Source organism: Paenibacillus sp. DS2015 (assembly GCF_050433705.1).
Classification (GTDB): Bacteria; Bacillota; Bacilli; order Paenibacillales; family Paenibacillaceae; genus Paenibacillus_AQ.
The window spans coordinates 1-43,760 of record NZ_JBNPWS010000041.1; the positions used below are offsets into that span (position 1 = coordinate 1).

Sequence of the window (43,760 nt, forward strand, 5' to 3'; positions counted from 1 at the left end):
CGTCTGTTTTTTGTCAACTACAGGATTGGATCGCTAGTTTACCCAGCTATATCAAGGGTTTGTTTAAAGATTTGAGCTGCGAAAGTTGAGTTATTTATTCAAAGCGATAGGTCCAGAACCGTTCAGTACCGAATCTTTTCTTCATAGCTTCACTCTCCACCATTGTTGGATCCACAGGTAGTTGCCACTGCGAACGATGTGATTGAATCGAGCCAATCTTATTCGGAAGGAATTTGCTGACATCATGAATAATATCAGGTGTCCCGAGTATATCCTCGTGTCCTTGTGAAAATGCAATAACATGGACAACAGGTCTCTGTTCCTTAGGCAACTTAGCAATCGTACGGATAACAGCCGCTCCTGTTGCATCATGGTCTGGATGGACACTATACAAAGGATGAAAGGTGATTACTAATGAGGGATTAACATCCTCAATAAGAGACCCTATGACGGCATCAATGTCCTCATGTCGTTCGAATTCAATGGTTTTGTCGTGGAAACCCATGAAGCGTATATCTTGAATACCAATATGCCGGCAAGATTCCTCCAACTCCTTCTTTCGAATGGCAGGCAGACTTACTCGATTTGCAAAAAGTGGATTACCCATACTTCGAGCCATTTCTCCCAAGGTTAAGCAGGCATAAGTTACAGGTACACCTTCGCTAATAGACTTAGCTAACGTTCCTGAAATACCAAATGACTCATCATCTGGATGTGGTAAGATTACAAGAATTTGTCGTTCCATATATGTTATTTCCTTCTCTCCCTAGATCAGAATGGTTCTCTGCTTAATTGTAAAGCTACTACCAATTTACCTTCATTATCATGACCTGCTAGAATGAGTCTCTCCGTTTCAGTCTCTTCCCAATGCGTTAATCCTTGAGAATATACCCAACCCTGATCTATCTTAAGGCCAACACGATAAGGCCCATTTCCCTCAATGGAGCCATGTGAATAGTTCACATGACCATTACTAATAAATGTAGAAGCTGTGAATTTAGTTGTATCATTATGCGAGGCATAAGCGCCCGTAGTCATCTCGAGATGAATATATAACTCTTGTTCCTTAAGTTTATCAATGACAAGCTGAACCCTAGTCTGATCTATAAGCTGCATTTTCTCTTCTACTCCTCACGCTTCAGTCTTTAACGATAATATTGTATAGTTCATTATAATCTACATTGGTTACATTCTCAAAATAATAAAAAACCAACACCTTAATTCTTTATCAGAAATAAGATGCTGGTTCTATTCAATTCCAAGTCGATCTATACATAGGCAATATTATTTATATACTTTAACGCGATCTTCCAATGGTGAGAATTCTTTCTCACCAGCAGGAGCAAGCGGAGCGCCAAAAGGCAATTCAGCAAGAAGCTTCCATGAAGCTGGAATGTTCCATTCTTTCTTCACTTCATCATCAATGAGTGGATTATAATGTTGCAGAGTTGCACCTAAACCCTCAACTTCAAGTCCAGTCCAAATAACCAATTGTAGCATACCTGCAGACTGAAGCGACCATAGTGGGAAGTTATCAGCGTAACCTGCAAATGCTGTTTGCAGACCTTCAATTACAGCCTGATCCTCGAAAAACAATACAGTACCATATCCATTGCGGAACATAGCCATTTTCTCAGCTGTAGGCGCGAATTGATCTTCTGCTACGATCGCTTTAAGTGTCTTTTCCGTGATATTCCACAGTTTATCATGCTGTTCTCCAAGAAGAACGACCACTCTTGCGCTTTGTGAATTAAAAGAAGATGGCGTATGTTTTACAGCTTCATTAACAATTTCTTGAATTTTTTCATCGGATACATTGACATCTTTACCAATTGGATAGATCGAACGTCTATCTTGAAGTGCGGCAAAAAATTCTTTAGACATAAATTAAGTAACCTCCAATATGTAATCTACTTACTTTTATAAGTATACATTATTTTATTCCAAATTACAACATCGCTACTCGCACTAAACTATAAATAACAATAAAGGGACCCGGATTACAGACCTTGGTATAGATTTTGGGCTATGGTTCGAACTGGAGTTGGTATCATCCGACAAAAACCTTGGACAATCCGTCGTATTTAAATACGAAAGAAAGAGCCCTTCGAGACGCTAGACGCGTCAATTTCCGAAGTGACTCTTTCTTATATACTGAATATTCAATTGAATTGTTATCCTTATAGATGAATCCTCATAATAGGAGTTGCTTCCGAAGCGGATGCCCCATCCAGAATTTCAACTCGTGTGATGATCTCCTGTCCATCTGGGATAATAATCGGAGTAATAATCGGTAGTCCTGCCTGCTCAATGACCGCAATATCAAATTCAAGCAGCAGCTGACCAGCCTTCACTTCATCACCCGTGCTGACACGTAGAGTAAACCCATTACCCTTGAGCGAGACGGTGTTGATACCGATATGAATTAGCGCCTGTACACCGGATTCATGCTCCAACATGAGGGCATGTTTACTCTTCTCCATTACAAGTACGATCTTACCCGCAAACGGTGCCGTTACTTTACCTTCTGAAGGAATAATAGCAACACCTTCTCCCATCGCCTTAGTAGAGAAGGCGGGATCGGGAACATTCTCAAGTGATACGACTTCACCTTTAATCGGTGCTACGATGTCTAGCGCATCGATTGCTGTGGTTGTTTTCTTTTTACTCCATCCAAACATATAATATTTCCACCTTTCATATAGCTTCATCTCGAATGACGATTGACTCGAAAGGTCTAAGCTCCAGCCGTGACACATCGGAAATTCCATCCTGCGAATCGTGCTGATAATAACATCAGCACGACATCGGCCGATGTTATCAAGACAGTTGAAGATTACACCTTGTTCGTAAAAACTGTTAATGACCAGTAGCATTTCGCCTTATCGGCAAGGGATTCTCTTTGGGAGATCACGTTAATAACGTCCATTAGTAAACCATCGACGTCGTTGAATCCAGAGATTTATCATATCATAAATCTCGTAACGCAGCAATTTGACTCACAATTCAGATCAAAAAGCCGCGATGCTATATTCTCTACGCATCACGACCTTATTTAGCTTCTCAACATCATTACGATGCATACTTATTTATTTCGTATATTTATTTATCCATGACAGTCCGATCGTACCTTCGCCTGCAAGAATTCCCACTACAGGAATAAATGTCATGATTTCTATTTTTAAATGAGGGCTAGTCACAGCAATTTCTTTCTCGATTTCTTTCGCTTCAACGATATTATTAGCATGCATGATACAGATACCCTTCATTTTTTCTACATCAACTTTCATGTAGTCCATGAGCTTCTGTTTTGCCTTTTTGAAGGTACGTATTTTATCTTGAACGATAATTTTACCTTTATCAAATCGAATAATCAAATGAATTTTCAACAAATTGCTAATCACTAACTGCGTTCCTGATACTCGGCCACTCCGATGTAACTGTTGCAGATTTGCCGGAATGAGGAAGAATTCCATATGATCAATCATGTTTTGAATTTCTTCTTTAATTTCAAGCGCGGAATGCCCCTGCTGTTGCAATTCCACACCCTTTAGAATCATTTCTCTAAGCGGAAATGCCCCTACGTTAGAATCAATGCCGACAACGGTTGCTTCAGCCATTTCAGCGGCTTGCATAGAGTTCTCATAAGTACCGCTTAGCTTAGATGAACAATGAATTGCAATAATTTCATCATATTTGTCTTTTAATGACTCATATAACTCTACAAATTCTCCAATAGGAGGTTGGGAGCTACCTGCCTTCGCGTGTAAGGCAAGTTTCTGGTATACTTCATCATTCGTTATATCTATAGTTTCCTTATAGCATTCATCTCCGAAAACTAAGCGTAATGGAACAATATAAATATGATGATCTCTTGCGAACTCAGGGTCAATGGTGCAGGTACTATCAGTTACCCAAGCAATTGATTTCATTGGATCACTTCTCGCTTTCATAGTTGATATTATGTAATAAAGATAACAAACAAGTTATAGATATTCAACTTTATGTAACCATTCTAACAACCCTATCTTCTAATAATGAAGATGTATATAGTATAATATGGCGTATAGGAGATGATTATAATGTTTCAGCATGTAGATAAGAATTATTCCAACTATGATTTCAGCGATGCTGATTTGCGCTATGGTGAACTTCGAAACTGTACCTTCAATGAGTGTATATTCCGCGGCACACCGCTTGAAGAAGTATTTACATACAACTGCTTATTCATTAACTGTGACTTTGCAAATGCCAATCTTAATTCCTCTCAACATACGGGTTCAGCATTTACCAATTGTCGATTTTACGGAAGCAACTTATTTGTGTCTAAATTCGTAAATTGCAAGATGATCGGATCTGACTTCTCCGAGGCTAGAATGGATGGAATCACAATTGAAGCAGGGGATTGGTCGTATACGTGTCTTCGACATGTCAATTTAAGTAAACAAGACTTACGTAAAGTTCGTTTTAACGAAGCTGACATGTATCAGATTAACTTAGAAAAAGCGGATCTGAGAGACGCAGATTTAACTCAAGTTCAATTTGCTAAAGCTAATATTCAGGGAGCTGATCTGAGAGGGGCAATCCTTGATGGAATTGACTTTAAATCACTAGATATCAAAGGTGTACGCATGGATATTAACCAGGCTGCAGCTGTAGCGCGTTCTTATGGCGCTAAAATTGACTAATTCAGATTTAAAAAAGGATAGGTACAAATTTTCCTAAGTAAACAATAATAAATGACAGTCCAAGGATAAATGTGCCCTTGGCCTGCCATTTTAAATTATTTGTATGGGTATTAGAAAAAGGAACATCGCTTAGAATATATCCGTTAACTTAACGATCCAGTTGTTGACTAGTTAAAACAAGAGGACCATCTGCGGTAATTGCTAACGTATGTTCATACTGAGCAGACCATCCACCGTCGATCGTTCTTGCTGTCCAACCGTCTTGATCAATCTTACTGCGGTAAGTCCCTGTATTAATCATCGGTTCAATCGTAAGCACCATACCCTCTTTCAACCGGGTACCTACATTAGGGGGACCATAGTGAGGCACTTGTGGTGCTTCATGCATGTCTTTCCCGATTCCATGACCAATGAACTCACGAACTACTGAGAATCCTTCAGCTTCAGCATAGATCTGAATAGCATTAGAGATATCACCAATTCGATTTCCAATAACAGCCTTTTCGATGCCTAGGTAAAGAGATTTTTCCGTAACATCCAATAACTTCAGATGTTGCTCAGAGACATTTCCTACAGGATACGACCAGGCAGAGTCAGCCAACCAACCATTCAAATTAACAACCATATCCACGGTTATAATGTCGCCATCTTTTAGCTTCGTATGGCTCGGAAAACCGTGGCATATCACGTCGTTTACCGATGCACAAGTTGCAAATGGGTAACCATTGTAGCCTTTTTGTTCCGGTGTAGCACCGTTTTTAATGATAAAGTTCTCAGCAAATCGATCAATCTCTAGTGTAGTGATACCAGGAGCGATCATCTTACTAATCTCACGATGACATGCTGCTAATATTTCACCTGCTGCTTTCATCTTTTGAATCTGTTCCTTGGTTTTAATTGTTATCATACTTTTATCCCTCATTTTTTCATGGTCTATATATTATACTCAAAGTTCCGCTACTCGTGAAATAAATTTAACACAAAGCAGTACAAAAAGTCCCAACCCTCTCAGGTTAAGACCTACCAAAAAAACAATAGAACTCTATAATACCACTTTATTCAACTCTCAGCGAATAGTTCGCTCGGTCTGTTTCCAAATAAACCCTGTCGTTCTTTACATAGGCTTGCACAAGTCCAGATAATTGAATTTCAAAAATATTCTGAGGCAGAGGGACCTCCTGCTCCTCTTTAATGACATGACCTGATCCATGCAAAAGGATTGCGCTGCCATTTGTATATCCATCCAGAGATTCTGTAGCTTCTCTAAATCCAATCTCATCTAATTGCACTCTCACTTGATCTAAATCTTTTTCCTCCCGCTTATCGATCCAGATGGATTCATTGATATGTGAATTTAACCAATCTGAGACTTCTAGTAATTGCTTATGCATGTTGATCCTTCTCCTTATATCGTCTGATAGTCTGCTTCTTTAACAGAAATAACACTTATTAAGAGTCTAACCAATAAGGTCAAAAGGCAGACCAAGGATTATCCCTGATCTGCCTTTTCTGTTCAGTCCGAAGACTCCACAGTCTGCTCCACATCCAACCATGTACGCATCATAGATAACAGATGAGCACTATTGACTGGCTTCGTAATATAATCAGAAGCTCCCGCTTCTATACATTCTTCACGATCTCCTTTCATCGCCTTAGCCGTCAACGCAATGATTGGTAAGGATTGGAATTCAGGCCGCTCCCGAATGGCTCGTGTGGTCTCATATCCATCCATAACAGGCATCATGATATCCATGAGTATGATATCTGTATCCGGATTCTTCTCCAGAAGTGTTATGGCTTCATGCCCATTTTCGGCAGCTATAACCATCATATTATGTCGTTCTAGAATGGTCGTTAAGGCAAATATATTACGAATATCATCATCAACGACAAGGACTTTTTTAAATTTGATCATTTCGTCGGATTGGTGCAACTTCAGAATGGTCTCACGTGGTCCCTCAGGGAGATTCTCCGATTTACGATGTAAGAAAATACTGGTTTCATCCATCATCTGAATAGGCGATTTCACAATTTTGATGACAGCAGATTTCATTAGTTCTTCCAACTCTACTTCTTCATCCTGTGTCCACTTCTTCGTTCGATTCATTACGATGCGGATGTATTTATTCTCCGCATTCTTTTGAACCTCGCGAACAAATTGGAGGACGTCCATGTCCTTCAGTTCATTATCTAGAAGTAGACAATCTACATCTTTGGTTTTCAAATGATTCAAAGCTTTACGCGCCGTATCTACTGCTGTGATTTTTACATCTTTATTTGCAATCCACTCTAGGCATTGTTGACGTCGCTCATCGTCACTAATTAACATGAGCAGATTATGAACCTTTTTATCAGCGTAAGTATTCATCTTATCAAGCGAATTCTCTAATTCTTCGTTAGATACGGGTTTACAGATGTAGTCGTATACACCCTTTTGCATTAATTGAATCTCATCTTCCTCTACACTAATGACACAAACAGGAATATGGCGAACATTCATATCGTTCTTCAAATGCTCAATCACTAGCCAACCATCTGTATCTTTTAATCTGAGATCTAATGTAATAGCTGCCGGTTTGTACTTGCTTGCTAGTTCAAGTGCATTCGAGCCCTTAGCTGTAATTACGGCTTTGATATTTCTCTTATGCAGTAAGTTCAATAGAATTTCATTGAACTTAAGATCATCTTCAATGATGAGAAACACACGATCTCCTGGTTCAATATGGTCTCGGTCATCCACAATGTCATGCTCTGAGTTCTGCTTATTCATATATCGCCGCTCAGGAGGCGTAACATCAATAACTTCAGGAATGTATTTATGCTCAACTTCAATTTCTTGATAATCCGCATCAATAGGTAAGAATAATTTAAAGAAACTTCCTTTGTTCGCAACACTATACAAAGTGATCTCTCCACCAAGCATTGAAGCAATTTCACGAGAAATAGCTAGACCCAGACCCGTACCCCCGTATACTCGATTTGTACTACCATCTGCCTGCTGGAAGGCTTCAAATATAATACGTTGTTTATCCTCTGGGATACCGATTCCCGTATCACTTACGGAGAAGCATAGGACCATCTTCGCATTATCTAACGTTGTATTCCCATTCCCCCAGCCTTCAAGAGATTTATGAATATCGAGCATTACTTGTCCTTTCTCCGTGAACTTGAACGCATTAGACAACAAATTCTTCAGAACCTGCTGCAATCTCTTGGAGTCAGTCACAATGGTCTTAGGAACATTCATATCTACCTTAATGTTAAATTCTAATTTACTACCATCCACCATGTGTCTAAATGTTCGATCGATATTGTCTACCAATTCCGATATCAATATCTCGTTGTAATCAGGAGTAATTGTCCCAGATTCAATCTTAGATAGATCGAGAATATCGTTAATTAGGTTTAATAGATCAAATCCAGAATCCTGAATCGTCTTGGCAAATTTCACTTGGTGAGATGACAGATTCTCATCCGGATTCTCCGCGAGTTGTTCTGCAAGCAACAGTAAGGAATTCAACGGTGTACGAAGTTCATGCGACATATTTGCTAAAAACTCGGATTTATACCTGGATGTTAGAACTAGTTGCTCTGCTTTTTCTTCTAAAAAACGTTTAGCGATTTCAACCTCATTATTTTTGCTTTCAACTTCTGCCTTTTGCACAACCAATAGCTTAGCTTTATCTTCTAATTCTTCATTCGTATTTTGTAGTTCTAATTGTTGCTTCTGAAGCTTCTCAGTCAGCGATTGTGATTGCATCAATAATTCTTCCGTTCTCTGGTTCGCCTGCATAGTGTTTAGAACAACTCCGATAGATTCCATTAATTGGTCTAAGAAGGCAATATCAATGTCACCGAACGCTCGGAACGAAGCCAGTTCCAATACTGCAAGGACCTGATCCTCAAATAGAATCGGCAGCATAATAATATTCAGCGGCTTCGCCTCTCCTAGTCCCGAGGAAATAACAACATAATCACTAGGGACATTCGTCAGGAGTATGCGTTGCTTCTCAATTAAACATTGACCTACTAAACCTTCTCCAGCACGGAATTCATTCGAGAGTTGTTTACGTTGTTGATAAGCATAGCTTGCGAAAAGAGACAATACAGGCTCGCCATTCACCGCTTCATTAATATAAATTACACCATGCTGCATAGACACTAAGGGTGCTAATTCAGACAGAATCATCCGACAAACCGCATACAAATCTCTTTGGCCTTGTAGTAATCGTGAGAACTTGGCCAGATTAGTCTTCAGCCAATCCTGATTCGTATTAATTCGCGTCGTTTCCTTTAAATTCCGAATCATTTCATTTACGTTATCTTTCAGGGCTGCTACTTCACCTGCTGCAGCGACATCGATCGTACGGGATAAATCACCATTTGTAACCGCGGTCGCTACATTCGTTATGGCTCGAACTTGTGTAGTTAATGTACTCGCCATATAGTTGACGTTGTACGTAAGATCTCGCCATGTTCCTGCTGCACCCGGTACATTCGCTTGTCCACCTAGTTTACCTTCAGCTCCTACTTCACGTGCAACTGTCGTGACTTGATCTGCAAACGTAGCTAACGTATCGATCATATTGTTAATCGTATCTGTCAACTCAGCAATTTCACCCTTCGCATCTACGTTCAACTTCTGTTTCAAGTTACCATTAGCCACGGCAGTTACAACCTTAGCAATGCCACGCACCTGATCGGTCAGATTATTCGCCATGATATTCACATTATCCGTAAGATCCTTCCAAATACCTCCAACCCCACGCACTTGGGATTGACCGCCAAGTTTCCCATCCGTCCCCACTTCACGGGCTACCCTTGTTACTTCTGAAGCAAAAGAATTCAACTGATCTACCATCGTATTAATGGTATTCTTCAACTCTAGCAATTCGCCCTTCACATCGACTGTAATCTTCTTCGATAAGTCGCCGTTCGCAACAGCTGTCGTCACGCCTGCAATATTACGCATCTGCACCGTTAGATTACTCGCCATGAAGTTAACTGTATCGGTTAAGTCCTTCCATGTACCCGACACATCCTTCACATCCGCTTGTGCTCCCAGTTTACCTTCTGTTCCCACTTCACGGGCTACCCTCGTCACTTCGGAAGCGAAGTTGCTTAGTTGATCTAACATCGTGTTCATCGTGTTCTTCAGCTCTAGCATTTCACCTTTAACATCAACAGTAATTTTCTTTGTTAAATCTCCTTTGGCAACAGATGTCGTTACTGCCGCTATATTCCGAACTTGATCCGTCAGATTACGAGCCATACTATTAACGCCTTCGGTCAAGTCTTTCCATGTCCCGCCTACACCTTTTACTTGAGCTTGCCCTCCAAGTTTACCCTCCGTACCTACTTCCTGTGAGACCCTCGTCACTTCAGAAGCAAATGTAGACAGCTGGTCCACCATCGTATTAATCGTATTCTTCAGTTCTAGTATTTCACCTTGAACATCGGCCGTAATTTTCTTAGATAGGTCCCCATTAGCAACAGCCGTTGTAACGACCGCTATATTACGCACTTGATCTGTTAAATTCAAAGCCATGTAGTTAACACTCTCTGTTAGATCACGCCACGTTCCCGCCACACCTTTAACCTGAGCTTGTCCTCCGAGCATTCCAAGTGTGCCCACCTCACGAGCCACACGAGTAACCTCTGATGCAAACGTAGAGAGTTGATCAACCATCGTATTAATCGTATTCTTTAACTCTAGTATTTCACCTTTGGCATTTACCGTAATATGCTTAGATAGATCTCCCTTTGCTACGGCTGTAGTCACTTCAGCAATATTACGCACTTGATCTGTCAATGTACCCGCCATAAAGTTGACCTTATCGGTTAAGTCTTTCCACGTTCCAGAGACATCTTTCACATCTGCTTGCCCACCCAGTTTACCTTCTGTAGAAACTTCCCTTGCTACTCTTGTCACTTCTGATGCAAAATTACTTAACTGATTAACCATCGTATTAATGGTACTCTTTAACTGGAGGATTTCTCCCTTTGCATCAACAGTAATCGTCTTCGATAGATCTCCCTTAGCAACGGCTGTCGTTACCTCGGCTATATTCCGTACTTGATTCGTTAAATTACTAGCCATATAGTTAACACTTTCAGTTAAATCACGCCAAGTTCCCGCCACACCACTTACCTCGGCTTGTCCCCCGAGAATCCCTTCAGTACCTACATCACGTGCCATCCGAGTTACTTCAGAAGCGAACATCGATAATTGATCAACCATCGTATTAATCGTATTCTTTAACTCCAGTATTTCACCTTGAACATCTGCTGTAATCTTCTTAGAAAGATCACCATTCGCTACTGCTGTGGTTACAACAGCAATATTACGCACTTGATTCGTCAAATTAGACGCCATGTCATTGACACTTTCAGTTAAATCACGCCATGTTCCTGATACACCCTTAACGTTGGCCTGTCCACCAAGTTTACCTTCTGTACCCACTTCACGCGCCATACGAGTAACTTCAGAAGCAAATGTGGAGAGCTGCTCCACCATGGTATTAATGGTATTCTTTAACTCTAGTATCTCACCACTAGCATTAACAGTAATTTGCTTCGATAAGTCCCCTTTAGCCACAGCCGTTGTTACCGCTGCAATATTTCGAACCTGATCTGTTAAATTAGTAGCCATATTATTCACGCTATCTGTTAGGTCTTTCCATGTCCCCGATACACCCTTCACGTTGGCTTGACCACCCAGATTACCTTCTGTGCCCACTTCACGGGCTACACGTGTAACTTCTGATGCAAAAATGCTCAATTGATTCACCATCATATTAATATTATTCGCTGATTTCTTAAATTCACCCGTCAATGGTCGTCCCTCAAATTCAAGATCTATCGTTTGAGAAAGATCACCTTGGGCAACGGCGTTAATGACCCGAACCATTTCACTTGTAGGTTGTATGAGATCTATAACCATGCCGTTTAGAGACTCAATCGCGATGCCCCATGAGCCACCTGTATTTTTATGTGTAAATCTTCTAGAGACGTTCCCTTCTTTTCCAACTACTTTCGCTACCGTCTGAATTTCAACAACCATGTTCTCCTGCATATCCATAATTTCATTAAAAGTGTCAGACACTTTGCCTGCAACACCAGTATCATCGTATGGTAGTCTATAAGAAAAATCACCCTTCTTCAGCGCCATTAATGCATTTAACAATTCCCCAACGTCTATTTGATCATTGGATTGATCTTCTTTACGTTTCTGATCTGTCATGATTATTTTCCTCTCTGGGCAATTTATTGGCTTGGTTGTTTTTATTCTTTTACCTAGTTATGTATTAAAAGACTTAGTCTCAATCCACCTTCTCGTTGCATGTCGAAATTGAACAACAAACACTTTTTATTTCAATTACCCCGATCAAATTAAATTGAAACAGAGAGATAAATATAAAAAAATAGATCAGATAACTAACGAATAATACATTAGTTTCTTGATCTATTCCAAATGAAAATACTATGGCTTCAGTACTAATGTGATTTAGTCCTCTTCCTTATAGGACCATTTCCACCTTTTCGATCACTGAACTTCGGTGTCCATGCCGACACAATCAATAACGACAACAGGTCCACAACCAAGGACAATAACTGTGTCCCCTTACTATACCCCGCACTATCCACCGCCCAGTATGGTGTAGGCGTGTTCTGGTGAAGCAAAGTCTACACATAACCAGATAAGCCGAAAAAGTCAGGGATTCGTGTAAATTATATTTTACAATTTCATGATCTTGAGGTATAGTCGCCACTATGCTAAGATAACAATATAAATAAGGGATCGGCAGCAACCGATCCCTCCGTGTAACAACTTGAGTGGGATTTCCCTTCAAGACAATGCTTGACTCAGTAAATAACCCACAGGTGCTAGCCTATAAGTGGGTTATTTTCGTTTATCGACGTAAGTTAGAAGCGACAGTACAAAAATACCGAACGCAATTACCTCACCCAACGAAATGTTCATGGCATCACCTCCTTTCGGAGAGAGCCACCCCACTCAAGGCGTGTCACACTTGCATATTATACCATACAAGCCATATTTACTCATTCAAATTTTATTATTCTTTCAGTTTAAGTGCATGTTTCTTATTAAATCTCATAAACAAGACCAATCCGCAAATCGCTAACAATCCACCCGAAATCTGAATATAGCTCATCGTCTCATCTAACAGAAGGTATGCAAGCAAGCTAGCCCCGATAGGCTCTCCCAATATACTCATAGACACGGTTGTAGCCGATATATATTTCATTAACCAGTTAAACAACATATGTCCAAGTACCGTTGGAATGATTGCTAACAAAAGGAATATTGCCCATTCACGATCCGCATAATTTGTAAACGATACACCCATCCCTATATTATAAATAGCAAACACGATGACAGCAGAAGAAAATACAACAAGGCTGTACACATACGACGATAAATCCCCTAATAACTTTTGGCCTAATAACATATGTACTGCAACGGCTAACGTTCCAAGTACAGATAACAGATCCCCATATAAATTCGTACTAGATACCCCAATATCGCCCAATCCTATGAGGACAGCCCCTATGATCGCCACCATCATCCCGATTAGTGCCACGCTAGATAATCTTTCCTTAAACAGAATATATGCTCCAATCCATATAAAAACCGGTTCAAGAGCCAAAATAATGGTTGAACTTGATACCGTTGTATACTTCAGTGAGCCCATCCACAACAAAAAGTGTAGGGCAAGGAAGACACCGGAAGTGATTAACCAGAACCACGTTTTCATCGAAATTCTACGCAATTCATGTAATTTCCGTAAGCCGAAAGGTAGCATACATATAACAGCAAATAGTAGTCGGTACATCCCTTGAATAGAGGCAGGAGCAGAAGACCACTTTACAAAAATAGAAGAAAAGGAGACCGCTATAATACCAATGAAAAGTGGTATCATAATCGGAACGGGTGCTACTGACTTTTTCACAACATTTTCTTTCCTTTCGTATGTTAATTCAGTCTAGTTAGTATGATATTCAGTCATCTTAGCAATATAGAATTACATTACCTCCCTACCCTTTAACGGATCCGATCATAACCCCCTTCTTGATCTGGTGAAATCGTTCAAGAAAATCGTAGGGTTAACTGCCACTGAGTTCAGAAATGCGTACTCCAAACGATTGCTTTTCTATGAGTAAAATTAGAATCTAGCTTATTCGATGAGTCCAGAAGAAAAGATAACAAACATGCAGAACAAGGTTTACGTGTCACTTCCTTGTTCTGCATGTTTGTTAATTTAGATAATATAGAGTTCAGTACTCTTTCCCCTGTGTACGCCGCGCAAAATCAACAAATTGAAACTTATCCAATCGATGTCGTGACTCTGTATATTGAAAGAGCGTGGTATCTTCCAAATACACATAATTACGTACTACAACTACATGTGAGTAATTATGCAGGTCAATGAGCTGAGCATCCTCTTCCGTTAATTCTTCCACCGAAATGACTTTCTTAGCATAGCTTATTTTTAGATGTAACACTTGTTCTAGATATTCATAAATCGACCCTGCAGCAATGGTTGCATCCAAGAAAGGGACAACGCTCGGGAGAAAGTAATCCTTATCTAGGATAACTCGATCTCCTTCAATTTCACGAACACGAATGACCTCCCAGATGGAGTTTTCTTCTATCTGTTGGAGCTGCTTTGAAATTTCGGCAGGTGTATCGATCAACTCTGTCTTATACACTAACGTTTGAGACGGTCTTCCAATGCGCTCTGACATCTCCTTGAAACTGACTAATCCGGTAATCGGAAAATTCATCCGCCCAATATCAAGCACAAACGAGCCTTTACCCTTAATCTTATGAATATAACCATTCTCAGATAGGAGTTGGAGCGCTTTACGGACTGTTTCACGGGATGTATTGTACGCTTCCGTAAGCTCATTCTCTGAGGGTAACTTCGTACCTGGACTTAACTCATTATTTTGTATTTTATCTGTAAATTCTTTATAGATATACAGAAAGATATTCTTCTTCAATGTGATCACCACACTTATTGTATCATGAATGTATCCATTAGAATAATGGGTACATTAATCTTTCACACTAACTCTCAGAACTTCTTCTCGACGGTCAGAAGCACCGTTTAACAATTCCTCAACTCGTTCCACTCGCTCTTGGCCATCTGGAATAATGATCGGTGTAATCAAGGAATATCCTGCTTCAGAAATAGCTTCCCTATCGAATTCAAGTAACAGCTGACCTGCCTGAACTTCTTGGCCAGTCTCCACATGACTTGTAAAGCCATTGCCCTTGAGTGATACCGTGTTAATACCCACATGGATCAGAATTTGTACGCCTGTATCATGTTCTAACATGATGGCATGCTTTGTCTTGAACACAAGGGCTATCTTACCATCGAACGGAGCAAATACCTTACCTTCACTTGGTTCAATAGCCACCCCTTGACCCATATGCCGCTCCGAAAATGCAGGATCAGGTACCTGCTCTAGGGATAATGTTGTTCCCAATATAGGAGCTACTATGGATAATACATCTATTGAACTTTCATTGTTATTTCTACCGATCGTTGTCTGCTCTTTAATAGCCACAGTCTCAACAGTGACTTCAGGGTTGGAAGAACCCTTGATACTTTTGTCCACAACTACATTCTGTTCTCTCTTGTTCAATACTTTTCCGTATAGAAGTGTAGCTGCAAATGGAACAACTAACACAATAGCCATACCTACAAAGAATATGCCCCATTGATTAGAAAAGATTGATAGAAATCCCGGAATGCCTCCTACACCAATGGAGTAAGCAAGAACATGGTTCATAGTAAGGACTACCCCAGCGATCCCTGAACCTATCATCCCAAAGAAGAATGGATATTTATAACGAATATTCACACCAAAAATGGCAGGTTCCGTTACACCGAGGAAGGCAGAAACAGAAGAGGTAAATGCTAGTCCCTTACTCTTTTGTTCCTTAAATACTAACATCATAGCTAGTGCAGCTGAACCTTGAGCGATGTTAGATAATGCCAGCATAGGCCATAGGAAGGTCCCTCCCTCAGTACCAATTAACTGTACATCGACGGCTAAGAATGTATGGTGCATGCCCGTAATAACCAACATAGAATAAAAACCACCATAAATGAGTCCACCTAAAGCTGGAAATCCGTCAAAAACATAAACCAAGCCTGAGGTAATTCCATTACCCACAGCAAATGTAATTGGACCAATCACTGTAAAAGCTAGAAATCCCGTAATCAGTAATGTGATCGGAGCCACAAGCAGCAACTTAAAGGAGTCAGGTATTCGTTTATTAAGAAATCCCTCTATTTTAGCAAGAATATAAGCAGATACAAGCACCGGAAGGACTTGACCTTGATAGCCTATCTTTTCAACATCAAAACCGAATAGATGCCATACCGGAACGTTACCCGCAGTTACCGCATCAGCATAACCATAAGCACTCAATAGATCCGGATGAACAAGAATTAGTCCTAATACAATCCCAAGCAGAGGACTACCCCCAAATCTAGTGACTGCCGACCAACCAATTAATGCAGGTAGGAAGGTAAAGGCAGTACTCGCAATCGTATTAATAATGGAAGCAAAATCTTGCCACTGAGGATAGACCTGTACAAGTGACTTCCCATCAAAGAAGATCCCTACACCTGTCAGAATATTATTAATCCCCAGTAACAGACCTGCTGTTACAATCGCTGGAAGAATCGGAATAAAAATATCTGCCAGTGCTTTTATAGCCTGTTGTAAAGGATTCTGTTTCTTACCTGCCGCTTTCTTCACATCATCTTTAGAAGAGCGCTCTCCACCTGTCATTGTAATCATCTCTTCATATACTCTATCAACCAGACCTGGTCCGATTACGACTTGAAACTGACCTTGAGAAGAAAATTGTCCTTTAACTAAATCGTTACTCTCAAGTGCCTCTACATCCACTTTACTCTCATCGTAAAGGGCAAATCTTAATCTAGTAACACAGTGTGTTGCCGCCTCTATATTCTCTTTACCACCAACTGCTTTAACGATCTGTTCCACATTTTTTTTATCGATTGTCGCCATATTTTTTCACCTCACGATATTATTTTTTCTTTACTTTATAATCCACATATAAGAAGCGTACGGTGATAATGAAGTCGATTGTGCTAATTCTGGTACATGTAACGTATTACTAATCAACAATTCAGAGACTTGTTCGTTCATACGTTCATTCCAGAATTCATCAGGGATAGAGAAGGAAACCTCTTGGTCGCTGAAATTGGACATCACGATGAGCGTCTCCTGCTCATTGATTCTCGCATACGTATAGACTTGTGGATGACTTTCATCCAACCTTACGTACATACCATCCTTAAGAATCACCAACTCTTTACGTAGTGCAATCAGTTTCTTGTAGTGGTTATATATTGAATCTGCGTCCTCTAGTTGGGAGTGCACATTAATTGTTCGATACCGCTCATCCACTTTAATCCAAGGTGTACCCGTAGTGAAACCAGCGTTAATCGTAGTGTCCCACTGCATTGGTGTACGTGAATTATCACGAGATCGCTCACGGATGATGTTTAACGCCTCATCCGGTTCTTTCCCTTGCTCCTGCAAGATCCTATACATATTCTTAGATTCAATGTCACGAAACTCATCGATATTGTTCCATACAGGGTTGGGCATGCCGATCTCCTCGCCCTGATATACGTAGGGTGTTCCTTGCAATCCATGTAATGTTGTAGCTAATAATTTCGCACTTTCAGTACGGTATTTACGATCATCCGTGAATCTAGATAGTGCTCTAGGTTGATCATGGTTATTGAGAAAGAGGGCGTTCCAACCTCCACCTTCATTCATGCCTACCTGCCACTCTGACAGTAATCTTTTTAACTCTTCGAAATCGTAAGGCATAAGTTCCCACTTCTGCCCATTTAAATAATCGACCTTTAAATGATGGAAATTAAACGTCATAGATAGTTCGTTATTCTCAGGGTTGGAATAGCGAATACATTGAGCAAGTGTTGTAGAAGACATTTCTCCCACCGTTATTAGATGATTTGGACCCCACACCTGGTCGTATACTTCACGAATGAACTCATGTACTCTTGGTCCGTCTGTATAGAAGCGTCGACCATCCCCTGGAGCTATACTACCGTCATCCTCTGGGAAACTTAGATCCTTAGAGATCAGATTAATGACATCCATCCGAAATCCTTTAACTCCCTTTTCAGCCCAGAACTTTAAAAGTTCTACCACCTCTTTACGAACTAATTCATTCTCCCAGTTCAAATCTGCTTGTGTCTTATCAAATAGGGTTAGGAAATACTGTTCCGTTTCTTCATCGTATTGCCAAGCGGAGCCTCCAAACTTAGACTGCCAGTTGTTCGGTACTCCTCCACCTGGTGCAGGGTCCTTCCATATATAGTAATCCCGATAAGGACTATCTTTCGATTGTCTTGCTTGCTTGAACCATTCATGCTCAGTAGAGGAATGATTTACAACGATATCCAACATCAATACCATTTCCCGCTTATGAAGTTCCAACATAAGCTCATCGAAATCTTCCATAGTACCAAATTCAGGATCTATACGGCAGTAATCTGCTACGTCGTAACCGTTATCATTTTGTGGAGATACATACACGGGTTGCAGCCATACAATATCAATTCCTAAGTCATGTAGATAATCCAACTTCATCGTGAGGCCTTTAATATCGCCTGTGCCACTACCGTTTGTATCTTTAAAGCTCTTGGGATATACCTGATACACTGTGGATTTCTTCCACCAATCGGGTTCAATAATTCCCTTCAACGACATCTCCTCCAGTATAGTTGTTTATTTTATAATGTGAACGCTCTCAATACATCCTGTATATACAAGTATATTCTATCATGTATATACAAGTTGTCAAACTCAGCTTCCAAGGTATTTATCCCCTTTTTATCTTCATTACCCAAAAACTCTTCATTCGACATGAAGTAAATCCTCTCAAACTAAAAAAAGAAGTACAATGATCCCGATATCGGTTCAATGTACTTCTTTTCGGTGCCATATTATAGACTTGTGGATCGTCCTTTAGGAATGTACTACTTTCACTTTTTTAATGAATAAAGAAATAATAAAGCCCACAATGGCTACAATTAAGGCAAATATAAACGCATTTTGAACACCCACAGTTAAAGCATTGACCTCATTCGTTGGATCAGAAATATCTGTAACAGTCTTCATATACTTCGCAGTACCCGCTGACATGATACTTACGGCAACGGCTGTACCGATGGCACCTGCCACTTGCTGTAAAGTATTCATAATAGCTGTACCATCAGGATACAACTCACGTGGTAACTGATTTAGTCCATTCGTCTGCGCTGGCATCATAATCATAGCAATACCAATCATCAGGCATGAGTGAAGGACAATAATTATAGCAATAGTCGAAGCCGTTGAGATCCCTGATAAGAACCAGAGTGTAACTATAATAATAGCAAGACCTGGAATAACAAGCCATTTCGGACCATATTTATCAAATAATCGTCCCATTACTGGAGATAAGAATCCGTTTATAAGACCACCGGGCAGCAGAATTAATCCAGCTGTTAGGGCGGACAATTCTAGACCCTTTTGCAGATACATCGGTATTACCAACATTGAGGATAGTATAACCATCATACTAATAAACACCATGAGCAATCCGATAACAAACATCGGATATTTAAATGCCCGCAAATTCATCATTGGCTGTTTCAAGGAAAGTTGACGAAAGGCGAATAATACTAGAGCAACAACTCCAATAATTAAAGACATAATCACTCGTTGGCTCCCCCAACCTCCCTCTTCGCCCGCACTGCTGAAGCCGAATACAACGCCTCCGAAACCAACGGTAGAGAGCAATATAGATAGAATGTCAAATTTCGGCTTCGTAATAGTAGATACATTCTGCATAAACATTATACCGAAAATAAGTGCAATTACTAAGAACGGAAGTGACAACCAGAAGATCCAGTGCCAGCTCAAGTTCGCAAGGAGTAATCCAGATATTGTAGGACCAATCGCTGGCGCAAACATAATGACCAGGCCAATAATCCCCATAGCTGCACCACGTTTTTCCATAGGGAAAATAAGTAATATTGTATTAAACATCAACGGTAGTAATAGTCCCGTTCCTATCGCTTGAATAACACGTGCCAATAGGAGAATCTCAAAGTTCGGAGCCATAGCGGCAACGAGTGTTCCTATTATAGAAAAGATAAGTGACGCGATAAATAGTTGTCTTGTTGTAAACCACTGCAAAAGAAATCCCGTAACTGGAACTAGAATTCCTAGTGTTAATAGATAACCCGTTGTTAACCATTGAACGGTAGAAGGTCCAATATCGAGAAGGGTCATGAGCTCAGTGAGTGCCACATTTAGGGCTGTCTCACTGAACATCCCAATAAATCCGGCGATCAATAACGATATCATAATCGGAAAAACATTGAATTTCTTTTCCTCATTATGATTACTTTGAACATTTGTAGTATGCATAGTTGCTTCCAATTTCCCATCCCCCTGAATATTCTCTATATATTATTTAATGATCCCCATTATAAAGCTGGACACTGCTTCACTAAAAAAGGAACAAATTTAACTGCTGTCAGAAGAGGATCACTATCTTGTTTGGTGAGAGCTAGAATTAGTGCTCCTTCCAACAAAGATACCATGACCGTAGCGATTTCAAGAGCTTTAGCTGCTTCCATCCCTTCGAATCTTAATTGATCAGCAATAATAGTCTGCCAATCATTAAAGACATTCCGGCAAGCCTCTCTTAATGTATTACTAATGCATGACGTTTCCACCGCCATCCAAAAACTAAACGGCATAAAATTCGTGAATTGGCTCTCCTCAGCCTCTTTAGCCATTTCTTGAATAAAGTATTGCATAGCTTCTGTTACATCTTTGGCATTCGCAAAGCTCGTCTTCAATTTGTTGCTAACGATTTGATTACTACACTCTATACATTCAAGAGCTAGCTCCTCTTTACCCTTAGGGAAATAATAATACAAAGACCCCTTAGGTGAGTGACTCTCATTAATAATCTGATTTAGACCTGTAGCATGATAGCCTTGTGTAAAAAATAGTTTCATCGCCGTCTTCAGTATCGTATCTCGCGAATTATGTCCGTCCTTCAACTCTTCACCACCTCACTATTATAACAATCAGTCTACACAATAATTCACAAATTCTATGTAATTGTCAACACAAATATATTTCATGTTTCCTATAGAAAGGGAGATGTCCAACAATTGAAAGAAAGAAAAAAACAAGCAAGTAGCTTAATAAAAGCTCTGCTTGTTTTAGATGTTATCATTTAACCTACACATATATTGTTCCTTCTCTCCGAAACGGTTTCTAATTCTTCCACCAATATTCAAAATATAGATAATGGAGTTGACGTTCATCAATCGGATGAGAGAGATCCTTTTGAAAAAAATAAAAGCCCTATAAAGAGGACTCATTCATGATTTTCAATATGACCGTCAATAATTGTTAAAAGAATTTTTCCTTAAGCAACGTTCTCCTCTATCAGCATATCTGCATCATTTTTTTCATCTTGCTTAGCATGTAATTTCACCATCGCAAATCTTGCAATCGGTTGAATCACTAAACTCTCAGCTGCAAGTACGATCAAGAAATTTCTTGGCCAATTCGATAACCAATTACTAAATGTATCTGAACTAAAACCGTTCGCAATAATGCCTCCAATAAACGTCATACACGCTGACATTCCAATTACAGTGAATACGATACGGAATAGAATCTTTGCATTAAAGCCATCTGATGGCGCAGTAAATTTCTCAACTAATTTTTCTGCAATGCGGCCTATAACTACTCCTTCAAGAAGCATCGCAATAACCACCATAATCGGATATATTTTAAGAATCGATACTGCAACTTCCCCATCAAATCTCCCTACACCTAGAATGGTACCTACTGACGACATCAACAAAGCAGTCAGCGCACAAATGATAAAACCATACAATGCTCCCTCCTTACCGTTTTTTGGCAATCTTGTTTCCTGTTCCATATTTATCTTCCTTTCGAATGTGTATTTCTAGATAAAAGAGCGGCCATTATTTTCAATTATTAAAATTCCCGCAATAAATTTGGAAGTACCTGCGAAACAATTTTAAGTGGATCACTTGTTTTTTGAGTTAAACAAAGCATAATACCACCTTCAATAGAAGCTGTCATCATTATAGCAATGGATTGAGCTGTTTCTTTCGTAAAACCATCGGCTACTAACTTCTTCGTATAGATCTCTTGAATCTTTGTAAAAGATAGAGCACAGGCATTTCTGACAGGTTCACTTAGAGATCCCATTTCGCTAACAAGACTGCTAAATGTATAACCAATAATCATCCCATCTCGATCAAATTGAGCTACCAATTTCTCAATCATTGCTTGTGTAGCTGTTTGAGTGGACGAATAATATTGGAATATTGTCTCCATATCCGTTGTAATGGTTTCATTTATAGAATGAAGGCAAGCGATGAGTAATTCTTCTTTTCCGTTTGGAAAGTGATGATAAAGCGAACCTTTGGAAAGGTTACATGCTTTTAGAATTTCGTTTAATCCTACACCCAAATATCCTTTTTGTTGGAAAAGAGTTGTCGAGATGTCAATGATCAATGACTTTGTATCCATTCTCGTAGTCCGCCTCCTCCATACCAACCAGTCTGTTTGCAACTATAACACAAATTTTTTTTATAAGTCAAGACCTTTCAAACTCTCTATCCGTATTATTTTCCATAATTTAGACACAATTATTGGTATCAAAAACATTAATATTCCTTGCAATCTTGCCACTCACTACCCTCAAATCTCACTCTACTTCAATGATATAACCTTTATTCCAAAACAACATAAATATCGTTAATCCTGTGACATAACACGGTTAAGTTCTGAAGGAATTCTATCCTACGTATAATCACAAAATATTTGTTACATACTAGTCTGTATCCAATAGATAACTAAATGGTACATGGAGGAATATAATACTATGAACCCTAAAGACACAAATGGGACAAATACGAATCATTCTACTGACGATAAACTTGCACCTGGAGAAACTGAACTTACACTGACCGATAGACAAGGACATCCGATAACGGATAACCAGAACATTAGAACAATAGGTAATCGAGGTCCATCAACACTTGAAAACTATCATTTTATCGAGAAAATTTCTCATTTCGATCGCGAACGTGTACCTGAGCGAGTTGTTCATGCTAGAGGAGCAGGCGCTCATGGCTATTTTGAAGCTTACGGCAAACTTGGTAACGAACCCATATCGAAATATACACGTGCAAAGCTGTTTCAGGAGGCAGGTAAACAAACTCCCGTATTCGTTAGATTCTCTAGCGTTATCCATGGCGGTCACTCACCAGAAACGCTTCGTGATCCACGTGGATTCGCCACGAAATTTTATACAGAGGATGGCAATTGGGATCTAGTAGGGAATAACCTAAAAATATTTTTTATCCGTGATGCCATCAAATTTCCTGATATGGTACACGCCTTTAAGCCCGATCCAGTAACCAACGTACAAAGCATGGAGCGTTTTTTCGATTTTATAGCTAATTCGCCTGAGGCAACACATATGATCACATTTCTGTTCTCACCTTGGGGAATTCCCGCAAACTACAGACAAATGCAAGGGTCTGGGGTCAATACATACAAGTGGGTTAACGCTGAGGGACAAGCTGTTCTTGTCAAATACCACTGGGAGCCACTGCAAAGCATTCGTAACCTAACACAAGATGAAGCTGAGAAAATTCAGGGCAAAAATTTCAATCACGCCACACAAGATTTATATGAAGCGATTGAGCGGGGAGATTATCCTGAATGGGAACTTACGGTGCAATGGATGAGTAATGATGAGCATCCTGAACTCGATTTCGACCCACTTGACGATACGAAGCTTTGGGATACTGACTTATTCCCGATGCTACCCGTAGGTAAAATGGTTTTGAACAAAAATCCAGAAAACTACTTCACCGAAGTCGAACAAGCGGCATTTGGTACTGGTGTTTTAGTCGATGGTCTTGATTTCTCTGACGATAAAATGCTGCAAGGTCGCACGTTATCCTACTCGGATACACAACGTCATCGCGTCGGTACCAATTACCTGCAACTGCCTATTAACGCCCCCAAGAAACATGTTGCTACGAATCAGCGGGATGGGCAAATGGCTCTCCATAATAATGCTGTACCCGGTCAAAATCCTCATGTTAATTATGAACCTTCCTCTTTGGGTGGACTTAAGGAAGCTACTCCATCGGGTGCACCACACGAGCCAGAATATTCTGATAAACTGACTAGACAACCTATCGATCGGCAGAACAATTTCAAACAAGCTGGGGAAACCTATCGTAAATTTGAGCCATGGGAGCGCGATGAACTCATATCGAATTTAATCGATGCTCTGAGCACTTGTAACAGCGTTATCCGCGAGCTTATGGTTAGTAATCTCATGGAGTCAGATGCAGACTATGGTAAGCGCGTAGCGGATGGCCTTAAACAATTCGATCTTCACCATAATAACGATAACCATATTGGAACAAAGCCAGCGAATGAAGGAATGGAGCTCTCTGGTGAACTCGGACATTCAACTGACGGCTACTAAATGATGAATGAGCCGATTTACTCCGTTGATACAACGGCACCATCAATTGACCAGGTCAAATATTTGTAATAAAAAAATCACTCGGATCCCCCTTGATCCGAGTGATTTTTCAATATGGATTTAGCGTTATCTATATATATATATGAGTCTCGTAATCACCACTTCGAGCACTATTAAACAATCAAATGTCCTTTTTTATCAGCAATACCTATCGTAGCCTCGATTCCAGCATTAAACTCTAGAAAGTCTCCTTCGATACCATCACTAAATATGACACCCTCCTCAGGCATTTGAGATGATATCTTTAGCGGATGGTTGGCTTCAATTTGTCCAAATACTAGCTCAGTAGCTGTTGTTTTACTTGGAAAGGGTTCTCTAACCATGAAATAGAGGCACGTTGAATCCCAATTGAAGCTTAAGGTTGAGGTAGCCAGGTGATTGTGATGCCCCTCTTTTACCCTAGTCCCCGCGGTCATAGTTGCATCTTGTGGTGTATTTGTCATCTGTTCCCGTGCGGCACCCCTGACAATACCTGTTGCGCCCGCAAGAACACTCTTGAACCACCCCGTGGAACCAAGACCCGTGGAGATAATAACGCCACTAGAAGACTGTTGTTCGATTTTATCATCCAGACTAAGCTGATATCTAGCCGAAACATGCGTTTTACGTCCTATAAATAGATCATTCACAGCGTATAAATATTGACCATCATTAAGCTGTGCTTTTGCCAATGTCACTTCCTTTATTGGACGCCGACTATGAAATACGTCTGGAACGATAAACGGTAAGTCCTTTACTGTAAAAGGTAACAAAATACCATCCCAACGAAGAGGATCCGGATTCACACCGATCAGAGGTTGTTCTGTTAAATATTTCAGTGTATTCGCGACAAGTCCATCCTGCCCAAGGACGACAACGATATCCTGTTCCCCAAAAATGAAGTTAGGGACATGTTCCCGCTCCAGAACTTGTATTCTCCCTAGCGTACTAAGAGTGCTGATTGCCTGGATGACAGCAGTCTGATAATGCTGGTCTTCGGTAATATAATCACTGAAATCTGCACCCAGCCGTTCAATTGTAAATTTAGCTTGTTGAATAGTGTTATAGCGTACAACTAACTCTTCAAGTCGTGTTTTTCGCTTAATCAGTACGATTTTATGATCCGTCATAGGATTACTCATCACGATCCTGTTCCTTTCTTTCCGGAAGCACCCGATGCAGCCCCCGACATTAGCCCCTGCAGAAGATCCGGTGTAATGTTGAGCTGTCCAATCTTCTCCGCCTTTTCTGCAATCTCTTGGAATGCAATGGCAATTAGTTTATCAGGACTCATCCCCATATTCGTTAACGACTGCAAGACATTCGGTTCTACGCCCTGCAACGACTTCATGACTGCTGCCAGTTCATAAGCCTTGGCGTCAGACTCCGCCTTTTTATTGGCCACAGTTAATTCGATTAACTCCTGTTTCTTTGCTTCTAATGCTGTATCGAAGCGAAGCTGCTCATCCTTCATTTCATTTTGCTTCTGTTTCACTGCTTTTTCTGCATCCAACTGAGTTTCCCGAATTTGCTTCTTCTTAGTTTCAATTGCAATTTCGGTATTCAGTTCATTTTCCTTCACTCGTCTTTCTTGCTCAATCGAGGAATTACGCCGTTCATACAAAGCGTTATCTGCACCACGCAGAATTTCCTCTCGTGCCTGTGCTTCAAGTGCTCGCAAAGTTTCCTTATTCGGTAAGATCGCAAGAATCGATAGACCCATCAGCTCGATTCCTAACTTTTCAATCTCCTCATTCTTAAGGATTTCACTCGTAATATTCTGTGCTAATCGCTCACTTGATTGGATGGCTTCCTTTATCGGCATCTGTTCAAGATATTTCTTGGTTAGTACCTTAGCAATATTGATGACCCGTTGAGCTAACTTACCCGGATCATCAGAAAGATAATTATGCTTCCGCAAATTATAGGTATAATTTAATATTTGCGTCGTTTTCCGATAATCAACGATCCGATAAGTCAGCTGACCCTGAACCGTGACTGTCTGGTAATCACTCGTGATTTCCTCGAACATGAATGGTACATCAATGGAAGACACTGGCACTACGACAACTGAAGTTGTAGGTGCATAATAATAGAATGACAAACCAACTCCCTCACGAACGATTTTCCCATTCTTCACTTTTAATACATAGTCACTTGGCTGAAACTTCACATAACGGAATCCAAACATGGCCAAAACCTCACTCTCCAGTATAGTTAAAAAATAAATAAATTTATAACGTTTTGATATTATCAATATGATTATATAAGAATCATATCACACAAAATCCATATTATCAATATGACATTATCAAATAATATAATCTTATTGTTGTCCGAAGAAAATAAAGTTATAGACTAGATTTGTTGATCCTACGCGGATTTCTGAATTGCTATACCGTCAGGATCAGAATAATAAGTAATAGATTGACTCCAATATGAAAACAGAGGCAGTCTTGGACTGGGAAAATAAAGTCATAGACTGCCGCTGGTCATTGAACTCGTACCCGTTCGTTAAAGATCACACTTTGCTCAACGCTCGTCTCGATCAGATTTGCGGCAAAGTCGGACATGGACATCCGAATACCTGTAGGACAAATGGTTCGGTTTGCTTTTACGGCGGCGATCACTTAAAACCCCGGGCATTACAGGTATCCAACACCCTCTATTCGGCGGGTCGTAGTTTCCTTCTTACAGGATGTATCATCAAGGAGGAGGAATACAAGACGTTTTGAACGATTGGAGGCATCTTTTCGTATTTGCCCAAGAAAAAGTCGCGCATATTCTCCATATGTCTCAGTCTTATGTTTCGAAGATTTCCAAAGGTGATGACTAAGCGGTTCCAGAAGCCCCTCCCCCATGAGATTTCTTTTTTGTAGGGGAGGGGCCAAGAAATGGACGATTTTATACGCTGTGCTGCGCATTGGCCTACGTTAGAAGCAGTTTCCCGACCGACTCAAAGATATAAATACGAATAATGAAGATAAAAACAGGGGAACGATAGGAGTAACAAAAATAGGGAGACAAATGAGGAGGGATTTATGAAGAAACTAATGATCAAGTTTTGTTGTTTGGCTTTAATTTCATATTCACTATACTCTTTTGAGATGCCTGAAGCTCATTCAGATTGCCAACCCCAAACACATTATGTCTCGCTTGAAGATGCCGTTTCACAGTTTAAAAAAATAAATGCTTCTTCAACCCCTGTTTTAAAGCCAACTTGGATTCCGTTTAATGCAACTACGGAAAGATATTTTATTGTAGGATGTGGAACTTCCCTAAAAATGGAGTACGAAAGTAATCGTGACAAACTCCGTTTCCATATCTATCCTGAACTCAACATTTTGGATTCCATCAATAAACATGTTTTTCTCTTAAGGGATGGAACTAAAGCCGAATACATGGAGAATGATATGTATTTTGCAATACGATTTAATAAGGAAGGCAGACTCTACATGATCCTTGTTGATAAAATGAAGAAGAACTCTAAAGAAGTAGCTATAAAAAATTTATTAAAGATCTCAGATTCTTTGGAAGTGTTTAAGGAGAGATAACCCATTGATATCGATCTGCTTTTGACAATTAAAAAGAGTAGGCGTATTCATACGCCTACTCTTCTCCTTAAAAGTCTGATAAACTTGCATTTGCCGTACACAGGTGTTGTCCTGATATTGTAATAAGTAATAATCCCTAAGATTATGCCCATTAAAATAGCGTCTCTAGCTCATCCATTAATTCTCCAATATACTTAATAGCGCTGCGAATTGGAGCGGCATCTGACATATCCACACCCGCGAGTTTCATAAGTTCAAGAGGACTCATGCTTCCGCCAGCTTTAAGTACTTCCAACCAACGGTCAACAGCCGGTTGACCCTCTTCTTTAATAATTTGAGCTACAGCGGTAGAAGCTGTTAACCCAGCGGCATAAGTATAAGGATATAGCCCCATATAATAGTGAGGTTGGCGCATCCATGTCAACTTCGCATCTTCATCTATCTCTACTTCACTTCCCCAGAAAGAGGACAGAATCTCACCCTTAAGCTCGGAGAGAAGCTTCGCTGTAATCGGCTCATCATTCATCGCAAGACGATAGACTCTACGTTGCATTTCCCCTTCTAGCAAATGGGTTACAAAGTTATGATAGTAAGTATTGAGTAACTGTAAGATAACCCATCGTCTCATCCGTTTATCATTAGATTTGGTTAATAAATGTTCAGCTACTAGTAACTCGTTCATCGTAGACGGCGCTTCGATAAAGTACATCGAAGGTCGAGCATTGGTTAACCGTTGATTTCGTGCTGCAAGCATGAGATGTCCTGCATGCCCTACTTCATGAGCCAATGTAAAGACACCACGCATATTATCTGCCCAAGTTACAAGGATATATGAATGTGTACCGTAGGGAGAAGAACAGAAAGCTCCTGTAGATTTCCCTGCGTTATCCGCATAATCTACCCATCTTTCATTAAAGGCCGAATCCACAATCTCTCCATACTCAGGTCCAAGAATCCCAAGCGCCTCTTGTATGAGCTCACACGCTTCTGTATATGAAATACTAGGATTAAATTCAGGATCAAGAGGTGCCTTCAAATCACAAAAATGCATACGATCTAGACCTAATTCCCGTTTCTTCAGCGCAGCCAGTCGTCTCATATGAGGAGCTAACTCTTCCTGAATAGTATCCAGAATCTGATCATACATCTGTGTAGTCACTTGCTGCGGTTTGAGCAACATGTCTGTCACCGATTCGTACCCACGTAACCGAGACATCACGACTTGCTTCTTGACCTCTGTTGCATAGGCTTCTGCAAATGTATTTCGATACGACTTAAGCGAGTGGCTAAATGAAGAGAACGAAGAACGTCTTAATACCGGATCTGATGACTGCTCGTATTTATTCTCATAGAGTGGAAAAGAAACTGGATGAGCCTTACCTTCACGATCTGTTGCATCATCAAACGTCATATCAGACAATTTCGCGCGCAGGTACACTCGATATGGCGAATTCATAACTTCACTCATGGAGGCAAGAACACTTTCTGTTTCTGAATTCAATCGATGCGGCTTGCTTTCAAGCATTAATGTAAGACTTCTACGATAATCTGCAAGACCGCCTTCTTCTTCCAGATAACGTGCAACCGTACCTTCCGCGAGTTCCAGAATCTCAGATTTGATAAATGATAACGCCGAAGCGACATGCGAGACCATATCTCCAGCCTTAGCAGAGTTCACCATATTGTCCGAATTCGTTCCGTCTTCGGATTGACGTAAGCGAGAGAACGTAGCCGCACGGGTCACTCGTTCATGTAACTCTTCTTGTGCATTCAGACATGCTAATAACAATCCAGCGCCTTCGCCCAGTTTGCCTTTGAACTGTGTCACCTTGCTAACATCTGCACGAATAGATTTCAGTTCTGTTTCCCAGACTTCCACGCTAGGAAAAAGATCATCTAAGTTCCATGTTTCCTCTTCGCGAACTGCCGCACGTGCTAAAATTTCCCCCATTATCTTGTCCCCTCTCCACTCCCTAAATTATCCTATTCATCATATCGAAATAGTTGACCCATGGTCAATATTACATTCTATGTGAACAAAAAAAACAATCAGCGCGAACCCTGAATGAATGCGAGAACCTACCAGGTTCACCTATTCATTCTTAGTCCTGCTCATTGTTTGTGTAGCTTACAGCATAAATTTGATTGGTTTAGGCGGAATGTTCTTCTTAATAAAATATCTAAACGTTGTTGTTTCTTTATCAGAAATAAAGGAGTTTTTAGGAATAATAAGAGTCCTATTGGTTGACACGAAGATTAAAAACAAATTTTTAGTTTCCGTTACTTTGTGAATTTCAGACCATTTAATACTCCCTGATCCAGACTCAGATTCATAGTCAATGCTAGTCTCGGAAATAAGATAATTCTGCTCCATCTGGGCTAATTTATCCGTCGAGTATGCTTTACCAGACCTTCTCTCAACACTTTTTTTATTAAAAAACCATGACCCCAAGCTTATCATTACCGCTATGCCAGCTAGCAAAACAATATATTCCGTATCTCTTCTATCACTAACAATAATCATGACTGTCAAATAAAAAGCGAATAATATGACACCCATTAATGCTCTAGATTTACTACTGTAGGCCAAATTAAACTCTTTAACATCCTTTGCTTCTAGCTTCGTTTTTACATTAATTTCATTGTTCATCTTTATTTCTCCCTTTTGCTTTTTTATCTTTTATCAGAAATAACAAGAAAAAAAGTAGCCACAGGACCCAGAATTAGTGAAAGTAAAAACCAATTCAACCCACTGCGGTTCTTTCCTTGAGCAAGCCCAGCATTAATAAGTGCTAACGTACCCCAACCAGCGTAATAACCTTGGTTCATGGATTCACCTACTTTAACTTAGATTAAGATCTATCATCTCTAATGCCCTGTTTATCATAACAATTCTACCTCTAAAAAGGTACTCATTGAGTTTGCAAATTATTATTTCACAATTTTTTAACCATATGATCATATCGTTGTCCATGAATTGTGATTTCTTTATCTGCTTCATAACCTGAACGTTGATATAACGCATAGGCTCTAGGGTTATCTTTAAAGACTACCAGCGCATTTTTAGAAAATCCAAGCTTTTTAGCTACTTGTTCAACCGCTTGTATTAATTCCGATCCCATTCCACGTCCCCCATATTCAGGTGAAACAGAAAGAGTATCGATATAATATTCATCCTCATCTGCTTCCTTAGCCAGTGTAAAGGTTGGATCATTATGAAGCTTCCGTAGTCGTTCTAACATCGGTTGGTCTAACACATCTGCGTCCGCACCCGCATAAGCAATAACGACACCTACCACTTTACCGTCTAGCTCCTTCACCATGGCCTGTTTATAACTTAGCCGACCCTTCTCTTGTGCAAAATAATACGCTAGAACCTCTACCGCATCTGCCTCTGTTTCTGCACCCGTCAATTGGTGGGCAACGTCATGCAATGCGTCATACATCAGTCTTGCAGCCTGTTGTGCATCTCTGGGTATAGCGATCCTTATTGTCATGATATCCTCCATATCTGGATAGAATGAACGAAAGCTCATTGGGGAGAAACTTTAGTTCAATCTATCTGGATAGAATGAACGAAAGACCCATCTTGATCCTGCTGTTACCATTGCCTCTGGAATCTATAGCAGTATTGGGGAGAAACTTTCGTTCAATCTATCTGGATAGAATGAACGAAAGACCCATCTTGCTATTATCATTCCTTTGGAATCTATAATGTATTGCAAGGCAACTTTCGTTCAATCTATCTTACTGTCTTAGTATTTCAATACTCTAATCATGCCTTAACTCACTTACCATATTATTATCTTTGTGCTAACGCCAGCACTTTAGCTAGAACTGTCTCCTGATCTAACGTTAATCGCTCTTCATCATGACGTTCTTTGAATTCTACTATCCCGTTAACAGCATCTTTTCCCACTACAATCCGCATTGGAATGCCTAATAAATCGGAGTCTTTAAACTTCACCCCTGCTCGCTCATCACGATCGTCAAGTAATACCTCAATCCCTGCTGTTAACATTTGCTTATATAGTTGCTCCGCGATAGCGACTTGTGCGCTGTCTTTTACAGATACGGGTATGATATGGACTTGAAATGGCGCTAGTTGTTTCGGCCATACAATGCCGTGATCATCATTATTCTGCTCTATCACTGCAGCTAATAGTCTAGAGATGCCAATGCCATAACAACCCATGATCATCGGTTGCTCCTTACCCTGTACATCTAAATATTTTGCACCTAGCTTTTCACTGTATTTTGTTCCAAGCTTAAATACATGTCCTACCTCAATGCCACGATCGAACTGTAGAGGTGCTCCACAATGAAGGCAGACATCCCCTGCTTGTACCTCTCGGTAATCTCCTTGGCGATAAGCTGAGAAGTGCACACCTGGCACGACATACCTTAAATGATAGTTTTCTTCATTTGCACCCACAATACCGCCGCGCACTCTTTTGGCAACTTCATCATCCATATAGATAGGAATCGTAAGTCCCACCGGTCCCACATAACCATGTGGCGTACCTGATACACGCATAACGGTGACATCATCAGCTAGCTCTAATGTCGTTACTGCAAGCTCATTCAATAATTTGGTCTCATTCACATTGTGGTCACCCCGCATCACGACAGCTATCGGATCTCCATCAGCAACATAAATCAGGGTCTTAAAAATATCCTTCGCCTGTACTCCCAACAATGTAACGAGCTCTGCCACCGTCTTCGTATGAGGGGTATGTAGCTTTTCTACTGACGCAGAGCGTTCTCCTGGTGTTAGTTCATCACTAGCTGGACCTGAACCTGAAATAGCCTTTTCAAGATTAGCAGAATACTGGCAACTAGAGCATGTAACCACCGTATCTTCACCAACATCAGCTAGAGCCATAAACTCATGTGTTTCACCTTCTCCACCGATCGTACCTGCATCGGCCTCCACCGCTGTGAATCTCAGACCACATCGACTAAATATCTGATGATAAGCTTCAAACATAGCCTTATAGGTGACATCTAATCCTGCCCAATCTATATCAAACGAATAGGCATCCTTCATTAGAAATTCTCTACCTCGAAGTAGACCATATCTAGGTCTGCGTTCGTCACGAAATTTAGTCTGAATCTGAAATAGATTGACCGGAAGCTTGCGATAGGACTTCACGTCATTCGCAACCAAAGACGTAATCACTTCTTCATGTGTAGGTCCGAGAGCGAATTCCCGTCCATGTCTATCGTCGAGCCGGATGAGTTCCGGTCCATAATCTGCATAACGCCCTGACTCGTGCCACAACTCTGTGGGTTGCATAACAGGCAGGTGCAACTCTTGTGCTCCAGTACGTTCCATTTCCTGGCGAACAATGTTCTCGATCTTTCGTAGCACTCTCCAACCCATAGGTAAATAGGAATATACTCCAGCAGCTAATTGTCGGATTAATCCTACTCTTAATAATAACTGATGGCTAATCGCTTCGGTATCAGAAGGTGTATCTCTGAGTGTTGGCATCAATAATGTATTCTGTCTCATCCTTATTTCCTCCCATAGCATAATAAAAAGAACACATTTCATCCCCATGAAGGGACGAATGTGTTCTCGTGGTACCACCCTAATTCGATTGCACGACAATGATCGTAACAATCCTTATTATTTCATAACGGACATGTTAGGTCCGGCAGTTAACTCATTCTACAACGATGGTCACCGCAGCTACAAGCTAGGAAGCTCAAGCTGTGTGAGAAGCCTTTCACCCTCTAGCTTCCTCTCTTTAACACACGACTCACTTGGACTTATGGTCTTGATAAGCTTTTTAAATATATGTAGTTCACAATACCTTACATCAACTCGTTGAATAAAGTCAATCACATCTGTTTAATTATTGTTGGGTACACTATAATAGACAGAATGACATTTCGGAAGGTGATCCAACGCATATGAAAAAGAAGAAACTATTACGTTTTTTATTAACCCCTCCTAAGATATTAGTATTGGGGTTTGTATTGATTATATTTACCGGTGCTTTCTTACTGTCCTCACCCCTTGCGACTTCAGGAGTAGAATCCTTATCCTTTGTAAATGCAATATTCATGGCTACATCAGCAACATGTGTAACAGGACTAGCAGTAATAGATCCCGGTATTCATTTATCTACCTTTGGAGAGCTGGTACTATTGTTCCTTGTCCAGATTGGAGGGATCGGTTTCACAACCATGGCAACTCTAATTGCCCTGTTGTTTAATAAACGGATTTCTCTTAAAGAGCGCTTAATTCTTCAACAAGCGATGAATCATGGAAGCATGGAAGGGATCGTGCGGCTGATTCGCAAAGTCATTCTCTATTCCTTATTAATTGAACTCATCGGTGCGATCTTACTTACTTTCCGTTTTGCTATGGACATGCCTTTCTGGAAAGCTGCTTATTTCGGTATATTCCACAGTATCTCTACGTTCAACAACGCGGGGTTCGATATTTTCGGTAACATTCGTGAGTTCTCAATTGGCTTTAATTCCTATGTTAACGATCCATATATTAATCTGATTATCATGGTCTTAATCTTCCTTGGAGGTATTGGTTTCATCGTTATTTCAGACTTATTAAGCTATCGCGAGACTAGAAAGCTCTCACTACATAGCAAGATTGTCCTATCCACATCCGTGTTTCTTATTGTTTTCGGTACGCTTGTTATCTATATGTTTGAATATAGTAATCAGAATACTTTGCAAGCCCTGAGTGAACCAGGCAAATTAATGGCCTCATTATTTCAATCGGTCACGACACGTTCTGGCGGGATTACGACGCTTGATATTGCTTCTATGCGACAATCGACACAATTTTTCATGATCATCTTGATGTTCATCGGTGCTGCACCTGGCTCAACAGGGGGCGGGATCAAAGTAACCACTTTCGCCATTCTAATCGGAGCTGTGTTCACGATGGCGCGGGGCAAAGAAGATGTTGTCTTTTTCCGCTATAGAATAGCCAAGGAGGTTGTATATAAAGCGATCACACTCACGTTATTATCCTTTATACTCGTTATCGCCTTTACTATGCTATTATCTGTAACTGAGGATCATCATTTTCTTAGCATACTATTCGAGACAACCTCTGCATTTGGAACAAGCGGGATTACGATGGGACTTACACAGCAACTTTCACCTGTCGGCAAGGTTGCCATTACCTTTCTCATGTTTCTTGGTCGAATAGGACCTTTAACCTTAGCTTATGCACTCACTCCGAAGCAACAAAAGCCAACTTTCCGTTATCCAGAGGGTAAAATTACGATAGGTTAGCAGCCAATAGCCCAATGGTTCAATCCATTCATACAGGACTAATACAACATAAGGCTTCGCGTTCTACTGAGATGGGATGATCCACTCAAGTCAGACTGCGAAGCCTTATCTGTATTCTTTTCCTCAGAAGCTATTTCCTTTTCTGAAAGAGTCCATTCTTTCTACTGACTAATCCTTTTTCCATGGCATAGCGGGTTAATTGGACACGATTCTCAAGATGTAACTTTTGCAATATATTTTTCAAATGATTCTTTACGGTTTGATCCGAAATAGCAAGCTCTAGTGCAATCTCTTTGTTCGTCATCCCCGAGGCGACCCACTTTAGAATTTCTCGCTCGCGTACAGTTAAAGGAATGTGTTCTTCACCCGCTAAAGATACAGGAAATTCCTTCAATATTCTAAAAGCTAACTCACGACTGAGTGGTGCCTCATCACTCATAATGGCCTGCAAATATTCTAGCCATGTCGATGGCGATAAATTTTTGAGCAAATAACCTTGGGCACCTTGCTTCAAGGCTTCGAAGAGATGTGTTACATCATCCGAAACCGTAATCATCACGATTTTGACATATGGATATTGTAATTTAATGACTCGGGTAGCCTCTAGTCCCCCCATTCCATGCATTTGAATATCCATAAGAATGAGATCCGGCATCAGAGTCTCTGTACAAGCCACCGCTTCTTCTCCGCTAGCAACCACACCCACAATTTCAAAAGAAGGTTCTTCAGCTAGAATATTACCGATAGCCTCCCTAGCTTGTGGTGAATCATCCACGACTAGTACCCGATATATACTCATTACGGTTGTTCCTCCTTCCGAATTTCTATTGCTGTACCTTGAGCCACAGCCGGGAAGACCACTCGCCATCCCAATTCTTGCGCTCTCTCTTTCATAATCCGCAAACCATATCGATCTTTCAACTGAGATGCATCTTCTCGCATCCCTGTACCATTATCCGTAATCGAGACAACCCATTCCGCCTCGTTTCCTTCTCCTATAATCGTAACAACCGATGCATGAGCATGCTTGGTTGTGTTCATCAGCGCCTCACGAATACAAGCAAGGAGTTCTACTTTTTGTTTAGAATTTAGAGCGGAATCTGGTATAGTCCACTGAATGAGTAAGTTCATTATAGAAGCTTCTTCCGCCGAATGTACAATTCTAGACTTCATAGAATCTTCGTAGGTATCCTCTGAGGATATGACAGGATAACGTAAATTGGTGATCGCTTGCCGAGCATATCGGTTTACCTCATGGACTGTCTTGCGAATTTCTTGTAAATCTATCTGTCCCTCAGCTGTAGTTGGTTTAGCCTCGGCTCTGTCAATCTGGACAGATAATAGGAATAAGGATTGGGCAATACCATCATGAAGTTCTCTTGCCAATTGGTCTTTCTCTTTCAAAGAGATCTTCTCAGCACGTTCTTGATTGAGTTCCTCCTGAATTTGTTCTAACACCTTAAATAGTTGATTAAGGAGCGTCATGCTAATTAGAAATACGATAACCGGCGTTAGAACATTCCCTAGATCCATTGAAATATATGGCATTAGAAAACGATGTCGCACATATTCCCATACCCCCACTACCAGCGTAGGTAGAATAAGAATCATCCATTTAATCTGTTTGTAGGACATCATATCCTCCTTATGTTATGCAAGAGCATGATTACATTTAAGTCTCCAAGCTAGGTTTAGTCCCTCTTAAGGTAAATGCCGATATGATCGTAAACAACAGCACGTATCCCCCCAGGAGTAAATATGTGTTAGAAAATCCGATATCATCGTACAATTTACCTGCAATAGGAGCAATAAGGGTCGCACCCAGAGCCCCGCTAAACTGATAGCCCACAAGATACATCGTGGAAGAGACTCGCGTATCGAAATGATCGCTAATGTATTTAAAAATAGAAATAAACATAATCGGGACCTCAAAAGAATGGATCAGTTTAGTCCCCGCTACAGCAAGAGGAAGTCCATCTGCCAGTCCTGAACATGTGATACGTATAAACATCAACAAGCCCCCAAGTAACAGACCCTTTTTCGAGCCTATTTTATTCACAATTGCGGGTGCCATGAACATACAGGCTGCTTCCACGAATACTTGAACACTATTCAAGTACCCATACATCTTATTCCCTGTCTCAGGCGAGTTAAATAAGGAGGAAAAATAAACGGGAAACTGCTGGTCATATACAGAGAACACACAAGTAATGCCTACAATATAGATCACAAACGCCCAAAACTTACCCATCCGAATAAGGTTCAAGACTTCTCTAAAAGTAAAATGCTCTGACTTACGCGTTCCGCCATGTTCCTGTATATCTTTATCTCCACGATCCACTTTCGTCAAATACAGCAGTATGGCAAGAATGACAGCCGAAGATGAACATACCCAGAAATTAAGATTGGGATTTATATTAAAGGTTCTTCCGGCAAAAAAAGTTGCTACCGCCCACCCAAGTGAGCCAAACATTCTAGATTGACCATATTCAAAATGATTTCGTCTTCCAATCTTCTCGATAAAAGTCTCCACAACCGCTGTCCCCGATGTGAAAGTTGCCCCTAGGTAAATACTTCCTACAACTGCCCCAAGCCAAATATTATAGGCTAAAAGAGGGCCATATATAAATTGAAAGAAGGGTCCCGCTACAATGAGCAGAGCAATAATGACCCACAACAAATGTTTACGTAGCCCAATCTTATCCGATATATAACCGTATATAGGATGAATACATAATACGCCTATAGAGTTAATCGCAAATATAGTTCCTTTTCCAGCACCATCTAATCCACCGACTTGACCCAGCCAAATTCCGAACAGCGACATCGAAGACGAGAAACTAAAAAAGTAAAAGAAGAAAAAAGCACTGAATACCCAATAACTCCTACTACGTCTCAATATGTCACGCCTCTCCTCGTAGATAATCCACTAATTATATCGGAATTAGATCTAAAATACAGCTCCCATAACAAAAAAAGACGGACCTAAACAGACAAAGCAGCCACCTCTAGAGAAGTGACTGCTCTGTCTGTCATTATTTGATTAACTTTCGGCGTTCTCAAACCTCATTTCAACTTTCATTTCAACTTTCATTTCGAGTGGTCTGAACTTCAAGCAAGCTTGATGCTTCAAGGCATTTATAACTTGCAGTCTGAACTGCGCGTATAATCCCACTATACCCAGTGCAGCGACATAAATTCCCACAAAGCCCTTCTTCGATATCTTGTAACGTAGGGTTAGGATGATGGTCCAGTAACGCTTTGGTCGAAATGATCATTCCTGGGGTACAATAACCACATTGAAATCCCCCTTCTTCCACATACGCTTCCTGAATGTGGTGAAGTTCACCTTCATTCTCGCCATGTAATCCTTCAATCGTTGTAATGTCTTTGCCATGACTTTGATAGGCCATCATTAGACAAGCGTTCATTGGCTCGCCATCTACTAGCACCATGCAGGCTCCGCACCGCCCCATTTCACAGGATATTTTGGTACCAGTCATATGGAGATCCTCTCGAATCATGTCTAGAAGACGTCTTGCAGGATTGACATTCAACGTCCTAACTTCACCATTTATCTTACTACTCCACTCCATGTTATTCACATTCATCGTAAGCTCACCTCTTCTTGCGTTGGTAATGCGAGCTTCTGGATGAGCATCTCGCACGATACTGGAAGACGATTAACCCACACCCCCGTGGCATGATGGATCGCTGAGACAATCGCAGGAGCTAGCGCAACAGATCCAATCTCACCGATTCCCCGTGGACCAAAAGGATCTCCTTCGGGGAGCTCCTCAATCGCTTCAACCTCAAGCGATGTATGAATATCACGAATTGTTGGCATCATGTAAGTATCGAAATTGCGAGTCAAATATTGGCTTTCACTCATCAGAATATCTTCTGTCAAAGTAAAGCCAAGCGCCATCACACTTCCCCCTTCAATCTGTCCAATGTAACCCATAGGGTTAATGACAGGACCCGCGGCTATAACGTGATAATTGCGTAGTAGCTTGACCTGACCGGTTAATGTATTCACTTCGACTTCCGCTACAACGCTAGCGTAAGTATATAAAAAGTGCCCCCCGACAATTTCATCAGGTGTTGTAGGATAATGGAACTCGGTATCAAAGATAAGATCTTCCTGCGTATAATCGACGATTTGTTTGTAAGTTACGAGTACTTCCGCTTCAAGGGATTCATCTACAGGTCTTATCCCCATTGCGCCCGTTGTTAATTCCTTCGCTGGAATCCCCGTCATTTCAGCAGCCACAGTAAGTACCTTCTCTATGAAAGGTTCCTTTAACTTTTGCAGTGCCATCCAAGCCATAGTCGTTGAACGAGAAGCTGTACTTGATCCTCCACTAGGTACACGATCGGTATCCCCGATGACGATGCTGAGGTCACTTGGCACACACCCGAAAATAGTACAGAGCATAATCTCAAGTGAGGCAATAAGCCCCTGCCCAAATTCTTCAAAACTAAAGGCCACTTCTATCTTTCCATCCCTATTTATGGATAATCTCCCCCCTGCTGGATCAGGTATACCATATCCAAGTCCTGCACCATGCATGGCTACAGCGGCACCCATACCTCTTTTAATCCAAGGAGGACTTGCAGTCGTTGTCAATGAATCCGCGTTACCACGTTCTCTCCATAGAGAAGATTGTTCAAGTGCTTCTGATACCTGTTGCAATCCATCTGTTCTTAACATTCGTTGACCTAACGGACCGAGATCTGTGCTACTTCTCATATTTCTCTGCCGAAATTCCCATGGATCTACACCCAACTTTTCTGCTAGTCTATCCATCTGCCCTTCCATGGCGAAGATCACTTGGTTCCCTCCGAAACCACGGAATTCACCTGACAGTCCGTTATTTGTAAAGACACATACACCTTCCACATCGACATGGGGAATATGATAAGGTCCCAAGGCATGCTCTGTGGCGAAATTAAGGACAGCCCTGCCTAAGGTGGTATATGCTCCTGTATCTGCAGTAATCTGAACGCGATGTGCCTGAATTAATCCACCCTCGTCCATCCCTGTCTCCATGACGATGGTCATGGGATGACGCTTTAATCCCGCCACAACAGACTCCACACGAGAATTATGCATCTTCACTGGACACCCGGTTTTCAGAGCAAGCAGCGACCCATAGGGTTGAACATTGAGCTCATCTTTACCTCCAAAAGACCCACCGATCGGACTTGAAATAACACGAATTTTCTCTTCAGCAATGGCTAATATACGCGATAGTTGCATTCTGTCCATATATCCGTGTTGTGTTGCTGCATAGACGGTCAGACGCCCGTCTTCTTCTGGAATGAATATCCCACCTTCGGTCTCCATATACCCATGCATTTGTCGAGGTGTCGTGTAGACTTCCTTGACTATATACGCGCTCCGCTCAAGAGCTTCGTCTATATCGCCCCACTTATTCGCAGTTCGATGTAGCACATTCCCTTCCGGATGCAACTTCTCAGCATCCGCAGCTAGGGCAGCATCCGTGCTATCAATGGGGTCTAAAATGCGATAATTCACTCTAATCTGTGTAATGGCATAGCGAGCAATTTCTGGAGTATCCGCGGCAACAGCAGCAATCGCATCTCCCAAATAACGAACACGATCTTCACACATCACAGGCTGATCCGGTGTATCAATCCCAAAACGATTGAGTCCAGGCACGTCCTTATGTGTTATAACCGCCCTAACCCCCTTCACGCGCTCAGCATGACGGGTATCTAATGAGATAATAATGGCATGGGGATGTTCACTCCGCAGAACTTTGCCATATAACATACCCGGGGCTGTAAGATCTGTTAAATATTGCAGATGTCCTGTTACTTTGTCTTTCCCATCAGGCCGAAGATGCCATCTCTTCCCGCTGCTCTCCTTAGTAAGTAACATGCTAACCACACCCTTTATCATCAAGAATAAATTACACCGTTAGAATCTGGCTCCACACATATCAGTGTTTTACAAATGTATCGAGTTGATTGATGACGCTACGCTGATGGATTGTCCAACCGAATCGCTGTTGCCCCTAAATTTTATTGAATATACCGCTCTTTGCGGTGAAAATTTAGGGGCAAAGCGTATGCTTCCGATGTAGCTTTCCAAAGGAAAGCTTTAGGCGAACGCTACGCTTCTCCAGGACAATTCCATCCTCTCCGCTACGATCAGACAGATTTATATTTTGTGCAATCACTGATTATGATTTAGAGCCTAGAATCTCATCGTTTCTTCTTGCAAGGATTCCCACAGTCCAGCGGCGAGCAAGTTACCCGCGGTCTGCTTGCGATAACGCTCACTAGCAAATGGATCACTGTAGCTTGTCATCTCTGCAGCGATCACCTCAGCAAGTTCAGGAAGTAAAGACGAAGAATATCTTCTCTCCATAAGCCAGCATTCACTTTCTCTTAGCCTGACCGCAAGTGCCGAACCACCACCTGTCGCCATGGATAAATATAACCATCTCCCATCCTCTCCAAGCCAACCTCGGAACGCCACCGTGACCAATGATGGCGTGAATGACTCTCTGCGACCTACCTTTTGAAAGAATGATACAACCTTAAATTTCATATCTCTATCGGCATCAACTTGGCTTTGTATAGGTAGAGAAACTTTCATCAGTATATTATTTACAACACGCTTACCCTCTTTAACTTCGGACAACCACTCAGATAGCTTATGCCTCTCTATCCCGTTCTCCGTCATCCAGGTCAACTCTGCATCTTGGACAAGTAAAGCCGGAATAGAGTCACCTGTGCCAGATACAATATTTCCACCGATCGTCGCTAGATTTCGAATGGATGGTGCAGCGATCTGGTTGCACGCCTCCTTAACAAGGCTAGCCCCCCCCCTCTAAGATGGGATGTTTACAACAATCCTTTAATAACGTTCTGGAACCGATACTTATATCATGCTCTAACTCGTATTCAATTCCGTTTAAATCACGGATATTATCTAAGCTTATTAAATAATCTGGCATGGGAAGAAGGCCACTTTCCCATTGCGTACGTAGTAATGTTCCTCCCGAGACATAACATGCTGATGCGCCATATGTTTTTTTGAGTGAGACAGCCTCTTCGAGATTTATAGGCTGACAGACTACAGGAGAGCCTATATTTCTTTCATGTGAGAACAATGTCATATATGCCCCTCCTTTTTCTAACTTCATACGGGTTTGATTCCTTTTATCATATTTCCACTCCGCTCATTGCGTCAACTATAATAACATAAAGTTAGATATTTTTTTAAATTAATAGGTTTTTCTTGTGTCTAATGCATTGATTTTCATTTATACGCTCATTATATGTTAATAAATATTACATCGCATACAATAATATGTTTGATCATGAAAAAAACCTTCAATTCCACTATCTTAGTGGGATTGAGGCGGGGGATAATTTCTTATGATAACTTTGGAACAATAAGGTGCTAATAGCTCATATGCCGAATATACTGGTACCCATACACTGGACACTTTTAAAAAAGGTGTTTAGTGTATGGGTACTTTTTTGTATACTGAAATGAACAGTGGGGCCGAGCGTATGAGTAATAAATACTTTATAAATATGAACAAGAACAGTTATCTAACAACCCGTATGTCTTACGTGACAGTGAAAAATCAATTACGTACCTAGATGAATTCAAGAGGCTGTTTTGGTATTCCTTTAGCATGTAAATGGAATAAAGTTCGCCATCATGTTCATATTCGTCATTGCGACTCTTTCCGCCATTCGAAAATCCAACTATACCGCCAGATGTATTTTCTGCAGCGAATATTTTTTCGTGAAGCGCTAATTCCTCATTCTTCTTTCAACCGTGAGGCTGTGTATATCTCGTAGACTATCTATAGTGAGCTGATTTATGTAATTCTGTCGTTGTTGGGAGTTAATTCAGTAGAAGTCCTTTGACGACGCTTTAGCGCAAAAAAATAAAAAAACAATGCAGATACAACTCACATTGTATCTGCATTGCAAGATTATAACGCTTACCAAGGAGTATCAGAAGCTTTCATTGTAATTGTTCCTTTTGGCGTAGCTGTCCCAGCGTAAACAGTCACTGTATAAGTACCTGAAGGAACAAGTGGATTACTATCATTATTATAGTAATTTCTTCCCACTCCATCTGCTGAAATGGTTTGATTAAAGATAACTGTCCCCTTAGCATAATGCTTTACTTCAACTCTGAAAGATTGTGACCCTGTATTTTTTAAATACAAGTTAATATTTGGATATCCACTCTGTACAGTCCATTGACCAGTCGGGTTTGGATTAGTATTGTTTGTTAAATCCATATTAAATGTTACGGGTTGGATTGCCAAAGGAGTAACAATGACCTCATTTTCTTTGGATGCTGTATCGTCATTTGCCGAAACAGTACTAGCAACTCCAGTAATAAGTGAAATAGATAATACACTAGCACCAAAAAGGAGTCTGTAAAATAGATTGTGTAAACTCCCAAATCTATTAAAATAGATATATAGGAAGGTTGGGGAGCACACATGGGATTATGGACAAAAGAAC

Annotated in this window: 36 protein-coding genes and 1 pseudogene; 4 read left to right on the plus strand and 33 right to left on the minus strand. The window is 40.8% G+C overall.

Going from position 1 to position 43,760, the window contains the following annotated elements; all coding sequences use genetic code 11:
• Positions 1-94: 94 nt before the first annotated feature.
• The 5 genes from bshB2 to J2T13_RS23560 form a co-directional block, all read right to left on the minus strand.
• Positions 95-745, minus strand: a complete 651-nt coding sequence (bshB2, locus tag J2T13_RS23540) for a bacillithiol biosynthesis deacetylase BshB2 (protein ID WP_429374866.1) — start codon at positions 743-745, stop codon at positions 95-97.
• Positions 746-771: 26 nt separating this feature from the next.
• Positions 772-1,116, minus strand: coding sequence for a YojF family protein (locus J2T13_RS23545; protein WP_429374868.1), 345 nt, complete (start codon positions 1,114-1,116; stop codon positions 772-774).
• A 168-nt stretch (positions 1,117-1,284) separates the two neighbouring features.
• Entirely contained in the window at positions 1,285-1,884 is a 600-nt protein-coding gene (locus J2T13_RS23550) for a nitroreductase family protein (RefSeq protein WP_429374870.1), read from the minus strand.
• A 296-nt stretch (positions 1,885-2,180) separates the two neighbouring features.
• Complete coding sequence (locus J2T13_RS23555; RefSeq protein ID WP_429374871.1) at positions 2,181-2,876, minus strand: PTS sugar transporter subunit IIA; 696 nt, start codon at positions 2,874-2,876, stop codon at positions 2,181-2,183.
• A gap of 213 nt (positions 2,877-3,089) precedes the next feature.
• A complete protein-coding gene (locus tag J2T13_RS23560; protein WP_429374872.1) occupies positions 3,090-3,953 on the minus strand; it encodes a DegV family protein in 864 nt (287 codons plus the stop codon).
• A gap of 129 nt (positions 3,954-4,082) precedes the next feature.
• On the opposite strand from J2T13_RS23560, the gene J2T13_RS23565 reads away from it, so the two are divergent.
• Complete coding sequence (locus J2T13_RS23565; RefSeq protein ID WP_429374873.1) at positions 4,083-4,688, plus strand: pentapeptide repeat-containing protein; 606 nt, start codon at positions 4,083-4,085, stop codon at positions 4,686-4,688.
• 148 nt (positions 4,689-4,836) lie between these two features.
• On the opposite strand, the gene map is transcribed toward J2T13_RS23565, so the two are convergent.
• The 12 genes from map to J2T13_RS23625 all read right to left on the minus strand — a co-directional run bounded on the left by map (position 4,837) and on the right by J2T13_RS23625 (position 22,376).
• Positions 4,837-5,595, minus strand: coding sequence for a type I methionyl aminopeptidase (gene map, locus J2T13_RS23570; protein WP_429374874.1), 759 nt, complete (start codon positions 5,593-5,595; stop codon positions 4,837-4,839).
• A gap of 148 nt (positions 5,596-5,743) precedes the next feature.
• Positions 5,744-6,079, minus strand: coding sequence for a hypothetical protein (locus J2T13_RS23575; RefSeq protein WP_429374875.1), 336 nt, complete (start codon positions 6,077-6,079; stop codon positions 5,744-5,746).
• A 122-nt stretch (positions 6,080-6,201) separates the two neighbouring features.
• Positions 6,202-11,931, minus strand: a complete 5,730-nt coding sequence (locus J2T13_RS23580) for a HAMP domain-containing protein (RefSeq protein WP_429374876.1) — start codon at positions 11,929-11,931, stop codon at positions 6,202-6,204.
• Positions 11,932-12,591: 660 nt separating this feature from the next.
• Positions 12,592-12,672 carry a putative holin-like toxin gene (locus J2T13_RS23585; RefSeq protein WP_429374908.1) on the minus strand — a complete coding sequence of 27 codons (81 nt, stop codon included), beginning with the start codon at positions 12,670-12,672 and terminating at the stop codon, positions 12,592-12,594.
• A gap of 94 nt (positions 12,673-12,766) precedes the next feature.
• Positions 12,767-13,663, minus strand: coding sequence for a DMT family transporter (locus tag J2T13_RS23590; RefSeq protein ID WP_429374877.1), 897 nt, complete (start codon positions 13,661-13,663; stop codon positions 12,767-12,769).
• A gap of 325 nt (positions 13,664-13,988) precedes the next feature.
• The gene (gene treR / locus J2T13_RS23595) at positions 13,989-14,717 is read right to left on the minus strand and encodes a trehalose operon repressor (RefSeq protein ID WP_429374878.1); all 729 of its coding nucleotides are present in this window, start codon (positions 14,715-14,717) and stop codon (positions 13,989-13,991) included.
• Between the two features lie 54 nt (positions 14,718-14,771).
• Positions 14,772-16,769, minus strand: coding sequence for a PTS system trehalose-specific EIIBC component (treP, locus tag J2T13_RS23600; protein WP_429374879.1), 1,998 nt, complete (start codon positions 16,767-16,769; stop codon positions 14,772-14,774).
• Positions 16,770-16,799: 30 nt separating this feature from the next.
• Positions 16,800-18,494, minus strand: a complete 1,695-nt coding sequence (gene treC / locus J2T13_RS23605) for an alpha,alpha-phosphotrehalase (protein WP_429374909.1) — start codon at positions 18,492-18,494, stop codon at positions 16,800-16,802.
• Positions 18,495-18,767: 273 nt separating this feature from the next.
• On the minus strand, positions 18,768-20,216 hold the full coding sequence (locus tag J2T13_RS23610) for a DHA2 family efflux MFS transporter permease subunit (protein ID WP_429374911.1): 1,449 nt from the start codon (positions 20,214-20,216) through the stop codon (positions 18,768-18,770).
• 59 nt (positions 20,217-20,275) lie between these two features.
• Complete coding sequence (locus tag J2T13_RS23615; RefSeq protein ID WP_429374881.1) at positions 20,276-20,860, minus strand: TetR/AcrR family transcriptional regulator; 585 nt, start codon at positions 20,858-20,860, stop codon at positions 20,276-20,278.
• Positions 20,861-21,234: 374 nt separating this feature from the next.
• Complete coding sequence (locus J2T13_RS23620; RefSeq protein ID WP_429374882.1) at positions 21,235-21,756, minus strand: DUF2798 domain-containing protein; 522 nt, start codon at positions 21,754-21,756, stop codon at positions 21,235-21,237.
• Positions 21,757-21,815: 59 nt separating this feature from the next.
• The gene (locus J2T13_RS23625) at positions 21,816-22,376 is read right to left on the minus strand and encodes a TetR/AcrR family transcriptional regulator (RefSeq protein ID WP_429374884.1); all 561 of its coding nucleotides are present in this window, start codon (positions 22,374-22,376) and stop codon (positions 21,816-21,818) included.
• Positions 22,377-22,731: 355 nt separating this feature from the next.
• On the opposite strand from J2T13_RS23625, the gene J2T13_RS23630 reads away from it, so the two are divergent.
• Entirely contained in the window at positions 22,732-24,357 is a 1,626-nt protein-coding gene (locus tag J2T13_RS23630; RefSeq protein ID WP_429374886.1) for a catalase, read from the plus strand.
• Between the two features lie 173 nt (positions 24,358-24,530).
• On the opposite strand, the gene J2T13_RS23635 is transcribed toward J2T13_RS23630, so the two are convergent.
• Positions 24,531-25,538 carry a sugar kinase gene (locus J2T13_RS23635; protein WP_429374913.1) on the minus strand — a complete coding sequence of 336 codons (1,008 nt, stop codon included), beginning with the start codon at positions 25,536-25,538 and terminating at the stop codon, positions 24,531-24,533.
• Positions 25,538-26,587, minus strand: a complete 1,050-nt coding sequence (locus J2T13_RS23640) for an SPFH domain-containing protein (protein WP_429374914.1) — start codon at positions 26,585-26,587, stop codon at positions 25,538-25,540. The genes J2T13_RS23635 and J2T13_RS23640 overlap by 1 nt, the downstream gene beginning before the upstream one ends.
• 850 nt (positions 26,588-27,437) lie before the next feature.
• On the opposite strand from J2T13_RS23640, the gene J2T13_RS23645 reads away from it, so the two are divergent.
• Positions 27,438-27,950 (plus strand): hypothetical protein, encoded by a 513-nt coding sequence (locus J2T13_RS23645; protein ID WP_429374888.1) that lies wholly within the window; start codon positions 27,438-27,440, stop codon positions 27,948-27,950.
• 151 nt (positions 27,951-28,101) lie between these two features.
• Here the strand turns inward: J2T13_RS23645 and pepF are convergent, their stop codons facing one another.
• The 5 genes from pepF to J2T13_RS23670 form a co-directional block, all read right to left on the minus strand.
• Positions 28,102-29,901 (minus strand): oligoendopeptidase F, encoded by a 1,800-nt coding sequence (gene pepF / locus J2T13_RS23650; protein ID WP_429374890.1) that lies wholly within the window; start codon positions 29,899-29,901, stop codon positions 28,102-28,104.
• Positions 29,902-30,078: 177 nt separating this feature from the next.
• The gene (locus J2T13_RS23655; RefSeq protein ID WP_429374891.1) at positions 30,079-30,600 is read right to left on the minus strand and encodes a YcxB family protein; all 522 of its coding nucleotides are present in this window, start codon (positions 30,598-30,600) and stop codon (positions 30,079-30,081) included.
• 23 nt (positions 30,601-30,623) lie between these two features.
• Positions 30,624-30,779: a hypothetical protein gene (locus J2T13_RS23660; protein WP_429374892.1), complete on the minus strand. Its 156-nt coding sequence runs from the start codon at positions 30,777-30,779 to the stop codon at positions 30,624-30,626.
• A 107-nt stretch (positions 30,780-30,886) separates the two neighbouring features.
• Positions 30,887-31,447 carry a GNAT family N-acetyltransferase gene (locus tag J2T13_RS23665; RefSeq protein ID WP_429374893.1) on the minus strand — a complete coding sequence of 187 codons (561 nt, stop codon included), beginning with the start codon at positions 31,445-31,447 and terminating at the stop codon, positions 30,887-30,889.
• A 305-nt stretch (positions 31,448-31,752) separates the two neighbouring features.
• On the minus strand, positions 31,753-33,468 hold the full coding sequence (locus J2T13_RS23670) for a proline--tRNA ligase (RefSeq protein WP_429374894.1): 1,716 nt from the start codon (positions 33,466-33,468) through the stop codon (positions 31,753-31,755).
• Between the two features lie 404 nt (positions 33,469-33,872).
• On the opposite strand from J2T13_RS23670, the gene J2T13_RS23675 reads away from it, so the two are divergent.
• Complete coding sequence (locus tag J2T13_RS23675; RefSeq protein ID WP_429374895.1) at positions 33,873-35,228, plus strand: TrkH family potassium uptake protein; 1,356 nt, start codon at positions 33,873-33,875, stop codon at positions 35,226-35,228.
• Between the two features lie 130 nt (positions 35,229-35,358).
• Here J2T13_RS23675 and J2T13_RS23680 read toward each other — a convergent pair whose 3' ends face one another.
• The 9 genes and pseudogenes from J2T13_RS23680 to J2T13_RS23720 form a co-directional block, all read right to left on the minus strand.
• Positions 35,359-36,027 (minus strand): response regulator, encoded by a 669-nt coding sequence (locus J2T13_RS23680; protein ID WP_429374896.1) that lies wholly within the window; start codon positions 36,025-36,027, stop codon positions 35,359-35,361.
• Positions 36,027-36,863, minus strand: coding sequence for a sensor histidine kinase (locus J2T13_RS23685; protein ID WP_429374898.1), 837 nt, complete (start codon positions 36,861-36,863; stop codon positions 36,027-36,029). The genes J2T13_RS23680 and J2T13_RS23685 overlap by 1 nt, the downstream gene beginning before the upstream one ends.
• A 37-nt stretch (positions 36,864-36,900) precedes the next feature.
• Positions 36,901-38,127, minus strand: coding sequence for an oligosaccharide MFS transporter (locus J2T13_RS23690; RefSeq protein ID WP_429374900.1), 1,227 nt, complete (start codon positions 38,125-38,127; stop codon positions 36,901-36,903).
• A gap of 184 nt (positions 38,128-38,311) precedes the next feature.
• The gene (locus J2T13_RS23695; RefSeq protein WP_429374902.1) at positions 38,312-38,839 is read right to left on the minus strand and encodes a (2Fe-2S)-binding protein; all 528 of its coding nucleotides are present in this window, start codon (positions 38,837-38,839) and stop codon (positions 38,312-38,314) included.
• Positions 38,836-41,136, minus strand: coding sequence for a xanthine dehydrogenase subunit D (gene pucD / locus J2T13_RS23700; RefSeq protein WP_429374903.1), 2,301 nt, complete (start codon positions 41,134-41,136; stop codon positions 38,836-38,838). The genes J2T13_RS23695 and pucD overlap by 4 nt, the downstream gene beginning before the upstream one ends.
• 318 nt (positions 41,137-41,454) lie before the next feature.
• The gene (locus J2T13_RS23705) at positions 41,455-41,859 is read right to left on the minus strand and encodes a hypothetical protein (RefSeq protein WP_429374915.1); all 405 of its coding nucleotides are present in this window, start codon (positions 41,857-41,859) and stop codon (positions 41,455-41,457) included.
• A pseudogene (locus tag J2T13_RS23710) lies at positions 41,851-42,066 on the minus strand (FAD binding domain-containing protein); the annotation flags it as partial. The gene J2T13_RS23705 and the pseudogene J2T13_RS23710, both read right to left, overlap by 9 nt.
• 13 nt (positions 42,067-42,079) lie before the next feature.
• Positions 42,080-42,382, minus strand: coding sequence for an FAD binding domain-containing protein (locus tag J2T13_RS23715; protein ID WP_429374905.1), 303 nt, complete (start codon positions 42,380-42,382; stop codon positions 42,080-42,082).
• A gap of 843 nt (positions 42,383-43,225) precedes the next feature.
• Positions 43,226-43,531: a hypothetical protein gene (locus J2T13_RS23720; RefSeq protein WP_429374906.1), complete on the minus strand. Its 306-nt coding sequence runs from the start codon at positions 43,529-43,531 to the stop codon at positions 43,226-43,228.
• Positions 43,532-43,760 lie beyond the last annotated feature (229 nt).

What these genes read in the sequence shown, in the direction of transcription:
- bshB2 (WP_429374866.1), bottom strand. Translation starts at nt 745, where the DNA reads ATGGAACGACAAATTCTTGTAATCTTACCACATCCAGATGATGAGTCA.
- J2T13_RS23545 (WP_429374868.1), bottom strand. Translation starts at nt 1,116, where the DNA reads ATGCAGCTTATAGATCAGACTAGGGTTCAGCTTGTCATTGATAAACTT.
- J2T13_RS23550 (WP_429374870.1), bottom strand. Translation starts at nt 1,884, where the DNA reads ATGTCTAAAGAATTTTTTGCCGCACTTCAAGATAGACGTTCGATCTAT.
- J2T13_RS23555 (WP_429374871.1), bottom strand. Translation starts at nt 2,876, where the DNA reads ATGCTACTGGTCATTAACAGTTTTTACGAACAAGGTGTAATCTTCAAC.
- J2T13_RS23560 (WP_429374872.1), bottom strand. Translation starts at nt 3,953, where the DNA reads ATGAAAGCGAGAAGTGATCCAATGAAATCAATTGCTTGGGTAACTGAT.
- J2T13_RS23565 (WP_429374873.1), top strand. Translation starts at nt 4,083, where the DNA reads ATGTTTCAGCATGTAGATAAGAATTATTCCAACTATGATTTCAGCGAT.
- map (WP_429374874.1), bottom strand. Translation starts at nt 5,595, where the DNA reads ATGATAACAATTAAAACCAAGGAACAGATTCAAAAGATGAAAGCAGCA.
- J2T13_RS23575 (WP_429374875.1), bottom strand. Translation starts at nt 6,079, where the DNA reads ATGCATAAGCAATTACTAGAAGTCTCAGATTGGTTAAATTCACATATC.
- J2T13_RS23580 (WP_429374876.1), bottom strand. Translation starts at nt 11,931, where the DNA reads ATGACAGATCAGAAACGTAAAGAAGATCAATCCAATGATCAAATAGAC.
- J2T13_RS23585 (WP_429374908.1), bottom strand. Translation starts at nt 12,672, where the DNA reads ATGAACATTTCGTTGGGTGAGGTAATTGCGTTCGGTATTTTTGTACTG.
- treP (WP_429374879.1), bottom strand. Translation starts at nt 16,769, where the DNA reads ATGGCGACAATCGATAAAAAAAATGTGGAACAGATCGTTAAAGCAGTT.
- J2T13_RS23610 (WP_429374911.1), bottom strand. Translation starts at nt 20,216, where the DNA reads ATGCATACTACAAATGTTCAAAGTAATCATAATGAGGAAAAGAAATTC.
- J2T13_RS23620 (WP_429374882.1), bottom strand. Translation starts at nt 21,756, where the DNA reads ATGGAACAGGAAACAAGATTGCCAAAAAACGGTAAGGAGGGAGCATTG.
- J2T13_RS23625 (WP_429374884.1), bottom strand. Translation starts at nt 22,376, where the DNA reads ATGGATACAAAGTCATTGATCATTGACATCTCGACAACTCTTTTCCAA.
- J2T13_RS23630 (WP_429374886.1), top strand. Translation starts at nt 22,732, where the DNA reads ATGAACCCTAAAGACACAAATGGGACAAATACGAATCATTCTACTGAC.
- J2T13_RS23635 (WP_429374913.1), bottom strand. Translation starts at nt 25,538, where the DNA reads ATGAGTAATCCTATGACGGATCATAAAATCGTACTGATTAAGCGAAAA.
- J2T13_RS23640 (WP_429374914.1), bottom strand. Translation starts at nt 26,587, where the DNA reads ATGTTTGGATTCCGTTATGTGAAGTTTCAGCCAAGTGACTATGTATTA.
- J2T13_RS23645 (WP_429374888.1), top strand. Translation starts at nt 27,438, where the DNA reads ATGAAGAAACTAATGATCAAGTTTTGTTGTTTGGCTTTAATTTCATAT.
- pepF (WP_429374890.1), bottom strand. Translation starts at nt 29,901, where the DNA reads ATGGGGGAAATTTTAGCACGTGCGGCAGTTCGCGAAGAGGAAACATGG.
- J2T13_RS23655 (WP_429374891.1), bottom strand. Translation starts at nt 30,600, where the DNA reads ATGAACAATGAAATTAATGTAAAAACGAAGCTAGAAGCAAAGGATGTT.
- J2T13_RS23660 (WP_429374892.1), bottom strand. Translation starts at nt 30,779, where the DNA reads ATGAACCAAGGTTATTACGCTGGTTGGGGTACGTTAGCACTTATTAAT.
- J2T13_RS23665 (WP_429374893.1), bottom strand. Translation starts at nt 31,447, where the DNA reads ATGACAATAAGGATCGCTATACCCAGAGATGCACAACAGGCTGCAAGA.
- J2T13_RS23670 (WP_429374894.1), bottom strand. Translation starts at nt 33,468, where the DNA reads ATGAGACAGAATACATTATTGATGCCAACACTCAGAGATACACCTTCT.
- J2T13_RS23675 (WP_429374895.1), top strand. Translation starts at nt 33,873, where the DNA reads ATGAAAAAGAAGAAACTATTACGTTTTTTATTAACCCCTCCTAAGATA.
- J2T13_RS23680 (WP_429374896.1), bottom strand. Translation starts at nt 36,027, where the DNA reads ATGAGTATATATCGGGTACTAGTCGTGGATGATTCACCACAAGCTAGG.
- J2T13_RS23685 (WP_429374898.1), bottom strand. Translation starts at nt 36,863, where the DNA reads ATGTCCTACAAACAGATTAAATGGATGATTCTTATTCTACCTACGCTG.
- J2T13_RS23695 (WP_429374902.1), bottom strand. Translation starts at nt 38,839, where the DNA reads ATGAATGTGAATAACATGGAGTGGAGTAGTAAGATAAATGGTGAAGTT.
- pucD (WP_429374903.1), bottom strand. Translation starts at nt 41,136, where the DNA reads ATGTTACTTACTAAGGAGAGCAGCGGGAAGAGATGGCATCTTCGGCCT.
- J2T13_RS23705 (WP_429374915.1), bottom strand. Translation starts at nt 41,859, where the DNA reads ATGAAAGTTTCTCTACCTATACAAAGCCAAGTTGATGCCGATAGAGAT.
- J2T13_RS23715 (WP_429374905.1), bottom strand. Translation starts at nt 42,382, where the DNA reads ATGACATTGTTCTCACATGAAAGAAATATAGGCTCTCCTGTAGTCTGT.
- J2T13_RS23720 (WP_429374906.1), bottom strand. Translation starts at nt 43,531, where the DNA reads ATGGATTTAACAAACAATACTAATCCAAACCCGACTGGTCAATGGACT.